The sequence below is a fragment of the Mesorhizobium sp. KR1-2 genome (genome assembly GCF_040045035.1).
Lineage (GTDB): Bacteria > Pseudomonadota > Alphaproteobacteria > Rhizobiales > Rhizobiaceae > Pseudaminobacter.
In genome coordinates, this window is sequence record NZ_JBDZDS010000009.1 from 111,894 (window position 1) to 165,077 (window position 53,184).

The 53,184-nt window shown below is 64.3% G+C and carries 62 protein-coding genes (2 of these 62 running past the window's edge); 17 read left to right on the plus strand and 45 right to left on the minus strand.

The features are described 5' to 3' along the window. The 5 genes from pgeF to ABLE85_RS17925 all read right to left on the minus strand — a co-directional run. A protein-coding gene (gene pgeF / locus ABLE85_RS17905; RefSeq protein WP_348794066.1) for a peptidoglycan editing factor PgeF crosses the window boundary here: on the minus strand, positions 1-72 show its 5' portion. 723 nt of this gene lie to the left of the window's left edge; 72 of the gene's 795 nt are visible here — the first part of the coding sequence; its start codon is at positions 70-72; its stop codon lies off the left edge, out of view. A gap of 108 nt (positions 73-180) precedes the next feature. Beyond that, entirely contained in the window at positions 181-1,269 is a 1,089-nt protein-coding gene (locus ABLE85_RS17910; protein ID WP_348794067.1) for a class I SAM-dependent methyltransferase, read from the minus strand. After that, complete coding sequence (gene lgt, locus ABLE85_RS17915; protein ID WP_348794068.1) at positions 1,266-2,120, minus strand: prolipoprotein diacylglyceryl transferase; 855 nt, start codon at positions 2,118-2,120, stop codon at positions 1,266-1,268. Before lgt ends, ABLE85_RS17910 begins: the two co-directional genes overlap by 4 nt. Before the next feature lie 105 nt (positions 2,121-2,225). Next, positions 2,226-2,525, minus strand: coding sequence for a type II toxin-antitoxin system RelE/ParE family toxin (locus ABLE85_RS17920; RefSeq protein WP_348794210.1), 300 nt, complete (start codon positions 2,523-2,525; stop codon positions 2,226-2,228). Further along, positions 2,525-2,779, minus strand: a complete 255-nt coding sequence (locus ABLE85_RS17925) for a type II toxin-antitoxin system ParD family antitoxin (RefSeq protein ID WP_348794069.1) — start codon at positions 2,777-2,779, stop codon at positions 2,525-2,527. Before ABLE85_RS17925 ends, ABLE85_RS17920 begins: the two co-directional genes overlap by 1 nt. A 140-nt stretch (positions 2,780-2,919) precedes the next feature. Here ABLE85_RS17925 and ABLE85_RS17930 point away from each other — a divergent pair, with 140 nt between their 5' ends. From ABLE85_RS17930 to ABLE85_RS17945, 4 genes are all read left to right on the plus strand, one after another. Continuing rightward, positions 2,920-3,231: an accessory factor UbiK family protein gene (locus ABLE85_RS17930; RefSeq protein ID WP_348794070.1), complete on the plus strand. Its 312-nt coding sequence runs from the start codon at positions 2,920-2,922 to the stop codon at positions 3,229-3,231. Positions 3,232-3,554: 323 nt separating this feature from the next. Next, positions 3,555-4,055, plus strand: coding sequence for a YbjN domain-containing protein (locus tag ABLE85_RS17935; RefSeq protein WP_348794071.1), 501 nt, complete (start codon positions 3,555-3,557; stop codon positions 4,053-4,055). Positions 4,056-4,066: 11 nt separating this feature from the next. Next, positions 4,067-4,426, plus strand: coding sequence for a tRNA-binding protein (locus tag ABLE85_RS17940; RefSeq protein WP_348794072.1), 360 nt, complete (start codon positions 4,067-4,069; stop codon positions 4,424-4,426). A gap of 216 nt (positions 4,427-4,642) precedes the next feature. Then, entirely contained in the window at positions 4,643-5,815 is a 1,173-nt protein-coding gene (locus ABLE85_RS17945) for a TMEM43 family protein (RefSeq protein ID WP_348794073.1), read from the plus strand. A gap of 30 nt (positions 5,816-5,845) precedes the next feature. On the opposite strand, the gene ABLE85_RS17950 is transcribed toward ABLE85_RS17945, so the two are convergent. The 3 genes from ABLE85_RS17950 to ABLE85_RS17960 form a co-directional block, all read right to left on the minus strand. Next, complete coding sequence (locus tag ABLE85_RS17950; RefSeq protein ID WP_348794074.1) at positions 5,846-7,255, minus strand: ATP-binding protein; 1,410 nt, start codon at positions 7,253-7,255, stop codon at positions 5,846-5,848. Between the two features lie 261 nt (positions 7,256-7,516). Further along, entirely contained in the window at positions 7,517-8,236 is a 720-nt protein-coding gene (locus ABLE85_RS17955; protein ID WP_348794075.1) for a response regulator transcription factor, read from the minus strand. Then, positions 8,223-8,756: a MarR family transcriptional regulator gene (locus ABLE85_RS17960; RefSeq protein WP_348794076.1), complete on the minus strand. Its 534-nt coding sequence runs from the start codon at positions 8,754-8,756 to the stop codon at positions 8,223-8,225. The genes ABLE85_RS17955 and ABLE85_RS17960 overlap by 14 nt, the downstream gene beginning before the upstream one ends. 244 nt (positions 8,757-9,000) lie before the next feature. On the opposite strand from ABLE85_RS17960, the gene ABLE85_RS17965 reads away from it, so the two are divergent. The 3 genes from ABLE85_RS17965 to ABLE85_RS17975 all read left to right on the plus strand — a co-directional run bounded on the left by ABLE85_RS17965 (position 9,001) and on the right by ABLE85_RS17975 (position 11,097). Then, on the plus strand, positions 9,001-9,894 hold the full coding sequence (locus tag ABLE85_RS17965; protein ID WP_348794077.1) for a branched-chain amino acid aminotransferase: 894 nt from the start codon (positions 9,001-9,003) through the stop codon (positions 9,892-9,894). A 157-nt stretch (positions 9,895-10,051) separates the two neighbouring features. Then, a complete protein-coding gene (locus tag ABLE85_RS17970; RefSeq protein ID WP_348794078.1) occupies positions 10,052-10,339 on the plus strand; it encodes a hypothetical protein in 288 nt (95 codons plus the stop codon). 116 nt (positions 10,340-10,455) lie between these two features. Next, a complete protein-coding gene (locus tag ABLE85_RS17975; protein ID WP_348794079.1) occupies positions 10,456-11,097 on the plus strand; it encodes an MBL fold metallo-hydrolase in 642 nt (213 codons plus the stop codon). Between the two features lie 38 nt (positions 11,098-11,135). Here the strand turns inward: ABLE85_RS17975 and pqqE are convergent, their stop codons facing one another. From pqqE to ABLE85_RS18015, 8 genes are all read right to left on the minus strand, one after another. After that, entirely contained in the window at positions 11,136-12,254 is a 1,119-nt protein-coding gene (gene pqqE / locus ABLE85_RS17980) for a pyrroloquinoline quinone biosynthesis protein PqqE (protein WP_348794080.1), read from the minus strand. Next, on the minus strand, positions 12,251-12,547 hold the full coding sequence (gene pqqD / locus ABLE85_RS17985) for a pyrroloquinoline quinone biosynthesis peptide chaperone PqqD (protein ID WP_348794081.1): 297 nt from the start codon (positions 12,545-12,547) through the stop codon (positions 12,251-12,253). Before pqqD ends, pqqE begins: the two co-directional genes overlap by 4 nt. Then, positions 12,544-13,302, minus strand: coding sequence for a pyrroloquinoline-quinone synthase PqqC (gene pqqC / locus ABLE85_RS17990; protein WP_348794082.1), 759 nt, complete (start codon positions 13,300-13,302; stop codon positions 12,544-12,546). The genes pqqD and pqqC overlap by 4 nt, the downstream gene beginning before the upstream one ends. Positions 13,303-13,325: 23 nt before the next feature. Continuing rightward, positions 13,326-14,264: a pyrroloquinoline quinone biosynthesis protein PqqB gene (gene pqqB, locus ABLE85_RS17995; protein WP_348794083.1), complete on the minus strand. Its 939-nt coding sequence runs from the start codon at positions 14,262-14,264 to the stop codon at positions 13,326-13,328. A gap of 115 nt (positions 14,265-14,379) precedes the next feature. Next, positions 14,380-14,475, minus strand: coding sequence for a pyrroloquinoline quinone precursor peptide PqqA (locus ABLE85_RS18000; RefSeq protein WP_106725802.1), 96 nt, complete (start codon positions 14,473-14,475; stop codon positions 14,380-14,382). 458 nt (positions 14,476-14,933) lie between these two features. Beyond that, on the minus strand, positions 14,934-15,752 hold the full coding sequence (locus ABLE85_RS18005; RefSeq protein ID WP_348794211.1) for a substrate-binding domain-containing protein: 819 nt from the start codon (positions 15,750-15,752) through the stop codon (positions 14,934-14,936). Between the two features lie 47 nt (positions 15,753-15,799). Then, positions 15,800-16,324 (minus strand): c-type cytochrome, methanol metabolism-related, encoded by a 525-nt coding sequence (locus tag ABLE85_RS18010; RefSeq protein ID WP_348794084.1) that lies wholly within the window; start codon positions 16,322-16,324, stop codon positions 15,800-15,802. A gap of 162 nt (positions 16,325-16,486) precedes the next feature. Then, a complete protein-coding gene (locus ABLE85_RS18015) occupies positions 16,487-18,340 on the minus strand; it encodes a methanol/ethanol family PQQ-dependent dehydrogenase (RefSeq protein ID WP_348794212.1) in 1,854 nt (617 codons plus the stop codon). A gap of 774 nt (positions 18,341-19,114) precedes the next feature. On the opposite strand from ABLE85_RS18015, the gene ABLE85_RS18020 reads away from it, so the two are divergent. Continuing rightward, complete coding sequence (locus ABLE85_RS18020; RefSeq protein ID WP_348794085.1) at positions 19,115-19,459, plus strand: hypothetical protein; 345 nt, start codon at positions 19,115-19,117, stop codon at positions 19,457-19,459. A gap of 30 nt (positions 19,460-19,489) precedes the next feature. Here the strand turns inward: ABLE85_RS18020 and ABLE85_RS18025 are convergent, their stop codons facing one another. The 4 genes from ABLE85_RS18025 to ABLE85_RS18040 are packed head-to-tail and all read right to left on the minus strand — an operon-like array spanning position 19,490 to position 22,291. Beyond that, entirely contained in the window at positions 19,490-20,251 is a 762-nt protein-coding gene (locus tag ABLE85_RS18025) for an ATP-binding cassette domain-containing protein (RefSeq protein WP_348794213.1), read from the minus strand. Next, positions 20,220-21,053 carry an ABC transporter permease gene (locus ABLE85_RS18030; RefSeq protein WP_348794086.1) on the minus strand — a complete coding sequence of 278 codons (834 nt, stop codon included), beginning with the start codon at positions 21,051-21,053 and terminating at the stop codon, positions 20,220-20,222. Before ABLE85_RS18030 ends, ABLE85_RS18025 begins: the two co-directional genes overlap by 32 nt. Then, positions 21,050-22,042 carry an ABC transporter substrate-binding protein gene (locus ABLE85_RS18035; protein ID WP_348794087.1) on the minus strand — a complete coding sequence of 331 codons (993 nt, stop codon included), beginning with the start codon at positions 22,040-22,042 and terminating at the stop codon, positions 21,050-21,052. Before ABLE85_RS18035 ends, ABLE85_RS18030 begins: the two co-directional genes overlap by 4 nt. Positions 22,043-22,081: 39 nt before the next feature. Continuing rightward, a complete protein-coding gene (locus ABLE85_RS18040; RefSeq protein ID WP_348794088.1) occupies positions 22,082-22,291 on the minus strand; it encodes a hypothetical protein in 210 nt (69 codons plus the stop codon). A 367-nt stretch (positions 22,292-22,658) separates the two neighbouring features. Here ABLE85_RS18040 and ABLE85_RS18045 point away from each other — a divergent pair, with 367 nt between their 5' ends. Continuing rightward, positions 22,659-23,042, plus strand: coding sequence for a cytochrome c family protein (locus ABLE85_RS18045; protein WP_348794089.1), 384 nt, complete (start codon positions 22,659-22,661; stop codon positions 23,040-23,042). A 72-nt stretch (positions 23,043-23,114) separates the two neighbouring features. Here ABLE85_RS18045 and gph read toward each other — a convergent pair whose 3' ends face one another. From gph to ABLE85_RS18100, 11 genes are all read right to left on the minus strand, one after another. After that, positions 23,115-23,813, minus strand: a complete 699-nt coding sequence (gene gph, locus ABLE85_RS18050; RefSeq protein ID WP_348794090.1) for a phosphoglycolate phosphatase — start codon at positions 23,811-23,813, stop codon at positions 23,115-23,117. After that, the gene (locus ABLE85_RS18055; protein ID WP_348794091.1) at positions 23,810-24,367 is read right to left on the minus strand and encodes a thioredoxin family protein; all 558 of its coding nucleotides are present in this window, start codon (positions 24,365-24,367) and stop codon (positions 23,810-23,812) included. The genes gph and ABLE85_RS18055 overlap by 4 nt, the downstream gene beginning before the upstream one ends. Positions 24,368-24,387: 20 nt before the next feature. Next, a complete protein-coding gene (rpe, locus tag ABLE85_RS18060) occupies positions 24,388-25,074 on the minus strand; it encodes a ribulose-phosphate 3-epimerase (RefSeq protein WP_348794092.1) in 687 nt (228 codons plus the stop codon). Further along, complete coding sequence (cbbX, locus tag ABLE85_RS18065) at positions 25,071-26,012, minus strand: CbbX protein (RefSeq protein ID WP_348794093.1); 942 nt, start codon at positions 26,010-26,012, stop codon at positions 25,071-25,073. Before cbbX ends, rpe begins: the two co-directional genes overlap by 4 nt. Before the next feature lie 70 nt (positions 26,013-26,082). Then, positions 26,083-26,502 (minus strand): ribulose bisphosphate carboxylase small subunit, encoded by a 420-nt coding sequence (locus ABLE85_RS18070; protein ID WP_348794094.1) that lies wholly within the window; start codon positions 26,500-26,502, stop codon positions 26,083-26,085. A gap of 12 nt (positions 26,503-26,514) precedes the next feature. Continuing rightward, the gene (locus ABLE85_RS18075; protein WP_348794095.1) at positions 26,515-27,975 is read right to left on the minus strand and encodes a form I ribulose bisphosphate carboxylase large subunit; all 1,461 of its coding nucleotides are present in this window, start codon (positions 27,973-27,975) and stop codon (positions 26,515-26,517) included. A 35-nt stretch (positions 27,976-28,010) separates the two neighbouring features. Next, positions 28,011-29,090, minus strand: a complete 1,080-nt coding sequence (fba, locus tag ABLE85_RS18080; protein ID WP_348794096.1) for a class II fructose-bisphosphate aldolase — start codon at positions 29,088-29,090, stop codon at positions 28,011-28,013. 2 nt (positions 29,091-29,092) lie between these two features. Continuing rightward, the gene (gene gap / locus ABLE85_RS18085) at positions 29,093-30,142 is read right to left on the minus strand and encodes a type I glyceraldehyde-3-phosphate dehydrogenase (protein WP_348794097.1); all 1,050 of its coding nucleotides are present in this window, start codon (positions 30,140-30,142) and stop codon (positions 29,093-29,095) included. 13 nt (positions 30,143-30,155) lie between these two features. Further along, a complete protein-coding gene (gene tkt / locus ABLE85_RS18090; RefSeq protein WP_348794098.1) occupies positions 30,156-32,168 on the minus strand; it encodes a transketolase in 2,013 nt (670 codons plus the stop codon). 10 nt (positions 32,169-32,178) lie between these two features. Continuing rightward, positions 32,179-33,051: a phosphoribulokinase gene (locus ABLE85_RS18095; protein WP_348794099.1), complete on the minus strand. Its 873-nt coding sequence runs from the start codon at positions 33,049-33,051 to the stop codon at positions 32,179-32,181. A gap of 17 nt (positions 33,052-33,068) precedes the next feature. Continuing rightward, a complete protein-coding gene (locus ABLE85_RS18100; RefSeq protein ID WP_348794100.1) occupies positions 33,069-34,118 on the minus strand; it encodes a class 1 fructose-bisphosphatase in 1,050 nt (349 codons plus the stop codon). Between the two features lie 120 nt (positions 34,119-34,238). On the opposite strand from ABLE85_RS18100, the gene ABLE85_RS18105 reads away from it, so the two are divergent. After that, positions 34,239-35,201: a LysR family transcriptional regulator gene (locus ABLE85_RS18105; RefSeq protein ID WP_348794214.1), complete on the plus strand. Its 963-nt coding sequence runs from the start codon at positions 34,239-34,241 to the stop codon at positions 35,199-35,201. Here ABLE85_RS18105 and ABLE85_RS18110 read toward each other — a convergent pair. The 6 genes from ABLE85_RS18110 to ABLE85_RS18135 are packed head-to-tail and all read right to left on the minus strand — an operon-like array spanning position 35,191 to position 40,284. Continuing rightward, positions 35,191-35,823: a hypothetical protein gene (locus tag ABLE85_RS18110; protein WP_348794101.1), complete on the minus strand. Its 633-nt coding sequence runs from the start codon at positions 35,821-35,823 to the stop codon at positions 35,191-35,193. The genes ABLE85_RS18105 and ABLE85_RS18110 overlap by 11 nt on opposite strands. Beyond that, positions 35,823-36,653 (minus strand): ABC transporter permease, encoded by an 831-nt coding sequence (locus ABLE85_RS18115; protein WP_348794215.1) that lies wholly within the window; start codon positions 36,651-36,653, stop codon positions 35,823-35,825. The genes ABLE85_RS18110 and ABLE85_RS18115 overlap by 1 nt, the downstream gene beginning before the upstream one ends. A 41-nt stretch (positions 36,654-36,694) precedes the next feature. Then, a complete protein-coding gene (locus tag ABLE85_RS18120; RefSeq protein WP_348794102.1) occupies positions 36,695-37,480 on the minus strand; it encodes an ABC transporter ATP-binding protein in 786 nt (261 codons plus the stop codon). Positions 37,481-37,539: 59 nt separating this feature from the next. Then, on the minus strand, positions 37,540-37,995 hold the full coding sequence (locus ABLE85_RS18125; RefSeq protein ID WP_348794103.1) for a hypothetical protein: 456 nt from the start codon (positions 37,993-37,995) through the stop codon (positions 37,540-37,542). 31 nt (positions 37,996-38,026) lie between these two features. Further along, positions 38,027-39,001: a YVTN family beta-propeller repeat protein gene (locus ABLE85_RS18130; protein ID WP_348794104.1), complete on the minus strand. Its 975-nt coding sequence runs from the start codon at positions 38,999-39,001 to the stop codon at positions 38,027-38,029. A gap of 35 nt (positions 39,002-39,036) precedes the next feature. Then, complete coding sequence (locus tag ABLE85_RS18135) at positions 39,037-40,284, minus strand: ABC transporter substrate-binding protein (protein WP_348794105.1); 1,248 nt, start codon at positions 40,282-40,284, stop codon at positions 39,037-39,039. A gap of 65 nt (positions 40,285-40,349) precedes the next feature. On the opposite strand from ABLE85_RS18135, the gene ABLE85_RS18140 reads away from it, so the two are divergent. Genes ABLE85_RS18140 through ABLE85_RS18165 form a run of 6 tightly spaced genes read left to right on the plus strand, consistent with a single transcriptional unit; the run spans position 40,350 to position 45,089 of the window. Then, a complete protein-coding gene (locus ABLE85_RS18140) occupies positions 40,350-40,703 on the plus strand; it encodes a hypothetical protein (RefSeq protein ID WP_348794106.1) in 354 nt (117 codons plus the stop codon). Continuing rightward, a complete protein-coding gene (locus tag ABLE85_RS18145; protein ID WP_348794107.1) occupies positions 40,700-41,893 on the plus strand; it encodes a (5-formylfuran-3-yl)methyl phosphate synthase in 1,194 nt (397 codons plus the stop codon). Before ABLE85_RS18140 ends, ABLE85_RS18145 begins: the two co-directional genes overlap by 4 nt. Next, positions 41,890-42,525, plus strand: coding sequence for a dihydroneopterin aldolase (locus ABLE85_RS18150; protein ID WP_348794108.1), 636 nt, complete (start codon positions 41,890-41,892; stop codon positions 42,523-42,525). The genes ABLE85_RS18145 and ABLE85_RS18150 overlap by 4 nt, the downstream gene beginning before the upstream one ends. Before the next feature lie 2 nt (positions 42,526-42,527). Beyond that, complete coding sequence (locus ABLE85_RS18155; protein ID WP_348794109.1) at positions 42,528-43,079, plus strand: flavoprotein; 552 nt, start codon at positions 42,528-42,530, stop codon at positions 43,077-43,079. Further along, entirely contained in the window at positions 43,072-44,469 is a 1,398-nt protein-coding gene (locus ABLE85_RS18160) for a DUF6513 domain-containing protein (RefSeq protein ID WP_348794110.1), read from the plus strand. Before ABLE85_RS18155 ends, ABLE85_RS18160 begins: the two co-directional genes overlap by 8 nt. Continuing rightward, positions 44,469-45,089: a DUF447 domain-containing protein gene (locus tag ABLE85_RS18165; RefSeq protein WP_348794111.1), complete on the plus strand. Its 621-nt coding sequence runs from the start codon at positions 44,469-44,471 to the stop codon at positions 45,087-45,089. The genes ABLE85_RS18160 and ABLE85_RS18165 overlap by 1 nt, the downstream gene beginning before the upstream one ends. Positions 45,090-45,161: 72 nt before the next feature. Here the strand turns inward: ABLE85_RS18165 and ABLE85_RS18170 are convergent, their stop codons facing one another. After that, complete coding sequence (locus ABLE85_RS18170) at positions 45,162-46,202, minus strand: hydantoinase/oxoprolinase family protein (RefSeq protein ID WP_348794112.1); 1,041 nt, start codon at positions 46,200-46,202, stop codon at positions 45,162-45,164. On the opposite strand from ABLE85_RS18170, the gene ABLE85_RS18175 reads away from it, so the two are divergent. Beyond that, on the plus strand, positions 46,152-46,961 hold the full coding sequence (locus tag ABLE85_RS18175; protein ID WP_348794113.1) for a HisA/HisF-related TIM barrel protein: 810 nt from the start codon (positions 46,152-46,154) through the stop codon (positions 46,959-46,961). The genes ABLE85_RS18170 and ABLE85_RS18175 overlap by 51 nt on opposite strands. Before the next feature lie 207 nt (positions 46,962-47,168). Here ABLE85_RS18175 and fae read toward each other — a convergent pair whose 3' ends face one another. From fae to ABLE85_RS18210, 7 genes are all read right to left on the minus strand, one after another. Further along, on the minus strand, positions 47,169-47,678 hold the full coding sequence (gene fae / locus ABLE85_RS18180) for a formaldehyde-activating enzyme (RefSeq protein ID WP_348794114.1): 510 nt from the start codon (positions 47,676-47,678) through the stop codon (positions 47,169-47,171). A 154-nt stretch (positions 47,679-47,832) separates the two neighbouring features. After that, positions 47,833-48,690 carry a triphosphoribosyl-dephospho-CoA synthase gene (locus ABLE85_RS18185; protein WP_348794115.1) on the minus strand — a complete coding sequence of 286 codons (858 nt, stop codon included), beginning with the start codon at positions 48,688-48,690 and terminating at the stop codon, positions 47,833-47,835. After that, complete coding sequence (locus ABLE85_RS18190) at positions 48,687-49,640, minus strand: RimK family alpha-L-glutamate ligase (protein ID WP_348794116.1); 954 nt, start codon at positions 49,638-49,640, stop codon at positions 48,687-48,689. Before ABLE85_RS18190 ends, ABLE85_RS18185 begins: the two co-directional genes overlap by 4 nt. Positions 49,641-49,646: 6 nt before the next feature. Continuing rightward, positions 49,647-50,603, minus strand: a complete 957-nt coding sequence (gene mch / locus ABLE85_RS18195) for a methenyltetrahydromethanopterin cyclohydrolase (protein WP_348794117.1) — start codon at positions 50,601-50,603, stop codon at positions 49,647-49,649. Continuing rightward, positions 50,600-51,730, minus strand: a complete 1,131-nt coding sequence (locus ABLE85_RS18200; protein ID WP_348794118.1) for an ATP-grasp domain-containing protein — start codon at positions 51,728-51,730, stop codon at positions 50,600-50,602. Before ABLE85_RS18200 ends, mch begins: the two co-directional genes overlap by 4 nt. Next, entirely contained in the window at positions 51,708-52,604 is an 897-nt protein-coding gene (locus tag ABLE85_RS18205) for an NAD(P)-dependent methylenetetrahydromethanopterin dehydrogenase (RefSeq protein WP_348794119.1), read from the minus strand. Before ABLE85_RS18205 ends, ABLE85_RS18200 begins: the two co-directional genes overlap by 23 nt. Before the next feature lie 57 nt (positions 52,605-52,661). Continuing rightward, a protein-coding gene (locus tag ABLE85_RS18210) for a beta-ribofuranosylaminobenzene 5'-phosphate synthase family protein (protein WP_348794120.1) crosses the window boundary here: on the minus strand, positions 52,662-53,184 show its 3' portion. 440 nt of this gene lie beyond the right edge of the window; 523 of the gene's 963 nt are visible here — the last part of the coding sequence; its start codon lies off the right edge, out of view — the gene reads right to left on this strand; its stop codon occupies positions 52,662-52,664.

Genomic DNA, 53,184 nt, shown 5'->3' on the forward strand with positions numbered 1-53,184 from the left:
TCGGATGCCCCTGGCTTCAGCTTCGCCGAGGCGGGCGGAGCGGATTGGATAGAGCGTAGATCGATCTGACATGACCCGCCTTGTTCTTCGCGAAGGCGGTTGCGTCAAGGCGAAAATTCGCTTCGGCCCCCCGCACCTTCGCTCGCGAGCATGGGACAGTGGGGCAGCCGAAGGGTCGAGTCAATCCGGGTCCGCGAAGGGCGGAACGGCGATCCCCGGCGGTGTGACGGCCAGCACCTTGAACAGGTTTCCCATCGAATCGGGGCCGGCAAGGCGCTCAACTTCGCTGTGGATTTTGTCGCGGCCGGCGGCGTCGGCATTGGCGCCGAGTCGGCCGGCGCGCTCCAGCAGGCCTAGGCCGAGCAGGAAATCGCCCTGGGTGGAAAGACGCGCGTCGAGGCCATGGCTGCGGGCGGCCTGGGCGAGAGCGTGGAAATCGACATGGGTGGTGAGGTCGGCAAGGCCGGGGTTTTCCAGCACGTCCTCGTAGCGGTGCTTTCTCAGCGCCTGCAGCGTGTCGCCGACGCCAGGGCTCAGATAGCCGTAGTCGATGAACAGGCCGACGCCGCCGTGCGATGCGATGCGCGCGGCAATCGTCTCCATGAGCGCACTGCGCGCGGGCGCGAGTTCAACAATCGCGCCTTCCGCGGCGTCGGCGGGGTCTGGTGGCAAAAGGGCTGGATCGAGCGAGCCGGCGCCGGCGACGAATTGCAGATTGCCGGCATCGTCGAGAGCCACGGCGCGTTCGCGCCAGGTGCCGGCCGCGCGTACGAACTGGCGGATCGGGATGGCGTCGAACAGCTCGTTGCCGACGATGAACAGCGGCAGGGGCGCCAGCGCCTCGATGTCCTGGGCCCATTCGACCGGCGCTGGGGCGTCGGCGAGCGTCTTGCGCTGCACCTCGGCGAGTCGCGGGCTGGTCTCGACCATGGCGACGGAGGCCTGCGCCAGGAAGCCCGGATCGAGCTTCGACAGGGTGCGCAGCATATCCTTCATCAGCGTGCCGCGGCCGGGGCCGATCTCAGCCAGGATGAAGGGGGAGGGCCGGCCGGCAGCTTCCCATGCCGTGCGCAGCCAGACGGCGACGAGCTCGCCGAACATCTGGCTGATTTCGGGCGCGGTGGTGAAATCGCCGGCGATGCCGAAGGGCTCGCGGGTGGTGTAGTAGCCGTGCCTCGGGTCGAAGAGGCAGAGCGCCATGTATTCGGCGACCGAAATCGGGCCGCCGGCGGCGATCTGCGCCGCGATGCGCTGCTTGAGCTCGCTCATGCTGCGCTGGGGGCCGGGCTGGCGGGCTTTGCCGTGGCCATCGCCCATATGCCGATCAGCACCATGGGAACCGACAGGACCATGCCCATGGTGAGCCAGCCGCCGAACAGATAGCCGAGCTGTGGGTCGGGCTCGCGGAAGAACTCCACGAAAATGCGCGAGGCGCCATAGCCGGCCACGAAGGCGCCGGAGACGAAGCCGGGGGATTTCAGCTTAAGGAAGCGGTGCGTGAGGACACGCAGCACGAAGAACAGCACCAGCCCCTCAAGCGCGGCTTCGTAGAGCTGGCTGGGATGGCGGGTGAAGGGCCCGCCATTGGGGAACTCGATCGCCCAGGGCGCGTCGGTTATCCTGCCCCAGAGCTCGGAATTGATGAAGTTGGTGAGGCGCACGAGGCCAAGCGCCACCGGCACGCCAGCGGCGATGACGTCGAACATGGTCCAAATCGGGATGCGGCGGGAGCGGGCGAACAAGATCATGGCAAGGGTGGTGCCGATGAAGCCGCCATGGAACGACATGCCACCCTGCCAGACCGCGAAGATGTCGAGCGGATTCTGCAGATAGCGCGACAGGTCGTAGAACAGCACATAGCCGATGCGCCCGCCGAGGACGACGCCCGCCGCCGCCCAGACGAGGAAGTCGTCGAGGTCTTCCGGCTTCATCGGCAGCTTGCCATCGGTCCAGAGCTTCGGGTTGGTCACCAGCCGCTTGCCGTACCACCAGGCGAACAGGATGCCGACGATATAGGCGACGCCGTACCAGTGGATAGCCAGCGGTCCGATGTGGACGATGACCGGGTCGATGTTGGGAAAGGGCAGGGCCGCCAGCGGCAAGGCAAGGTATGTGCTCAAGTGGTACTCCCGGTCGGGCGAACGGTTTGGGCCGGACCATGCTGCAGGCTTTTGGCAGGGTCAAGGCAAGTTGGACAGGGAGGCGCGCGGCCGGCGGGCCGCAGATCAACCCTCCGGGAAAAGGAGGCGTTCGTAGTCCATTGCGCCGTGAAGGATGTGGACGATCTGAACGGCGTCGTCTTCGACGCGGTAGAAGATCAGGTAGTTTCCGTGAACCCGGCGGCGGATGCCGCTTGAGCTATAGCGTTCCAGCAGGGGAAAGCGCCTCGGCATGTCGGACAGGCTGAGACACTTTTCCCTCAACTCGCGGACAAGCTCCAATGCGCGAGCGGGACTTTCCTCGGCGACATAGTCGCCGATCGCTTCGATTTCCCTTTCAGCGGCATCGGTAAAGATGACGCGCATCATTCACCGGTCTTTGCCTTGTACTTGGCCTCGAGTCGGGCAAACACTTCCTCGGCAGGCTTGACCCGCCCCGCTTCGGCATCAGCGATGCCCCGCGCAATGGCCGCGTCGAGGGCGGCAAGCTTCATCTCCCGTTCCTGGATTATGCGCACGCCTTCGCGCAGCACCTCGCTCTTGGAGTTGTAGCGGCCGCTTTTCACCAGCTGATTGACGAATTCCTCAAGCGGCGCGCCAAGGTCGGCACTGATAGCCATGGCTGGCTCCTTTCGTGGATAGAGATGAATTTAATAACTGTTATTAACTGCGGCAAGCGCTGAAGGCTGCGTCCCGGCCAACAGTCTTGCATTCGTGACGCCGCGGCACTACGTCGAAATGGCAACAACGAGGTGCTGCCATGTCGAACGGTCCGAACCGCATTCTGGATGAATTTGCAAAGCTTGTGACCGACGCGGCAGGTGCCGCGCAGGGCGTTCGGCGCGAGGTCGAGACCGCCTTCAAGAGCCAGGCCGAACGCGTTCTCAATTCGATGGACGTGGTGCAGCGCGAGGAGTTCGATGCGCTGCGCGAGATGACGCTGAAGGTGCGCGCCGAGAACGAGCGGCTGGCCGCACGTGTAGCGGAACTCGAGGCGAAACTGTCGAATTCTTCGGACGAAGCATCGGAGACGGCTGCAAAGCGCCCGGCAAGGACTTCATCCAAAAAATAATTTGTTAACCTTATCCACAAAGCCTCATTCGAAAAAGCGCTGTCGGCTGAATCGCTTATCCGGCTTGCATAAAATTTTGAGTCAGCCAGTTTCCACACCCTAATGGCCCGCCCCGCAAAAAGGGGCTGGTCACGCTACTCTGCATCAATACACTGAATTTGTTGCATGATTCGAGACCGGGTCGTGCGCCGGGCGGTGGGGGTCCGGTTCAAGTGTTCCAGTGTTGATCTGTCCTGCCGACTGAAATCCGAGAAAAATTGTGTTCGCGTGTGCCCGTCCCGCGGAGCCTTCAGTTGTGCTCCGAGAACGTCAGGAAGCATTTTATGGAACTTGTCGAACTGGAATTCGCACGCGAAATCCATCCCGTGGACGTGATCGAGCAGGTCGCGAACAATAACGAATGGTCGTTCGAGCGCACCGGCGACGACGAGATCGCCATCTCGGTGACTGGCGCCTGGACCGACTACCACGTCTCCTTCTCGTGGATGGAGGATTTCGAGGCGCTGCACCTTGCCTGCGCCTTCGACATCAAGGTCCCCGAGACCCGGGCCGTCGAGATCATGCGGCTCCTGTCGCTGATCAATGAACAGATGCTGTTCGGCCATTTCGATCTGTGGGAGCAGGAAGGCGCGATCATGTTCCGCCAGTCGCTGCTGCTTGCCGGTGGGGTCGAGCCGACCAGCCAGCAGGTCGAGGTGCTGCTTTCATCGGCCCTCGAAGCTTGCGAATGCTATTTCCAGGCGTTCCAATTCGTGGTCTGGTCGGGGACTTCGGCCAAGGATGCACTGGCCAGCGTCCTTTTCGAGACCCACGGCAACGCCTGAGACTTTTGGAAATGACCGCGCATAATTCGAGGAAGCCCGAGATCACCTTTGCCGATTTCGACCGCGTGGACATCCGCGCGGGCACAATCGTCGAGGCCGAGCCTTTCCCTGAAGCGCGCAAGCCGGCTATCAAGCTGAAGATCGATTTCGGCCCCGAGATCGGGGTGAAGAGGTCGTCGGCGCAGATCACCAAGTACTACTCCATCGAGACGCTGGTCGGACGGCAGGTGTTTGCGGTGGTGAATTTTCCGCCACGCCAGATCGGCAAGTTCATGTCCGAAGTGCTGACGCTGGGCTTTCCCGACGGCGAGGGCGACGTCGTTCTCGGCGCAATCGAACGCCGGGTTCCGGACGGCGGTCGCCTCTTCTGAATTTGGCAAAGCCCACGGCACTTTTACGACGATGAAAGTGTCGGCGCCGGCGTGCGCGCGCAAATATTGCGACAAGATCGCCGCGGCCCGCCTGTATTCACACTTCCTCAAATGCCTTCGAGCTACCGATTTGCCTGCCAAGCCGAAACACTTGGGAGGCGAGGGCAGGGAAATGAGGCGGTCGTTTAGCTGCCTCTTGCTGTTTGGGGGCGATAAGTGAGCAACAGTATTACCAAAACGACGTCGGTTTCGTGGCTGGAGCGCATCAAGCAATCGGTGCTTGGCGCGCTGATAGGTTTCCTTCTGGTCCTCGGCGCGATCGTACTCCTGTTCTGGAACGAGGGGCGTGCCGTCACGACCGCCCGGTCGCTGGCGGAAGGCGCGAGCACCGTGGTGACGGTGCCGAGCACTACAGTCGATGCCGCCAATGATGGCAAGCTTGTCCATACCAGCGGCAGGGTGACCACGGACGAGACGCTGGAGGATGACGAGTTCGGCATCGAGGCCAAAGGCATCCGGCTGGTGCGGACGGTCGAGATGTTCCAGTGGCATGAGAAGAAAGAGACGGAGACCAAGACCAAGCTCGGTGGCGGCGAGGAGACCGTCACGACGTATAGCTATTCGACCGACTGGTCCGACGAGCCCATCGATTCCTCCAGGTTCGAAGAGCCCGAGGGGCATGGCAATCCGGCTGCGGAGTTCAAGTCGGGCGTACATCAGGTCGCCGAGGCCCAGCTCGACGGCTTCGCGCTCGATGAGACGGTGCTCGACGAGGTCAACGGTGGACAGGCGATGAAGCTCACGCCGGCGCAGAAGTCCGGCATCGAAGCGGCCTATTCCGGCTCGGAAAAGCTGTCGATCGTCGATGGCGGAATCTATCTCGGCGATAATCCGAAGAAGCCGGCCGTTGGCGACTACCGCATCAGCTACAAGCTGGTTCCGCTGGGCACCATCAGCGTCGTCGCCAAGCAGTCGGGCAATTCGTTCGACCGCTACCAGACCAAGGCCGGCGACCAATTGCTGCTGGTCGAGAGCGGTAACGTGTCGGCGGCCGACATGTTCGCCCATGCCGTCAGCGAGAACAACCTGCTCAGCTGGATCCTTCGCGCGGTCGGCCTGGTTCTGCTGGCCGTCGGCTTCGGCATGATCATGGAGCCGATTGCCGTGATCGCCGATGTCATTCCCTTCCTGGGCGACATCGCGCGGCTGGGAACGGGGCTGGCTGCGTTCCTCTTCACCATCGTCGTCGGGACGACGACAATCGCGATTGCATGGTTCTACTATCGCCCGGTGGCGGCGATTTGCGTGCTGGTCGCAGGGGTTGCGATCACGTTTGCGCTCACCCGCTTCTTCAGGGGGCGGAAGCAACAGGTCGCGGCGGCGGCGTAGGATCCCGCCCGAGGGTTGGCCGGGTGCCGGTCAGGCCGGCACCCGGATGATGACGCGCAGGCCGCCCAGCGGGCTGTCGTCCAGCGTGATGTCGCCGCCATGGCTGCGGGCGATGTCGCGGGCAATGGCCAAGCCGAGGCCGGTGCCGCTGGCATCGAGGTTGCGGGCCTCGTCCAGCCGCACGAATGGCTTGAACACTTCCTCGCGCTGCTCGGCGGGAATCCCGGGGCCGTCGTCGTCCACGATCACGGTCAGCGAGCCGCGCGTGTGAGTGGCGTTGACGCGCACGTCGTTCGCATAGCGGAAGGCGTTGCCGACGACATTGGCGAGCAGGCGCGTGAAGGCGTTCGGGCGCACATGGATCATGCGTTCGCCCGTCAGCGAGGTGGACAGGCTGCGCTGGCGCAGCTTCGCTTCCTCGGCGGTCTTTTCGAGATAGGCGTTCAGGTCGAACAGGCCCGGATCTTCCGAGGCTTCGCCGCGCGCGAAGGCGAGATAGCCTTCCAGCATCGACTGCATGTCGTCGATATCCTGGTTCAGTGCCTGAAGATCCGGCTTCTTGCCGGACAGTGCCAGCTGCAGCTTGAAGCGGGTGAGAATTGTACGCAGGTCGTGGCTGACGCCGGTCAGCATCGCCGTGCGCTGCTCTATCTGGCGCTCGATGCGCTCGCGCATCTGGACGAAGGCAATGCCCGCACGCCGCACCTCCTCGGCCCCGCGCGGGCGGAAGTCACGGGTCGAGCGGCCCTTGCCGAAGCTTTCGGCGGCTTCGGCAAGCTGCAGGATCGGCCGGATCTGGTTGCGCAGGAAGGGAATGGCGATCAACAGCAGCACCAGCGACGTGCCGACCATCCAGATCAGGAAGATGTGCGTGTTGGAGGCATAGGCCTGGCTGCGGCGCACGAAGACGCGCAGCACCTTGTCCTTGAGCTGGACGCGCACCTCGACAATGTTGGAATTGCCGACCGTGTCGATCCAGAACGGCCGGTTGATCTGCTTGGTGATCTCCGACGACAGCGTCTGGTCAAGGAGGGAGAAGAAGGGTTTTGGTCCCGGCGGCGGCAGCGGGTCGGGTGGCAGCAAGTCGACCTTCAGCGCCAGCCGGTCCTGGGCGATGCGGATGACGTTGGCATAGTCGTCGTCATGCGGGAAGGTCTCGATCATGTCGATGATGGCGGCGATGTCGCGGGTCACCGCCTGCGACAGGCGCAGCGTCACCGTCTGCCAGTGGCGCTCCATGAACACGAAGGCCACCACCGACTGCAGCAGGATCATCGGGGTGATGATGATGATCAGCGAGCGCGGATAGAGGCGCTTTGGCAGATAAAGCGAAATCAGCCGCCAGAACTTGTGCCAGCGCTTGTTCACCGACACCAAAGCCCGGCGCGTGCGCGCCGCGAGGCTGTCCTTGTCCGGGCTGTTCACTTCCGAGGTTGCCATCTGCTCTTCCATCGCCCGGTGGCCTCGCGGTTGCAGGCGGGTATCGAGGAATGCTCCATGCCATATCTGTGCGGCCGGGAACAGGTGCTGGAAAATGCCGCCGCGAAGCGGCGCACACGCCGCCGCACCATTCGCAAGTCGATCGCTGAAGCGTCTCCGACCCTTGCGCGACCTGCTCTATATAGGCCGGAATGGTGGAGCTCCAAGCCACAAATGCCTGCCCAGCCTAGACCGACGTCCGGCCGTCGGCGCAAGCATGCGCTATTCGACGCTCAGCCGGTAGCCGATGCCGCGAACCGTCTGAAGCCAGACCGGGTTGGAAGGATCGCGCTCGATCTTGCGACGCAGCCGGTTGATCTGCACGTCGATGGTGCGCTCGCCCACCTCGGATTCGCTGCCCACCAGTTCGTGGCGCGGAATGGTTTCCCCGGCACGTTCGGCGAAGATCGCCAGGATCTCCTGTTCGCGGTCGGTGAGTTTCAGCGGCTCGCCGCCCTTCTTCAGCTCGCGACGTGCGATCTGGAAGGTGTAGGGGCCGAACACCAGCTGCTCGACCTTCGGCGTCGTCTGTGGACCGCCGCGGCGCAGAATGTTGTTGATGCGCAGGATCAGTTCGCGCGGGTCGAAGGGCTTGGGCAGATAGTCGTCGGCGCCGGCCTCCAGCCCGGTGATGCGGCTATCGGTTTCCGACAGGGCGGTGAGCATGAGGATGGGCACCTGCTTTTCGGCGCGCAGCGATCTGGTCAGCTCGACGCCGCTCTCGCCGGGCATCATGACGTCGAGGATGAGCAGGTCGAATTCCAGTCCGGCGAGCTTGCGCCGGGCCTCCGCCGCGTTCCCGGCTACCGTGATGCGAAAGCCGTTTTCGCTCAGATACTGCTTGAGAAGGTTGCGGATGCGGGTGTCGTCGTCGACGACAAGGAGATGCGGGGCGTCGTCGTCCGGTGCGGATGGATTGTCGGAAATCTCACTCGTCTCCATGGCTTTTCCCTGATGTGGTTCCGGGCAGGTTGTCAATCTGCGCTCTCAATTCGGGGTTGACCATCGCTTTGAGAAACCGCTCGATCCCCTCGCGTTCGGCCATTGAGGAATTCCCCAATGCTGCACTGATGCGGCGTGACTGTGGCCGAGCCAAGGCAAGGGCCAGCGAGCGGCCCTTCTCGGTGGGATAGAGTTCGCGCTGGCGTCGGTCGCGCGGTCCCTGCACCTGGACGATGTGGCCGGTGTCGATCAGCTGCTTCAGCACGCGAGCCAGGCTCTGCTTGGTGATCTTCAGCACGTCGAGCAGTTCGGCGACCGTCAGGCCCGGCATGCGGTTGACGAAATGCAGGACGCGGTGGTGCGCACGGCCGAAGCCATATTCGGCCAGGATCTGGTCTGGGTCCGAGGTGAAGTCGCGATAGGCGAAGAAGAGCAATTCGATGATGGACAGGTCCACGCCATCTTCGTTGGTGATCGCGGTTCTAATGGGTGAGGCGTTCGTGCCGCTACGATCCGTCATGGCTTTCCTTGCAAGACTCCAAATTTATGTCAGCCTTGTTGACATATTTTAGCGCCGATGGTAATTTTTGCCAAGCTTTTCGGCCGATTGCGAACTAAAAGGCGTTTTGCGGGCGCTTTCTTCGAAACTTCCTGCATTTGCCTTGAGGGTCATATCGGCCTACGCTTCAAACTACCAGCAGCCCTAGTCGGCTGACGCATTTCGAACAGTAAACGTGTGCGGGCGAAGCCCGCCGGAGGTTATTATGGCATCAGTTCCCTTTGATCAGCTTGACGGCTTCATCTGGATGAACGGTGAGTTCGTCAATTGGGCCGACGCCAAGATTCATGTACTTACCCACGGGCTGCACTATGCAAGCGCGGTTTTCGAAGGCGAACGCGCCTATGGCGGCGAGATCTTCAAGCTTACCGAGCATACCGAGCGCCTGCATGAATCTGCTCGCATCCTTGGCTTTACCATCCCTTATTCGGTTGCGGAAATCGACGACGCGTGCCGCCAGCTCTTGAAGAAGCAAGGCTTCAAGGACGCCTATGTGCGCCCGATCGCCTGGCGCGGCAGCGACTCGCTCGGCGTTTCGGCCCAGCACAACCGCATCCACTGCGCGATCGCGATCTGGCAGTGGCCGAGCTACTTCGACCCGGCGCAGAAGCTGAAGGGCATCCGCCTCGACATGGCCGAGTACCGCCGTCCCGACCCGCGCACCGCGCCTTCGCGCGCCAAGGCCGCCGGCCTCTACATGATCTGCACGCTGTCCAAGCACGCGGCTGAGGCCAAGGGCTACGCGGACGCCATGATGCTCGACTGGCGCGGCCAGGTGGCGGAAGCAACCGGCGCCAACATCTTCTTCGTCAAGGACGGCAAGATCCATACGCCGACGCCGGATTGCTTCCTCAACGGCATCACCCGCAAGACCGTGATCGATCTGGCCCGCGCGCGTGGCATCGAAGTGATCGAACGCGCCATCATGCCGGAAGAGCTGGAGGGCTTCGAGCAGTGCTTCCTCACCGGCACCGCCGCGGAGGTCACGCCTGTTTCCGAGATCGGGCAGTACCGCTTCCAGGTCGGCGAGATCGCCAAGACGCTGATGGAGGACTATTCGGCCGCCGTTCAGCCCAAGCAAGCGATTGCCGCGGAATAAGTAGTATCGCAACGCGGATACCGGCGTTGTTTCAACGGGCGGCCCTTGGGTCGCCCGTTCTTATTTGGCCCGAAACGAATTTGACTTTCATTCAATTCAGGTTCTGATGGTGATGACGGCTCGCACGAGTCGGTCTTACTGTTGGAGGGATAGTGGAATGGAAGCACTTCTTCCGATCATCATACAACTCGTAACAGGCGCCATAGGTGGCCTCGGCGTCGGTGCGGCGCTCAAGCAGGCGGCGATGAGTGCGGCAGTGAAGATAATCTCGGGTGCCATTGGCGGTGTGGCTGGCGGCCAGATCGTCACCAGGGTCCTTTCCGATCCCAATGTCGCGAGCGCGATGTCGGGCGCGCTCGGCGACGGGATCGGCGGCCTCGTCGGCGGTGGCGTGCTGACGGCGATCGTGGGTGCGGTCATGGGAGCGATGAACAAGCAGGCCTGAGCGGCCAGACAGTTCCGGTTCCGATGGGCGGTCTTCTGGCCGCCCATTTTTGTTGGCGGCGATGGACCTCGCGGTGGTTCATGCCTAAATGAACGCGCACAAACGAGAGGAATGCCATGGGCCAGCTCAATGCAGGGATCGTGCCGGTCACGCCCTTCCAGCAGAATTGCACGATCCTGTTCGATGGCGACGACAAGACGGGCGTGGTGGTCGATCCGGGCGGGGACGTCGAGCAGATCCTCGCTGCGATCCGGGACAATGGCATCACCATCACCGCGATCTGGCTGACGCACGGCCATATCGACCACGCCGGCGGCGCGATGGAGCTGAAGGAGGCGCTGGGCGTCGACATCGTCGGCCCGCACGAGGACGACCGGCTGCTGCTGGACAATCTGGAAGCCCAGGCACAGCGCTTCGGGCTGCCAGGCGCGGTGCGCAACTGCGTGCCCGACCGCTTCCTCACCGAAGGCGAAACCGTTTCCTTCGGCGACCACAAGTTCGAGGTGCTGCATTGCCCCGGCCATGCGCCGGGCCACGTTGTCTACTATAATCGCGATGCGAAGTTCGCCCACGTAGGCGATGTGCTGTTCCACGGCTCAATCGGCCGCACCGATCTGCCGGGCGGCGATCATGGCGCGCTCATCCATTCGATCAAGGAAAAGCTCCTGCCGCTGGGCGATGACGTCGGCTTCATCTGCGGCCATGGGCCGGGCGGCCGCTTCGGCGAGGAACGCCGCAGCAATCCGTTCCTGGTGTAGGGACCTGACGAAGTTCTCCAAGCCGCTCGCGCTATGCCTCACACCGGCTCGCGGGCGGGGGCGATGCGGCGATAGATGAACTCGTCGCCCTTGTCCGTCCGCGCGGCGGCCTGGGCATCCTCGATCAGCATACCCATGCGCGCATGGATCGGCGACTTGATGCAGGCCGGATCGGTGGCGGCGGGGTCGCCGGCGATCGCCATGGCCTGGCATCGGCAGCCGCCCCAGTCGATCTCCCGACGCTCGCAACTGCGGCACGGCTCCTGCATCCAGTCGGTGCCGCGGAAGGCGTTGAACGCGGGCGAGTCCGTCCAGATCTCGTTGAGCGAGTGCTCGCCGAAGCGTTCGAAGGTCAGCGTGCGGATGGTCTGCGCGGCATGGCAGGGCAGCACCGTGCCGTCCGGCGCAACCATGAAGGCGTCGCGCGCCCAGCCGCCCATGCAGGGTTTTGGATAGGTGGCGAAATAGTCCGGCGTGACGAAATCGATGTTCATGATGCCACGTAGCCGCTCCTGCGCTGCGGCCACGATCTCCATCTGCTTCTCGACGGCCTCGCGGCTCGGCATCAGCGCGTCGCGGTTGACCAGCGCCCAGCCGGAATATTGCACATTGGCGATCTCCAGCCGCTCGGCGCCGAGCGACAGAGCGAGCTCGATGAATTCCGGCACCTGCTCGATGTTGTGGCGGTGGATCGGCGCGTTGATGGTGAGCGGGAGGCCCGCGGCGCGCACGCGCCTGGCGGTTTCCAGCTTCTGCTCATGGGCCGAGTGGAAATGGCTGATGAGCTCGGTGGTGGCCGGCCGCGCGCCCTGGATGCTGAGCTGGACGTGATCCAGTCCAGCCTCGGCCAGCGCCTGGATGCGCCCCTCGGGCAACAGGACGCCGGCAGTGATGAGGTTGGTGTAGACGCCGCGCATGGCGAGCCCGTCGACCAGTTCCTCAAGGTCGCGCCGCAGCGTCGGTTCGCCGCCGGAGAGATGCACCTGCATCACGCCGAGGTCGGCCGCCTCGCGGAAAAGGCGCAGCCAGGTCTGCGTGTCGAGCTCGCGGTTGCCCTTCATCAACTCGACGGGGTTGGAGCAGTAGGGGCATTGCAGCGGACAGCGATGCGTCAGCTCGGCCAGCATGCCGATGGGAGGGAGGAAGGGCTCGCTCATGGCTTCACCAGCAGCTTGTCGGTCCATTCCTGGAGGAAGTCGAGGACGTCGGCCGCCACGTCTTCCTCAGGCGCATCGTATTCGGCGGCCAGCCCCGAAATGATCTCCGCGACCGTGGTTTCGCCGTCGCAGCGCCGCAGTATGTCGAGGCTGACGTCGTTCGGCCAGAACACCCGCTCCGGCGACAGCACGGCCCAGGCTTGCCGCACCGGATCGAACTGCAGCCGGACATGGCCTGGCAGCGACGGCTTCGATTGCCGCGAGACGACGTATCTTTCGCGCAGAGCCGTCATGCGTCTTCCTCCGGCCGGAAGGCGCCGGGCGGGATGTGGCCCGGTTCGCAATAGGCGTGCATGAGGGCGTCGAGCATCGCCCACAGCACGTCGCATTTGAAGACGAGCGCGTCGATGACGGCCTGCTGGCGCTCGGGCGTGTCGGCATGCTCCAGCACATAGGCGAGCGCGAAATCGGAATCGCGTGAGGCCTGCTCAGGTCGCTTCTCGAAATAGGCGAGGGTGTCCCTGGTCACATAATCGTACTTGGCCAGGATCGCCGGCACGCGCTCGCCGATGATGATGGGCGAGAACAGCTCCGTCAGCGAGGAGGCTACGGCCTCCAGCAAGGTGCGGTCGGCGCAGAAGGACAGATAGGCGTTGACGGCGAAGCGCGTGGCGGGAAGCGCCAGCCTTTCGCTTTTGACCATCTCGGCCGAGAGCCCGAGCCCGGTGGCGAGCTTCAGCCATTTGGCGATGCCGCCGTTCCAGCCATCGTCGCCGTCATGGTCCTCGACGCGCTTGCGCCAGGCGGCGCGGAAGGCGGGGTCTTCGGCACGGGCGATGATGGTGGCATCCTTGCGCGGGATCACCGCCTGATAGCAATAGCGGTTGAGGGCCCAGGCCTGCATCTGCCCCTTGGTGAGGGCGCCCGCCGTCATCTGGTGATGGAAGGGGTGGCGGTTGTGGTAGCGCTCGGCGCCGACCTGCCGCAGAACCGCGTCAAGCTGCGACGCCGTCAGGCCACCCCTGGCCGCCTGGTGAAAATCGCTCACAGCTGCTGTCCGATAAATGTCGTTCACAGCTCGATCTCCATGCCGTCGTGACCGATTTCCCAGCCGGCGGCGCGGACGGCCTGATGCTCCACCGAACTTTCGTCGAGGACAGGGTTGGTGTTGTTGATGTGGACGAAGATGCGTCGGCCGATGGGCACCTCGGCCAGCCGCCGTATGGAGCCTTCGTCACCCGACATGGCGAGGTGCCCCATGCGGCTGCCGGTCTTGGGGCCGACGCCTGCGACCACCATCTCGTCGTCGGTATAGACGGTTCCGTCGAAGAGCAGGCAGGACGCGCCGGCCAGCCGCAGGCACAGTTCCGGCTCGATCCGCGCGCAGCCGGGAATGTAGAAGGCCGAGCCGTTGTGCCCCTTGCCGGCGATACGCACCGCAACGGTGTCGCCAGCCTCGGAGCCGTAATTGTCTTCCGGCCGGGTGGCGTCTTCGAGATAAAGGGCGATCTTGCCCGGCACCGGGAAAGCCTGGATGCGGACGCCGGTTTCTCGGCCCTCGGCGTCGCCTATGTCGATTTCCTCGTCTTCCGGCAGCATGCGGCGCGGCACGAGTGCCGGGTCGAGGACGTTGAAGATGGAATTGGCGCGCAGTGCCGCCAGCACCTGCTCGGTGGCGTAGATGGCGAAGGGTTGGCGCTCGCGCAGGCTCAGCAACCCGGCGATGTGGTCGACATCCGCATTGGTGAGCACGATCGCACGGATCGGCGTCGACCGCAGAGCGTGGCCGGGCTTGGGCTGCAATTCAGGTGTATCGGCGATCTGCTGGCGGATGTCGGGAGAGGCGTTGAACAGAACCCAGTTTTGCCCGTCCGCCGAAGCCGCCACGCTCGACTGCGTCCGGGGCCTCACGCCAATCACTCCGGCGCGCGCGGCGCGGCTGAGGTAGTAATTGCAGTTCCACTGCGGGAAACCGCCGCCCGCTGCCGATCCGACGATCTTCACGCGCATGGTAAAGTCCGTTTGTTATCGACCTATCCAAGCTCCCTTGGTCGCGAACTGCGACCGCGACTGCAGGAAACGAAGGCTTGGCGCGTGCTCTGAGGAGCACGCGCCTTTTCGCAGCTTACTTCTTCGGAGTGATCTCAGCCGGCAGGTACCGCGAAATCTCCATGCCTGCTGCCACCTGGCACATGCTTGGTTTTGTCCAGTTCTTCTTCATGATCTTCTCCTTCGGCCCGCCCCCTGGAAAAGGAGGGCGATCCGTCACTGTAGTCAGCCATTGCCTTGGCACCTTGATGCAATGGCTCGTCCATCGTCTAAATGGACAAATGAACCGGATCTTCGTGAAAAATATAATTAAAACAACGTATTAATGAGATTTCTTCCGCATTCCGGGCGGACCGTCGATCCCAGTGCGGAGAGCCGCCTCATCCCCGCCGTAGCCGGGGAAGTGCCGGAGGACCGACGCGAGCTGCTTTCGCCGGCTCGTCTGCCAACCTCCCGCAGACGACAATCGTATAACTTGTGCATATAGGTAAAGTTTTCCCATTTTCAGCACCTGCCGTCGGAATATTTGCTGCCGCGCGGCGGAATTCGGCCTTTTCCGTCCGGGGGCGGGCGCGGGCTAATGCGACTAGGGCCGATCCCGAGCGGCACGATACCTCTCCTTTCCCTACGCTACTGTGTGATCAGGTTGTCGCGCTCGTCGAGCAGGGGCACATGGTAGCCGAGCAGCAACTTGTTGATCTCGTCCTGGTTTTCCTGGATGAACCGGTTGAGGCTGCGCTTCCATTCCTGGTCGGAAGGCCGCACGCCCATGGTGATGCGGTAGGCCATGCGCGAGCCTGACTTTTCCTTGACCAGCGGCACAACGACCAGATCGGCATTGGCCTTGTGGGCATAGTAGCCGGCAATCGGCCCCCAGAGGACCGCGGCGTCGATCGTGCCGTCGACCAGATCCTTGACCATGACCTCGCCCATCGGCGGCGTGGAGCGCGAGTCGACGAACAGCGGATAGGCCTTGGCGTTGTCCATCAGCTTGGCCTCGGCCATGTTGGTGGCGGGCGGCGTGCCGCCGACAACGCCGATCTTCTTGCCGGCCAGCTTGGGATCCTCGAGCGTGTCGACGCCGTCGAGCCCGCTGCCCTTCTTGAAGACCAGTGCGTAGGTCGAGCGGTAGTAGGGATTGGTGTTCTGCACCAGTTCGTCGCCCTGCGCGAAGCCGATGATGACGTCGCAGCGATTGGCCCCGAGCGTGTTGCGCACGAAGCCGGTGACCATGGGAAACCAGGTATAGCTCACCGACTTGCGGCCCAGCTTGGCTGCGGCCATCTCCGCCAGCTTGTTTTCGAAGCCCTCGCCGTTCTGGTTGGAGAAGGGCATGTTGGCGGGGTCGGCGCAGACGCGCAGGACATCCCGGTCGACCAGTTCGCCCTGAGCCCCCAGGCCGGCGCCCTGCGCGAGCGCCGCGGCGGGCAGGGCGCATGCCAGCGCCATTGCCGCTACAATCTGCTTGAGCCCCGATATCTTGCTCGTCGCCATGATCATCCACCCATGCATTGGTTCTCGTAGTCCTTCGCCGCTTGCGGCTTGTCCTCATGCTTGGCCGGTCGCCCGCGTGGCAGGTCGCCAACCGCGCGCGCCCGCAGATAGACGTAGAGGTCATCGATGTAGCAATAGACGTTTTTGTTGTCGCCAAAGGCCGGCATGACGCTTTCCTGGCCGCCGCTGACGTTCTTGCGTCCCTCCGCAACGGTCGAAATGAACGTCCCGTAATCCATCGATTTCAAAGAGTCGGCCAAGGCGGGCGCATAGGACGAGCCGACACCGTCGGGACCGTGGCAAACGTGGCAGTCGGAATGATAGCGACGGTAGCCGCTGAAAGTGTACCAGTCGACCGTGCCGTCGGGCTGGATCTTGAATGTCGGGTTTCCGTCCGCGTCGAGATATTTGCCGTCTTTTTGTGAAGCCGCTGCTGCTTTTTGCGCGTCGTCGGCCCAGGCGAGACGAGCGTTTACGAGGGGCACGATGGACAGTGCCATCACTGACAGGGCGATGCGAGCGAACATTCAAAACCTCATGTTCTGGCGTTCAGCGACACGACGTGTTTCTGTGTTTGGTCTGCCTTGGATATTGTGTCGTGTTCCACACAAAGAGCCCGGGACGGATCGACGAAGCGTTCCGGGCTCTCATTTTCGATCCTGCCTTGCAGGACATTCACTTTCAACCGATCACTCCGGCAGGCCGAAGACGGTCAGCTGGCCGCCCAGGGTCGTATACTGAGCCAGTCCGGCATAACCGCCGACAGCGCCCAGTCCGGCCGTGTTGACGGCTTGCTGCTCGTTGCCACCAGGATGGCCCTGATCGACCGCGGCGTGCCATGCTTGGGCGTTCTTGGGCGCCAGCAGGCCACCTGCCAGACCGATGCCGGCCCAGCCGCCGACACCTGACAAGACGGCAATGTACTGCTTGCCCTTGTGCTCATAGGTCATGACGTTGCCGATGATGCCGGACGGCGTCTTGAACTTGTAAAGCTCCTTGCCGTTCTTATCGACCGCCTTCAGATAGCCTTCCAGCGTGCCGTAGAAGATGACGTCACCAGCGGTTGAGAGTGCGCCCGACCAGACCGAGAACAGTTCCGGCTTCGACCAGACGATCTCGCCCTTGGCAGCATCCCAGGCTATGAAGTTGCCCATGTCGCCGTTTTCGCCTGGCCCCGGAAACATCGACACGGTCGCGCCCACATAGGGCTGGCCGGCGGTGTAGCTCACCCGATAAGGCTCATAATCCATGCAGACATGGTTGGTCGGCACGAAGAAGAGCTTGTCCTTGGGCGAGTAGGTGGCTGGCTGCTCGTCCTTGGAACCAAGAGCGGCCGGGCAGACGCCAGCGGTGTTGACATCCTCGCCATTGTGCTGCGGCGAGTATTTGTCGACCACCTCCGGACGACCATACTTCTCGCTCTTGGGGTCCATGTTGATCTGGGTTGCCCAGTTCACGGCCGGATCGAATTTCTTCGCCACGAGCAGGGCGCCGCTTTCGCGGTCGAGCGTATAGGCGAAGCCGTTGCGGTCAAAGTGCACGAGCACGTCGTGCTTCTTGCCGTTGATGTCCATACCGTCGACGAGGATCATCTCGTTGACGCCGTCATAGTCCCACTCGTCGTGGGGCGTCATCTGATAGACCCATTTGGCGACGCCGGTGTCGGCATCGCGCGCGAAGATCGTCATCGAGTATTTGTTGTCACCGGGCCGCTGGACAGGGTTCCAGGTCGAAGGGTTGCCGCTGCCGTAATAGACCAGGTTGAGCTTCGGGTCGTAGGACAGCCAGCCCCAGGTGGTGCCGCCGCCCGTCTTCCACTGCTCGCCTTCCCAGCTCTTGAGGCTGGAGTCGGCGCCCACCGGCTTGCCGAGTTCGGTGGTCTTCTGCGGATCGACCAGTATATCGGCATCCGGGCCTGTCGAGTAAGCGCGCCAGGCACGCGTGCCGTCCTTGATGTTGTAGGCAGTCAGACTGCCGTGCACGCCAAATTCAGCGCCCGATATGCCGACGATCACCTTGTCCTTGACGACCATGGGCGCTGAGGTTCCAGATTCGCCCTTGCCGCCAGTGCTGCTGTCACCGTTCTTGACCGACCAGACCATATTGCCGGTCTTGGCGTCGATCGCGGTCAGCATCGTGTCCGCTTGGTTCAGGAACAGCATTCCGTCGCCATAGGCCAAGCCACGGTTAACCGTGTCGCAGCACATGATTGGAATGACGTTCGGATCCTGCTTGGGTTCATACTTCCACAGAATCTTGCCGTCGTTGTTCAGATCGAGCGCATAGACGATGTTCGGGAATGGCGTGTGGACATACATCACATCGCCTATCACCAACGGGGCGCCTTCATGGCCGCGTAGGACGCCGGTGGAGAACATCCATTTGACTTGGAGGTTCTTCACATTTTCGGCGTTGATTTGTTTCAGCTTCGAATAGCGGGTATTGGCATAGTCACCCGTGGGCATTGCCCAGTTCTTCGCGTCCGAGGCAAGTTTCTGCAGGTCATCATTTGCCCATGCGCCATAGGCCGACGCACAAGTCATCAATACGGCGGCTATTGGCAGGCAAACGGCTTTGTTGAATGCACGCATTGAAATCCTCCCGGGTTAGGGTCAGGAAGCAATCGTTTCGCCCAATCAATCCTCGCCCACAGGGGTTTGCCCAAGCTACCTGGCGGGGAACCATTTCCGGCAGCGTGTCACGCCCTAAGTCAGCGTGGGCGGAGGGCACCAAGCCGCCCACCTTGCCTGGACTACGAAAGATAGTCGCCGTTCCCATGACAACGACTTCCTTGAAGCCGGAAACGGCAAAAGGCTATGTCAGAACATTTGGCAAGGCAAGCACAAACGTCCATAATCATATTGCGATGCAATATTGTTTGTGATTTTTTCACAGTATATGTCGATTTATATTTATTCCAGTTTAAGTATGTGAATAATTTCCTCTTTCGTGAATTGAGGCGAATTGGCTTCGTTTTTTGAATTTTAACTTAAGATGAAACGGATTTAGTTTACTTCTTTTATATTGTCTCGGTTTGTATATCGAAGCCGGGAGAGGGCGCTATCCTGTCGAGTTAGTCCGCTATCATGAAACAATTCCCGGCCAGAACGGTTCCGAACGAAGACAGTTGTCATCACTCGAAGCCGGAAATGGAGGCAGGGAAGGCATCAGGAGCCCTTTGGCGTCGCGAAGAAGCATCATCCTTTGGTCCAATATCATGAGGACGGTGCATTGGGTGCCTGCAGTCGGCTGGACAGTCGTGCATTGCCGCGCCACCCTTCGGGCCGGGGAAGTCGAAATGCCATGGGAGAAAGACCATGTTTTCGAGACTGCCGATCGCGGTTACCGCAGCCATTCTCATTGCAAGCGCCTGTCCGTCGCAGGCTGCAAACGATTATCCGACCTCGGCGCGGGCCGACTACGTCTTCGCCTGCATGCAGGCCAACGGCCAAACGCATGAGATGCTCGATCGGTGCTCCTGCTCGATCGACGTGATCGCCTCCATCCTGCCCTATGATCGCTACGAGACCGCCGAGACCTTCCGGAGCATGGCGCAGACGACCGGCGAGGCCACCGAGCTTTTCCGCGAGAGCGCCCCGGCCAAGGCGGCGGGCGGCGATCTGCGGCGGGCACAGGCCGAGGCCGACGTCGTTTGCTTCTGATCTCTCGGCCGGGGCTGGTGAGGCCGAGGCTTACGGCTGCCCTATCTCTCCGAGTGCGACGCCGGGAAACTTCTGGCGGAACGAGCGCGCGAGATCGCTCATCACCTGCGGGTTGCGGCTCTGGCGGGGGATGCGGATGTCGAAATAGCCCAGCACATGCGCCGGGCGCGCCGACAGCAGGATGATCCGGTCCGACAGCATCAACGCTTCGCGCACATTGTGCGTCACCATCAGCGCCGTCGTCGGGCGGGCCGACCACACCGAGAGCACGAGATAGCGCAGCCGTTCGGCGGTCTGTTCGTCGAGCGAGACAAAGGGCTCATCGAGGAACATGACGGCGGGCTCGATGGCGAAGGCGCGGGCGATCGCCACGCGGCGGGCAAGGCCAAGAGAGAGTTCCGACGGGTAGAGAGTACGCATCTGCGACAGGCCGAGGCTGTCGAAGAGCTGGTCGAGATTGGCGTTGCGCATGCTCTTCGGCAAAGCGAGGCGCACATTCTGCTCCACGGTGCGCCAGGGCAGCAGCGTCGGCTCCTGGAACACGGCGCCGATGCGGTTGCTGTCGCCTTCGGGCAGCTGGAACGAGCCGGAGAAATCTGTGTCGAGGCCGAGCAGGATGCGCAGCGTCGTCGTCTTGCCGCAGCCCGAAGGGCCGAGCAGGCAGGCGAACTCGCCCTGTCGCACCTCGAACGACAGGTTGCGCAGTGCCGTCAGCGGCACGCCTTCCGTCGAGCGGAAGGTCTTTTCGGCGATGTCCACTTTAAGCGGCGCGACGCCGCCAACGGGTTGCATGTCGTTCAAAGGGCTGCACCAAAAGGAGTTCTATGAGAAGCATGATCGCCACGAAGGCCAGCGTGTAGGCCAGGATGGCGGCGACGTCGAAAAGCTGGAAATAAAGATGGATCTGGAAGCCGACGCCGTTGGAGCGGCCGAGCAGTTCCACGACGAGGACGATCTTCCAGATAAGCGCGATGCCGGAGCGAGCCGCGGCGGCGAAATAGGGCTGCAGCTGCGGGAGCAGGATGTGGCGCAGGCGGTCGAGCGCGCTGAAGCGGTAGACAGTCGCCATTTCGCCATAGCGCGGATCGAGCGCGCGGGCGCCCTCGCGCATGGTCACCACGACGTTGGGGATCTTGTTGACCGCGACTGCGCCGATGGCCGCCACTTCGTTCAGGCCGAACCAGATATAGGCAAGCACGATGATGACCAGCGCCGGGATGTTGAGGAACAGGATCACCCAAGGATTGAAGAACTGGTCGGCGCGACGGGAAATGCCGAGCAGGATGCCGATCACCGAGCCGATCGTCATCGCGACGACGAAGGCGGCGATGACGCGGCCAAGCGTGATGGCAAGGTTGTAGGGAAGCTCGCCATTGACGGTGTCCTTGACCAGCACGGCCCAGACTTGGTGCGGTTGCGGGAAGGCGCGGCTCGGCCACAGCGTCGCCGCAACGGTCCACAGCAGATAGAGGGCCACGAGCGAGACGATGACAGTGATCGCGGGCGCCATGGAGGAAACGATGCCACGCCCGCGCCGCCCGGCTGCGGTCGACGGCTCGGCACGGTGCGCCAGACCGTTTTGCTCCACGCTCATGTCCCCAGCCCCGGCCAGAAGGTGCCCGGTGCCATCTCGCGGGCCTGCCCGACGAGCTTTTCTCCGCCGATCTCGGCCAGCACGCGATAGAGCCGGGCGGCGTCCGCTTCCTCCTCGGCGACCGGGCGGGTCGGGATGCCCTCGCGGTAGCGATCGCGCAGGATCTCGAGCTCCTTGCCCTCGGCCTGGACGAGAGGCGCAAGGCGCAGCCATTCGTCATCCGACGTGGCCAGCAGCTGCTTGGCGGCGGCGGATGCCTTGACGAAACCTCCGATCGCCCGCGGGTGGTCGTGCGCCCACTGCTCATGAAAGACATAACCGATGGCCGCGACCGGGCCTTTCGCGCCGAGCGCCATGGCGGCATCGCTTGCGCCGACGAGGCGGCGGAAGCCATTGGCCTCTAGGCGGGCGCAGAAATGCCAGTAGTTCAGAGCCGCATCGAGCTCACCCTGTATCGCCTTTTCCGAAATGAGCGGCGGCGCGCCGAACACCACCGTGTCCCGGGCGGCAAGGTCGATGCCGTGGTCGCGCTGATAAAAGGCCTGAAGCAGCAGCCAGCTCTTGTCGAGCGGACCGCCGGCGACGCCGATCTTCCTGCCGACGAGATCCGCGGGAGCGCGGATCGGCGAGTCGTCTTTTACCATGATGGCGCCGACCGCCGATGAATAGGGAACCAGCGTCACATCTTCGCCGGCTGAGCGTTGCCGCGACACCCAGAGCCAGTCCGTGACGATCATGTCGATGTCGCCGGCCAGCAACGCCACGTTTGTCGCGTCCTCGCCTGCGAAATAGGCGATCTCAAGATCGACGCCGTTGGCTGCGTCCAGGCCGTGGTGCTTGATTGTGTCAAGTTCCCAGCTGACGGTGCCGAATTTCAGCACGCCGATCCGCACGTTGCCGTTCGCCATTGCCGGCCCATTCCAGGTGACGGCCGCTCCCGCGAGCGCGAGGCCCATCACGCCGATGACACTGCGTCGCGAAATCAGCATGGCGTCTCCTTGCAGGATCTGCCGCGGCGGCGGCGGGGTTTAAGTCGACTTCTCCTTGTTGGGGAAGGCGCACTTCCAGCGCACAACCCTGAGGGCGGGATGCTCCTCGGTCCATCTCGCAATCTCGGCAGGGGAAGTGTAGATGCACTCCCAAAGCGAGCCGTTACTTTCGAAATAGAGATGCTCGTCCCGGCAATTGGTCGGATTGGCGGTCAGGCAGACCGTCAGGATAAGATCGACCATATTCATGTCTGCACGTTTCGCCGCTGCGCGGCGTCCATAGTTGGCACGTCGGCCAGACCAGTCCGTCCGAATGCCGATCAAGCGTTGCCGGCTTCCCCAGGGTGCCGTTGGGGAAACCTTTGGGAGGCTACGCGCTCGCCGGAATGGCGTCAACCAACGACCGGCTTGCGTTTTCGGGTGTAGCGGCAGGCCGATTGACACCGGCGGTTGCGATTGACATCCCGGTGTCGCGATCTAGCTTGATAGACACGCGCGCCTTGCTTCGAAACGGCGAGACGCGCTCACCCAACCGGCCCAACAAAGCGCGTGCCGGCGGGACAACAACATCATACCCAGTCGTCAAGGGCACCCTGACGATCAAAGAGGAAACGCCATGCGCTCAATCGCACTTCTGTTCGCCATTTCTGCTGCCGGCATGTTGGTTTCCAATGCCCAGGCGCAGGATGCCGCCGCGGGTGAAAAGGTCTTCACCAAATGCAAAGCCTGCCATGTGGCCGACAAGGACGAGAACCGGGTCGGCCCGTCGCTCATGGGCGTCATCGGGCGCACTGCGGGAACCCATCCGAACTATCAGTATTCGCCGGCCATGAAAGAGGCGGGAGAGAAAGGGCTTGTGTGGAGCAACGAGACCCTGACGCAGTATCTGAAGGACCCCAAGGCGATGGTCAAAGGCACGAAGATGGCTTTTGCGGGCCTGAAGGATGACAAGGACATTGCCAACGTCATCGCCTATCTCGATCAGTTCTCCAAAAAGTAAGCGGGGAGAATAACTTGCGATGACGGGCTCCCGGATTGATTCCGGGAGTTCGAGCGGTTTGCGATGGTGGCGTCACGCCGCCTTGCGCAATGCCTGAAGCGCTGACGGCAATTGCAGCAGGCTGTCGCAGACCAGGTCAGCACCAAGCTCTTCGACCGGTATTTGGGTGTAGCCGCCACGCACAAGCGCGACGGGCAGGCCGGCGGCTCGCGCGGCCCCCACATCGGCCTTGCTGTCGCCAACCATCAAAGCTCCCTCCACGCCGATCCGCAGTCGCTCGAGCGCCAGAAGCAGCGCGTCCGGCGCCGGCTTCTTGTGGCTGACCGCATCGCCGCCGACGATGGCGCCGAGCATGTCGACCAGGCCGAAATGCAGGAGCACCTCGCGCGCGGCCCTTTGCGGCTTGTTGGTCGTCACGGCCATCGCGATGCCCATCATGTGGAACTCGGCGAGCGCCTCGCGGACGCCGGGCATCAGACTGCTGCGGCCGGTCAGGTGCCTCAGATAGATCGGCGTCATGTCCTGGACGACTTGCTCGAGCGCCCTGCCTGCCAAAGGGTTTCCCGATGCCTCGAAAGCACGCTCGACCAGCTTCGGCATGCCGTCGCCGATCATGGTGGTGACCGTTTCGACGGGGAAGGGCGGCAAATCGCGGCCTACCAGAAGCTCGTTGACCGCAGCCGTGATGTCGGGCGCGGAATCGATCAAGGTGCCGTCGAGGTCGAACAGGATCGCCCTCGGGAAGGGCAGGGGATTTAGGTCGAGGGTCATGCCGCTTCCTTCCATTTGATCGAGCAACCGATGGAGGCGATCTGCTCGCGCGGGCCATTGCCGGTGCTGGCAACCTGTTTCATCGCCTCGTAGAGATCACGGCGCAGGTCGGCGGCGCCGGTTTCCTTGCGCGAGGCATCGAGCCGGCCGCGATATTGCAGCCTGAGTTCGATGTTGAAGCCGAAGAAGTCGGGAGTGCAGGCAGCGCCATAGGCACGCGCCACCGATTGGTCCTCGTCATAGAGATAGGGGAAGCCGAAATGGTGCGCCTCGGCGAACAGCTTCATGTTGGCGAATGAATCTTCCGGATAGGCCTCGGCGTCGTTGGAACTGATGGCGACGAAACCGATGCCTTCGGCCTTCAGGTCCTCAGCGTCGCGGACGATGCGGCTGATCACCGCCTTCACATAGGGGCAGTGGTTGCAGATGAAAACGACGACCAAGCCGTTGGGGCCGGCTTGATCGAAGATGCGGTGCTGGTTCCCGTCGACACCGGGTAGGGTGGCATCGACTGCACGCCAGCCGAAGTTGCAGACCGGTGGAATGGCTGCCATGTTGCTTCTCCCTGCTTGCTCTAGGCGGCCTTGCGTAGCGCGCGATCGCCGGCGGCCCGGATCGCGGCGATGTTCTGGGCATAGGCCTCGGCCGTGCCGCCCTTGAACACGGCCGAGCCCGCCACCAGCACATTGGCGCCGGCGGCCGTGACCAGCGGCGCGGTTTCGGGCGTCACGCCGCCGTCGATCTCGATATCGATCGGCCGGTTGCCGATCATGGATTTCACGCGCTTCACCTTCTCGACCACGGCCGGGATGAAGGCCTGGCCGCCGAAGCCGGGGTTGACCGTCATCAACAGGATCAGGTCGAGCCGGTCGAGCACATATTCGATGACGCTTTCCGGCGTCGACGGGTTGAGCGACACACCCGCCTTCTTGCCGAGGTTCTTGATCGCCTGCAGCGAGCGGTCGAGATGCGGACCGGCCTCGGCATGCACGGTGATGATGTCGCAGCCGGCATCGGCGAAGGCGGCCAGATAGGGATCGGCCGGGGCGATCATCAGGTGGCAGTCGAACACCTTGTCAGTGCGGCCCCGGATCGCCTTGATGACCTGCGGGCCGAAGGTGATGTTGGGCACGAAATGCCCGTCCATGACGTCGAGGTGGATCCAGTCGGCGCCGGCGGCTGCTACCGCCTCGACCTCATCGCCGAGGCGGGAAAAATCCGACGACAGAACCGAGGGCGCGATCAGGGTTTTTGCGGTCATTGGCTGGGTTCCTCGCTCTTGGTCTTCATTGCGAAGACCCGGCTCGCGGTGATGTCCTCGGAAGAGATGGTCGAAAGGGCATTCGCGTCAAGCGGACCTTTGGAGTTTTCGAACAGGCGATTGGCCTGCCGGAGCCGCGCCCTGTCCAGTGCGTTGCGGATCGAGCGCGCATTGGCAAAGTGCGGTTGCTCGCGCCGCCGGGCGATATAGTCGGTGAGCGCGGCGACGCCGGGCGCGTCGAGCTTATAATTCTGGTGGTCGAGCATCTTCTTGGCGATATCGAGAAGTTCGCCATCGCTATAGTCGGGAAAATCGATGTGGTGCGCAATGCGCGAGCGGAAGCCCGGATTGCTCTCGAAAAAGCGTTCCATGCGCGGCGCATAGCCGGCGAGGATGACGACGAGGTCGTCGCGCTGGTTTTCCATCACCTGAAGCAGGATCTCGATAGCCTCCTGTCCGTAGTCGCGTTCGTTCTCCGGACGATAGAGATAGTAGGCCTCGTCGATGAACAGAACTCCGCCCATCGCCTTTTTCAGGATCTCCTTGGTCTTCGGCGCGGTGTGACCGATGTACTGGCCGACCAGGTCGTCGCGCGTCACCGAGACGAGGTGGCCCTTGCGGATGTAACCCAAGCGGTGCAGCAGGTCGGCCATGCGCAAGGCGACGGTGGTCTTGCCGGTGCCGGGATTGCCGGTGAAGCTCATATGCAGCGTGGGCGTGTCATGGGCGAGGCCCATGCGCCGGCGCGCCCGCTCCACAAGCAGCAGGGCCGCGGTCTCGCGGATGCGCTTCTTGACAGGGGCGAGCCCGATCAGGTCGCGGTCCAGCTCGGCGAGCACATCCTTGACGCCCGAGCTCTCGAACTCCTCGCGCAGGTCGATTGCCGTCGGGATTTCCTCGACGGGGGTTTCGGTTTCGGCTGTTGCTGTTGCGGACATGCGACTCTCCCGCGCCGTGATGCGCTTCTAGGGGGATGGGCCGGCGCGAAGAGGCGCCGGCCGATGTGTATCAGTCGTAGCGGCTGCCCGCCGGGCGGTCGGCCGAATAGGGCTTGGTGGTGTAACGCACCACGCGGCCGGGCGCTTCCTGCCGCTCGAGGCGGTAGCCGGGCTCCTCGGCCGGGCGGTTGACGATGAAAGACAGTTTCACCGACTCCCAGCCGGAGCTGGAGTCAAAGGCGACGACGCGGATGTAGCGGTCGCCATAGACCTTGCGGCATGCCTTCAGCTCCATAAGCAGGGCCGCCGCGTCCGGATTGTCAAACATCGGGTGGCCCCACATGTCCCAATAGGTGTTGCGGGGATGTGGGTCGTCGGTGAACTCCAGGCTGACGGCCCATTTGTTGTCGATGCAATACTGCACCTGCGCCCGGATCTGGTCGTCGGTGAGGTCGGGCAGGAAGGAGAAGGCTCCCTGGGTGATGCGCATGATCTGGTCTCCTTATTCGGCTGCCGTCGCCACCGGAACGAAATCCGGCGTGTCGGTCGAGGCGTAGTTGAAGGTCACGTCCTTCCAGGTTTCGAGCGCCTGCATCAGCGGCAGGCAGGTCTTGGCCGCATTCTTCAGGATTTCAGGGCCCTCGCGGACGATATCGCGGCCCTCGTTGCGGGCGAGGATCATGCACTCGAGCGCGACGCGGTTGGCGGTGGCGCCCGCCGCGATGCCCATCGGATGGCCGATGGTGCCGCCGCCGAACTGCAGCACGACGTCCTCGCCGAGCAGGTTGAGCAACTGGTGCATCTGGCCGGCGTGGATGCCGCCCGAGGCCACCGGCATCAGCTTGTTGAGCGAGGCCCAGTTCTGGTCGAAGAAGATGCCGTTCTCCAGCCGCATCGGATTGAAGTCCTCGCGACAGACGTCGTAGTAGCCGTGGGTGGTCGCCGGGTCGCCTTCCAGCTTGCCCACCACCGTGCCGGCGTGGATGTGGTCGACGCCCGCGAGCCGCATCCACTTGGCGATGACGCGGAAGGAGACGCCGTGGCTCTTCTGGCGCGTATAGGTCGAGTGGCCGGCGCGGTGCAGGTGCAGGATCATGTCGTTCCTGCGTGCCCACTTGGCCATGGACTGGATCGCTGTGTAGCCGATGACGAGATCGATCATGACGATGTTGGAGCCGAGTTCTTTGGCGAAGTCGGCGCGCTCGTACATGTCCTCCATGGTGGCGGCGGTGACGTTGAGATAGGTGCCCTTGATCTCGCCCGTCTCGGATTGCGCCTTGTTGACGGCCTCCATGCACCACAGGAAGCGGTCGCGCCAATGCATGAAGGGCTGCGAGTTGATGTTCTCGTCGTCCTTGGTGAAGTCGAGCCCGCCTTTGAGAGCCTCGTAGACCACGCGGCCATAGTTGCGGCCCGACAGGCCCAGCTTGGGCTTCACGGTTGCGCCGAGCAGCGGGCGGCCGAACTTGTCGAGGCGCTCGCGCTCGACCACGATGCCGGTGGCCGGGCCCTGGAAGGTCTTTACGTAGGCGACGGGCAGGCGCATGTCCTCAAGCCTCAGCGCCTTGAGCGGCTTGAAGCCGAACACGTTGCCGATGATCGAGGCCGTCAGGTTGGCGATCGAGCCCGGCTCGAACAGGTCGAGGTCATAGGCGATGTAAGCAAAGTACTGGTCGGGTGTATTGGGCACAGCATCGACCCGATAGGCCTTGGCCCGGTATTTTTCCGATGCGGTCAGGCGGTCGGTCCACACCACCGTCCAGGTCGCGGTCGAGCTCTCGCCGGCCACGGCCGCCGCCGCCTCGATCGGATCGACGCCATCCTGCGGCGTGATGCGGAACACGGCGATGATGTCGGTGTCCTTGGGCTCGTAGTCGGGCTCCCAATAGCCCATCTTCTTGTACTGCATGACACCGGATCTGTAGCGTTCGGCTCCGGTGACGGTTTCGGACTTGTTGGCCATGGCTCTGGTCCTTTCTTCCTTTGGGTTGGACCGCCTCAGGCGGCCTTGGCGGGGGCGATGTGCGGGTCGAGCTTGCCGGCGGCATAGCGCTTGGCCATCTCGTCCATGGCGATGACCTTGATCTTCGAGGCGTTGCCGGCTGTGCCAAAACGCTCGAAACGGTCGCGGCACAGGTCGCGCATGGCGTCCATCGCCGGTTTGAGGAATTTGCGCGGGTCGAACTCGCTCGGATGCTCCATGGCGATGCGGCGGAACTGGCCGGTCATGGCCATGCGGCAGTCGGTGTCGATGTTGACCTTGCGCACGCCGTGGCGAATGCCGCGTTCGATCTCCTCCACCGGCACGCCGTAGGTCTGGGGCATCTGGCCGCCATATTTGTTGATGACGTCCTGAAGCTCCTGCGGCACCGAGGAGGAGCCGTGCATGACCAGATGCGTGTTGGGCAGCTTGCGGTGGATCTCCTCGATCACGCGCATGGCCAGGATGTCGCCGTCGGGCTTGCGGGTGAACTTGTAGGCGCCGTGCGAGGTGCCGCAGGCGATCGCCAGCGCGTCGACCTTGGTGCGGGTGACAAAGTCGACCGCTTGGTCGGGGTCGGTCAGCAACTGGTCGTGCGACAGCGCGCCTTCCGCCCCGTGGCCGTCCTCGGCCTCGCCATGACCCGTCTCCAGCGAGCCGAGCACGCCGAGTTCGCCCTCCACGGAGGCGCCGACCCAATGGGCCATGCGGGCCACGTGTTCGGTAATGGTGACGTTGTATTCATAGCTGGCAGGCGTCTTGGCGTCGGCCTCCAGCGAGCCGTCCATCATCACCGAGGTGAAGCCGTGGCGGATGGCGGTGAGGCAGGTGGCTTCACTGTTGCCGTGGTCCTGATGCATGCAGACCGGGATTTCGGGATAGATCTCGGCAAGCGCGTCGATCATCTTGGCCAGCATGATGTCATTGGCGTAGGAGCGGGCGCCGCGCGATGCCTGGATGATGACCGGCGCGTCGCAGGCCTTGGCCGCCTCCATGATGGCGAGGCCCTGTTCCATGTTGTTGATGTTGAATGCCGGCACGCCGTAACCGTGTTCTGCGGCGTGGTCGAGCAATTGCCTCAGCGTGATGCGCGCCATGGTCAGGCTTCCTCCTTCGTCCTCAATTGCTTCTTGCGGGGTTCGAGCGTCCGGCCGATCGCCGCGGCGGTGTCGGCCATGCGGTTGGAAAAGCCCCATTCGTTGTCGTACCAGGACATGACCCGGACGAGGTTGCCCTCGATGACCTTGGTCTGGTCGAGCGCGAAGGACGACGAGGCCGCGTTGTGGTTGAAGTCGATCGAGACAAGCGGTTCGTCGACGACGGCGAGAATGTTCTTCAGCTTGCCGTTGGCGGCTGCCTTCATCGCCTCGTTGACCTCCTCCACGGTGGTCGGGCGAGAGGGTACGAACTTGAAGTCGACCACCGAGACGTTGGGCGTCGGCACGCGGATGGCGACGCCATCGAGCTTGCCCTTCAGCTCCGGCAGCACCAGGCCGACGGCCTTGGCGGCACCCGTCGAGGTGGGGATCTGGGAGAGGGCTGCGGCGCGGCCGCGGTAGAGATCCTTGTGCATGGTGTCCAGCGTGGGCTGGTCGCCGGTGTAGGAGTGGATCGTGGTCATGAAGCCGCGCTCGATGCCGATGGCCTCATGCAGCACCTTGGCGACCGGCCCCAGGCAGTTGGTCGTGCAGGACGCGTTGGAGACGACGACGTGTTCCTTGCCGATCTTGTCGTGGTTGACGCCGTAGACCACGGTCAGGTCGGCGCCGTCGGCGGGGGCGGAGACGAGCACGCGGCGAGCGCCGGCGGCGAGATGCGCCGAGGCCTTCTCCTTCGAGGTGAAGATACCGGTGCATTCGAGCGCGATGTCGACGTCCAGCTCCGCATGCGGCAGCTCGGCCGGGTTGCGGATCGCCGTCACCCTGATCGGCGACAGGTCGTCGACCTCGATCGTGTCGCCCTTGACGGTCACCGTGCCGGGGAAGCGGCCGTGGACGCTGTCGTAGCGCAGCAGATGCGCATTGGTCTCGACGGGGCCGAGATCGTTGATCGCCACCACCTCGACGTCGGTGCGGCCCGACTCGATGATGGCGCGCAGGATGTTGCGGCCGATGCGGCCAAAGCCGTTGATTGCGACACGAACTGCCAATTGCTCCTCCCGTTCAGTCGATGAGCTCGAGGGCCGCGCCGGCGACCGCTTCGGGCGTGATGTTGAAGTGGCGGTAGAGGTCCGAGGCCGGTGCGCTGGCGCCGAAGCCGGTCATGCCGATGAAGGCGCCGTTCTCGCCGATCCAGCGGTCCCAGCCGTGGCGAGCGGCGGCTTCAACCGCCACGCGCGGGGCGGTGCCGAGGACGGACTTGCGGTAGGCCGCGTCCTGCGCCTCGAACAGCTCCCAGCAGGGCATGGAGACGACGGCCGCCTCGATGCCGCGCTCGGCCTTCAGCTTTTCGGCAGCGGCCACCGCGATCTCGACCTCGGAGCCGGTGGCGATGAGGGTTACCGCGCGAGGGCCCTCCGTCTCGCGCAGCACGTAAGCGCCGCGCGCCGAACGGTTCTCGCTCGAATGGGAGAGCTGCAGCATCGACAGATTCTGGCGCGACAGCACCAGCACGCTCGGCCGGTCTCTCGTCTTCAGGGCCAGTTCCCAGCACTCCGCCGTCTCGATGATGTCGGCGGGGCGGAACACGTTGAGATGCGGCGTGGCGCGCAGCATGGCCAGGTGCTCGACCGGCTGGTGCGTCGGGCCGTCTTCGCCGAGACCGATGGAGTCGTGGGTCATGACATAGATGACCCGCTGGCCCATCAGCGCCGACAGCCGCATGGCGCCGCGCGCATAGTCGGTGAAGCACAGGAACGTGCCGCCATAGGGCACGAAGCCGCCATGCAGCGCGATACCGTTCATGGCCGCGGCCATGCCGTGCTCGCGGATGCCGTAGTGAACGTAGCTGCCGGAATAGTCGCCGGCGACGAGGCGGTTCATGCCCTTGGTGATGGTCAGGTTCGAGTGGGTGAGGTCGGCCGAGCCTCCGACGGTGAGGTCGGTGGCACCGTTGATGACGGAAAGCGCCATCTCGGAAGCCTTGCGGGTGGCGACCTTGGTGGCCTTCTCGACATGCTCCTTGCGGAAGGCGTCGAGCGCCTCGAACACGGCAGCGGGGATCTCTCCCGTGATTGCAGCCTGGAAGCCATCGCGGCGCGGCGAAGCAGCAAGCCGTGCCTCCCACTCGCGGCGCGCGGCCTCGCCGCGGCCGGCAACCTCGCGCCACGCAGCCACAATTTCATCTGGCACCACGAACGGCGGCCACGACCAGCCGATGTTTTCGCGCGTGGCGGTGACCTCGGCTTCGCCGAGCGGCGCGCCATGGGTCTTTTCGGAGCCCTGAAGGTGAGGCGCGCCCTTGCCGATAATGGTGCGGCAGGCGATCAGCGAGGGGCGGTCTGAGTTACGTGCGTGCTCGATTGCCGCGGCGATCGCATTCGTGTCGTGGCCGTCGATCTCCTGCACGTCCCAGCCTGCCGCCTTGAAGCGGGCCGGTTGGTCGATCGAGGTCGACAGCGAGGTCGGGCCGTCAATGGAAATCGAATTGTTGTCCCAGAAGACGATCAGGCGATCTAGCTTCAGATGGCCGGCAAGGTCGATCGCCTCGTGGCTGACGCCTTCCTGCAGGCAGCCGTCGCCGGCAATCACATAGGTGTAGTGGTCGACGAGATCGGCGCCGTGACGCGCGGCCAGCATGCGCTCGGCCATCGCCATGCCGACGGCGGTCGAGATGCCCTGGCCGAGCGGGCCGGTGGTGGTCTCGATGCCCAGAGCGTGGCCGTATTCGGGGTGGCCGGCGGTGCGGCTGCCGAGCTGGCGGAAGTTTTGCAACTGCTCGATCGGCATGTCGGGATAGCCGATGAGATAGTGCAGCGCATATTGCAGCATCGAGCCGTGGCCGGCCGAGAGCACGAAACGGTCGCGGTCGGGCCAATTGGGCTTCGACGGGTCGAGCTTGATGAAGCGGCGGAACAGGACCGTCGCCACGTCGGCCATGCCCATGGGCATGCCGGGGTGGCCCGAATTGGCCTTCTGCACGGCGTCCATCGCCAGTGCGCGGATGGCGTTGGCCATGTCGCGCTCGGAGACGGTCCCGGCGGCGGGGCTCTGCTTTGCGGACGTTTGCAGGTTCATGGGTTCCTCCTCACGACACGCGCTTCTTGCGCTCGATGAGTTGCAGGATCAGCGGGGTCAGGATGAGCTGCATGGCGAGGTCGAGCTTGTTGCCCGGCACAACGATGGAATTCGCCCGCGACATGAAGCTGTTCTGGATCATCGACAGCAGGTAGGGGAAGTCGATGCCGCGCGGCCGCGCAAAGCGGATGACCAGCATCGACTCGTCCGGTGTGGGTATCCAGCGGGCGATGAACGGATTCGACGTGTCGACGATCGGCACGCGCTGGAAGTTGATGTCGGTCTGCGTGAATTGCGGCGTGATGTAGCGCACATAGTCGGGCATGCGCCGCAGGATCACGTCCATGACGGCTTCGGTCGAATAGCCGCGCGTGGTCCGGTCGCGATGGATCTTCTGGATCCATTCGAGGTTGATGACTGGCACGACGCCGATCTTCAGGTCGGCGTGGCGAGCAAGGTTGACCTGCTCGGTCGCCACGCAGCCATGCAGACCCTCGTAGAACAGAAGGTCGCTGGCCGGAAACTCGCGCCAGTCGGTGAAGGTGCCGGGCTGCTGGCAGTAGAGCTTGGCCTCTTCCTCGTCGTGGACATAGGTGCGGGTCTTGCCAGTTCCGCGGCGGCCATATTCCTCGAAGACGGATTCGAGGATTTCGAGTTCGTTGGCGTCGATATTGAAGTGGGTGAAGTTCGGATTGCCCTTCTTCTCTTCCTCCGCGACCTTCACCTTCATCGCCGCGCGGTCGTAACGATGGAATGCATCGCCCTCGATGAACGCGGCCTCGATCTTCTCACGCCGGAAAATCAGCTCGAAGATGCGCTTCACCGAAGTGGTGCCGGCGCCGGACGAGCCTGTAATGGAAATGATCGGGTGCTTTGCCGACATGAAACGCTTTCTCCCCCTCAGGCGCGGAACAGGCCACGATGGCCGAACAGCGGCGAACGCTCCCCGATGCTGCTCGGATCGTTGTGATAGCGGGCGATCCTGGCCACCTCGCGGGCCGAGCCGAACACCAGCGGAACACGCTGGTGCAGGCTTTGCGGCTGGATCTCCAGGATACGCTCGACGGTGTCGGTGGCCGCGCCCCCGGCCTGCTCGATCAGGTAGGCGATGGGGTTTGCCTCGTAGACGAGGCGCAGCCGGCCGTTCGCATATCCGCGGCGCGTGTCGCCCGGGTAGAGGAAGACGCCGCCGCGCATGAGGATGCGGTAGCAGTCGGCGACCAGCGAGGCGATCCAGCGCATGTTGAAGTCGCGCTCGCGCGGGCCCTCGGTGCCCTTCAGGCAGTCGTCGACATAGAGCCGCACGGCCTCGTCCCAATGGCGGTAGTTGGCGGCGTTGATTGCGAATTCATGGGCGCGCGCCGGCACGATGCGGCTTTCATAGGCCTGCACGAAGGTGCCCAGCCGGGCCGACTGGACGAAGACATGCGTGCCGCTGCCCAGCGACAGGACCAGCGCCAGCTGCGGTCCGTAGATGAAGAAGCCGGCGCCGAGCAGGTTCGTTCCCGCCTGCAAAAAGGAGGCGGCCGGATTTTCGTCCGGCACGCCAGTTGCAGGGAGGAGCGAGAAAATCGTTCCGATCGACACGTTGGTGTCGATGTTGGAGGAGCCATCGAGCGGGTCGATGGCGATGGCGAGGTCGGCATCCTTGTCGAGCAGCACCGGCTGCTCCAGTTCTTCGGAAGCGTAGAGGCCGACAGGGGCATGGCGCATCGCGTCCAGGAAGATGTCGTCGGCGAAGACGTCGAGATCCTTCTGCACGTCGCCGTCGGGATTGGCGCCGCGGCTGCCGGCGAAGGCCCTGCCGAGCGCGCCCTGGTTGATGGTGTTGCGCACCTTGACGGCTGCCTGCGCGAGCTGATGGATCGTTGCGACGATTGCGGCGCGGCGTCCGTTGCCGCCGTTGCCGACATAGGAATTCAGAACTGCATCGAGTGTCGCCGCCGTCATCGTCATCCTCCGGGCCGGTCGTCTTGGTGTGACCAGGCCCGAGGGAGATGAGATCAAAGCGGCGTGAATAAGTAAATTTTAATAACTTTACTTTTCGAGTAAAAATTGTTTAGTTCAGCCATGAGAAACCTCACCTTCAGGCAGCTCCGGGCAGTTCAGGCGATCCTCGCCAGCGGCAAAATCGTCAATGCTGCCAAGGTGTTGGGACTGTCTGCGCCAGCGGTGACGATCCAGCTCCGGCAGGCCGAGGAAGAGCTGGGCATTGCTCTCTTCGACCGCACCGCGGACGGGATGCGTCCGACTGCCGCAGGGTTAGCTCTTGTCGATGCCGCGCAGGCGATCGAAGAGCGCCTGCGGCTGCTGGAGGACCAGATCGACGCGATCAAGGGCGTGCGCACCGGCAGCCTGACGCTGGGCGTCGTCTCCACCGCCAAATACTTCGCGCCCCGGCTGATGGCCGCCTTCATGAAGGAGCATCCCGATATCGAGATGCGGCTGAAGATCGGTAATCGCGCCGAGACGATCGCCAACCTGAAAAGCCATGACGTCGACATCGCGCTGATGGGGCGCCCGGCGCGCGACGTGCCGGTGCGGGCCTCGGCCTTCGGCGATCATCCGCTGGTCATCATCGCCCCGCCAGACCACCCGCTGGCCACGGCCCGCGACATTTCGAAGGAGCGCATCGCGCGCGAAAACTTCCTGGTCCGCGAGCCGGGCTCGGGCACGCGCATCTCGCTGGAGATCTTCCTCAGCGAGATTCCCGGCCGGCTCGACGACCTCGGCGTAGAGATGGACTCCAACGAGACCATCAAGCAGGCGGTGATGGCGGGGCTGGGCATCGCATTCATCTCGGCGCACACGGTTGCCTTCGAGGTGGAAACGGGGCGTCTCGTGATACTCGACGTGCAGGGCATGCCGATCCGCCGACAATGGTTCGCGGTGATCCGGGCAGACCGGGCGATTTCGCCGGCGATGGCGACGTTCCACGATTTCCTCATGCGCAAGGGCGCCATGTATCTGCCGCTGTTCGGCAAGCTGTACCCGGCGCCGGGTCCACGGGCACCGGCCGAGCCTATTTCTTAGGGGCAAGGATCTCGGCGATGGTCTTGGAGAGCTGGTAGAGCCGCTGCTCGATCAGCGTCGGCACCTCGCAGACATAGGTGAGCGACTTGACGCGTTCGTCGAAAATCCGCGTCTCAACGGTCAACTGATCGGTCAGCGCGGCCACCTGCTTGGGGTCGGCGTCGGGCTTGGCGCGCAGCTTATCGGCCTCGGACTGCTCCTTGCGCAACTGCGCGGCAAGATCGATCTGCTTGCTTGCATAGCGGCCGATGCCGGAGATGACGCGGGAGCGCTCGGCATCCATGTGGTCGAACAGCCCCTGTTCCAGCATCGTCATCTTGGGGGTGAGCTTGTCCGGCGGCAGGCTGGCGGCGAAGTCCTTGATCTGCTGTTCGGCGTCCTCCAGCGGTAGGCGGCGGGCGGCCAGGTCCTCGACGCGCCTGGCGATGTCCTCGTCGTCCGACCAGTTCTTGGCCGAGTCGGGCAGGTTCGGACCGTTCCACACCTGGGCGAGCGACAGTTCTGGCACCTTGCGCTGCATGCATGGCCAGTCGGGCTCGGTGTTGGCGGCATGCGCGGGTTGGGCGAGGGCAGAGGCCAGCAGGACGCCGGCAAGGCTCAAGATCGGCCGCGTGGGTCTCATCAAGCGTTTCCTCCGGTATCCTGTTTGCGGTTCATGAGGCCTCGCGACGGGTCGTAGGCGACGATTGCGCCGCCCAGGAACAGCAACGTGCAGCCGACCACCACCGCCAGCGACAGCCAGTCGACCTGGCCGTAGAACGCGAAGCGGATCAGCTCGACGGCGTAGGTGAAGGGGTTGAGCAGGCAGATGACGTAGAGGATGGGACTCGACTGCTGGACACGCCACAGCGGGTAAAGCGCCGGCGAGGCGAAATACATCGGAAAGATCACGAAGTTCATCACGCCGGAGAAGTTCTCGAGCTGTTTGATGAGTGACGACAGGAACATGCCGAGAGCGCACAGCATCAATCCCGCCAGGAACAGCGCCGGCAGCACGAACAGATAGCCCATTACCGACGTCTTGATGTCCCAGAACCAGGCCACGAACAGGAACACATAGACCTGGGCGATGGAGACCGCGACGCCTGCGAACAGCTTGGACACGAGCAGGTACCAGCGCGGGAAGGGACTGACCAGCAGCGTGCGCATGTTACCCATTTCGCGGTCATAGACCATCGAGAGCGACGACTGCATGCCGGAGAACAGCAGGATCATGCCGCACAGGCCGGGCGTGATGTAGACCTCGTAGAGCACATAGGTCTTGTAGGGCGGGATGATCGAGACGCCGAGCACCTGGCGAAAGCCGGCGGCGAAGATCAGCAGCCACACCAGCGGCCTGACCAGCGAGGAGATGAAGCGCTCACGCTGGTTCACGAAGCGCAGGCTCTCGCGCACCAGGATGCCCTTCATGCAGATCAGGTACTGGCGAAGGCCGAAATGCGGCGACCGCATCGGCACGACCCCGCGTTCGTTGGTGCGGGCAGGCAGGTCGCTCATGGCTGCATGTCCGTGATCTGCTGGTCGTCGAGGCCGCTGAGCCGCGAGAAGGCCTCGCGGATGGTGTTCATGCCGGTGGCTCGCACCACCTCGACGACGTTGCCGGCGGCGACGAGACGGCCTTCGCGCAGCACCAGGACATGATCGCTGTCCTCGACCTCGTCGATCAGATGCGTGGCCCACAGCACGCCGATGCCTTCGGTCGCAACCAGCTTGCGGATGGTGGCGAGAATGCCCGCGCGCGACTGGATGTCGAGCCCGACCGTTGCCTCGTCGAGCAGCAGCAGGGGCGGACGGTGCAGCATCGCCCGGGCGATCTCGATGCGGCGCATCTGGCCGCCCGAGAGGCTGCGCGCCTTGTCGTGCAGCCTGTCGCTCATGCCCACCTGCTGCAGTAGGTCCTCGATGCGCTCCCGCGCCTCGCGCGCGCCGATGCCGTGCAGCGACGCGTGGTAGGAGAGGTTCTGGTAGACGCTGAGGTCGAGATCGAGCGTGCGTGCCTGGAAGACGATGCCGAGGCGTTTCAGCGCCTCGCCCGAGGCGCGGGCGACATCGTGCCCGAAGATACGGATCGAGCCGTCGCGCGTGTTGTAGAGGCGGCTGATCAGCGAGAACAGCGTCGTCTTGCCGGCTCCGTTGAGGCCGAGCAGCACGGTGAAGGTCGCCGGCGCGATGGCAAAGGACACGTCCGACAAAGCCCGCTTCGAACCGTAGGAATAGCTGACCGCGGCGACTTCGAGGGCCGCCACGCCGCCATGTCCGTCGGTCTTCACGTGCTGCAAGCCGGATCGCTCCTTTGCGGCCTAACCATAACGCCGGTTACCGGCCGGCCTCCATTGGCCTATTTGATGGTAATCGTGCCCTTCATGCCCTTGTCGGCCAGGTCCGGCACCGACCATGTGTAGGTGCCGGGCCGCACAGTGCTGAATTCGACCAGGATCGTGCCCGGCTTGTCGTACTCCAGCCAGGCCGGCCCGCCGTTCATGTGGATTTCGAGGCCGTTGACGACGATCTGGTTCATCCAGACGTTCCGGAACAGGTCGGTGACGAATTTGTATTCCAGCCCGGTCCCTGAGCTGATCTTCCAGCGATAGCCCTGTCCGGCGAGAAGGTTGAAATCCTTCTGGTTGACCGCGAGGTTGTCTTCGGCCGTGCCAAGCATGAGCTCGGGCACCGTCTGGCTGGTGCGCGTGAGCTTGGGCTGTTCGTCGTCGTCCGTTTCTTGTGCGAGAACATGGGACGGCAGCAGTGCCGCGCCGGCCAGCGCTGCGAAAGCAACAGTGCGGTAGGCCTTCATTGTCGTCTCCTCCTGCTTGCTTCGAAATGCCTTACTTCGGCGACACCACCACGCCCCAGGGCAGCGTGCCGACGGTGACCGACTCGATCGGCTCGTCGCTGGCCACGTCGATGAAGGTGATGTCGTTGGAAATGCCGTTGGTGCTGATGATCGTCTTCTGGTCGGGCGTGAAGGCGAGATGCCAGACCCGCTGGCCGACCAGCACGTATTTCTCCACCTGGTAGGTTTGCGTGTTGATCACCGCCACGCGGTTGGCGGGCCCGAGCGCGACATAGGCTTTCTTGCCATCGGCGGTGATGTTCACGCCGACCGGCTGGATGGCCTCGCTGCGCAGCCCCGGGATCTCGAAGGTGATCCTGTGCGTGACCTCGTGGGTTGCATTGTCGATGACCGAGACGGTGCCGCCGATCTCCGAGCTGACCCAGACCTCGGAGCCGTCCGGCTTGAACTCGGCGTAGCGCGGCCGGGCATCGACCAGCACATTGGCGATGATCTCATGCGACTGCGTGTCGATGAAATGGGCCATGCTCGTCGTTTCCGACGTGTTGACCAGGGTCTTGCCATCGGGGCTGACACCCATGCCTTCCGGCTCGACGCCGACGGGTATCTCGGCCACCACCTTCTTCGTCGCCAGGTCGATGACGGTGACGAGATTGTCGTTCTCGTTGGCGACGTAGAGGACCTTGCCGTCCGGCGACAGCGTGAACAGTTCGGGGTCGGGGCCGGAGGGGAGGGTGCCCACGACCTGGAGCGTGCCGGTGTCGATCACCTGGATCGTGTCGTCATCGCTGGCGCACAGATAGATGAAGTTGCCATCGGGCGAGATGGTGATGCCGCGCGGGCGCTGGCCGACCGGCACTGTCTTGATCACCTTCATCGTCGTCGAATCCACGATGGTGATGGTGTTGTCCTTCTCGTTGGAGACATAGACCATGTAGGCCGAGGCCGGTGTGGCCAATAACCAGGTGGCCAGGGTGGCGGCCATGAGTGCCAGTTGTCTGCGCATCCGGAACTCCCTCCCGGTTGTTCGTCGTTCCGTTCCTACTTCTTGAAGACGCATTTCGTTTCAGGCTGGTCGACGCCAAGCGTGTCGAGCTCGGAGACCTGGTGCAGGAACCCCGGCTGCGGCGAGGTGGAGACGACGATCTTGTCGTCGCCGAGGAAGATCGGCTGACGCAATTGCAGGTTCCAGGCGCGGAAGGTGAGCTTCTGGCCCTTGAAGGCGGCGATCGAGAACTGGTCGCTATGGAGATAGTCGCTGATCTTGCCGGGATCGCCGCTGTTGGTGCGGGTGGCGGCCTCGCCGATCGAGCGCACTGCGGTCCAGGCGTCCATGTCCTTGGACAGCATGTGGCGGCCGGCGCTCTTGTCGAAGCGGGTCTGCAGTTGCGAGCCGCCCCATTGCTCGCTCGCCGGATGCCACGAGGACGCCGTCAGTCCGGCGGTCCCGGCCACCACGCGCGGCAGCCAGGTGCGATAGGGCACATAGGTTCCGAACACCTCGCTCTCGTCGGCAACCAGCAGCACGTCGTGGTCGGGCAGGTCCTGCGTGAACACCGGCATCTGCTGCTGGATCTGGATGACGCCCGTGTCGGTGCGGCGTGCTGTGCCAGTGTCCATGAACTCCTTTTCGGCCAGGAGCTTGCCGCCGAAGCGTGTCGCCGCACGGCGCAGAGCGTCGGCGAAGAGATGGTCGTTGTCATGCGAGCCGTAGACCAGCACCCATCGCGGCCATTGCTTCCAGATCAGGTATTGCGCCAAGGCGTCGGCCAGCATGCTGCGCGTCGGCGCGACGTGGAAGACGTTCCACCGGCAATCCTCCTCGCGCAAGATGTCGTCGGGGGCGCCGACGTTGAAGAGCAGCACACCCTTGTCGCGGGCGATGTCGGCGATCGACAGCAACTGCTTGGCCGAAAGATCGGCAACCACATAGCGATCGCCCTTGGCGACCAGTTCGTCGAAGGCCGCAACGGCATCGGCATCCGGCTTGATCTCGGCGATGTCGAGATCGAACTTCTGCTTGAGGAAGGACCCGGTGGTGTCGTTGTCGCTGATGCCGAGTTTCGCGCCGGCTATGCCTATATCCGTCGGCGGAACGTCGAGGAGCGACAGGGCTAGCTGCGGTTCGTAGGCGCGCAGATAGCCGATCCTGATTTCGGTCATCTGCTGCGGCGGCTTGGCCGGCTGGGCTTGCGGCTGCGCCTCCTCGGCGAGAGCCGGCAAAACATTGACGGCCGTCCAAAAAAGAACGATGAACATCCACAGAGAGTTCGGCACCATACTCTTCATAGTGACTCACCCATTGTCGCCCGGCCAAAGGTCGGGAGAAAGTGCTGCCAAGGTTCGGTGCCGAAATGAACTTAGCCCAGAGCCATATATTTTCAAAGGGCTCGAGCCAGGATTTCATCGTGGCTGGCGCAATTCATGTCGCAATTTCTCATGTTTTAAGGCGCTTCGGGAGGACCGCGCGCCAGTCGGTCCTCGTAAACCGCTTCGGCGGTTTTGCCCGCAATGTCGGCGCGGACTATGCTGGAGACGTGGACAAGCTCGCACGGCCGATCGCAAACCCGAATGACCGCGCCGAGGAACGGCGCTATATCGAGGCCGGTGACGCACGAAGAGACGAACATCTCGGCGGCATCGCTGGGTGTCCTGGCCGCCCATACTGTAACATACTGGCCTCGCGCCTGAAGGAATTGACGAAATGACGAAAATGCTGGCGAGCGTGAACGGCGTCGAGGAGGCGGAGATCGCCCTTGCGGGCGGCGCCGACATCATCGACCTGAAGAACCCGAGGGCAGGGGCGCTCGGCGCGGCGACCACGGAGGTCATCCGACAGACGGTCGCGGCGGTCGGCGGCAGGCTGCCGGTCAGCGCCGTGGCCGGCGACCTGCCGATGCAGCCAGAGGTCATCCGCGCCAAGGCGGAGGAGATCGCGGCCACGGGCGTCGACTACGTCAAGGTCGGCTTCTTCCCGTCGGATGACGCGGCCGCCTGTGCCGAAGCATTGGCGGAGCTTGCGGGGCGGACGAAACTGATCGGCGTTCTGTTCGCGGACCTCGAGCCGGACTTTGGCCTGCTGCCGGTTCTGGCTCGTCGCGGCTTCCACGGCGCCATGCTGGACACGGCCAAGAAGGATGGTCGCCGCCTACTCAACCACATTCCTCCCGAGCATCTGCCTTCTTTCGTCGAACGCTGCCGCTCGCACGAGCTTGCGGTCGGGCTGGCCGGCTCGCTGGAAGCACCCGACATTCCGCGCCTGCTGCCGATGATGCCCGACTTCCTCGGCTTCCGGGGCGCCCTGTGCGACCAGTCGCAGCGCACCGGCGCCATCGAGCTGGAGGCTGTCCGGCAGATCCGCGCTCTCATTCCCGACGCGCGGCCGGCCGGCGCCACCGCCAGCATCGACTACCGGCTGCTCGCCGCGCGCGGTTATTCGCCCGGTGCGGCCGACCCGGCGTTCGGCACTGACAAGATCTTCGTGCGCGACTTCGTGCTGCCGGTGCAGATCGGCGCCTACAGCTTTGAGCACGGCCACACCCAGAAGGTGCGTTTCGACGTCGTGGCCGACGTGCTGCGTGTGACCCACGCGCCGGAAGACATGCGCCACGTCTTCTCCTACGACGTCATCATGGACGGGATCCGCGCCATTGTCGCACGCGGCCACGTCCAGCTTAGCGAGGCGCTGGCCGAGCAGGTGGCCGCGTTGGTGCTGGAAGATCCGCGGGTGATGCAGGTGACGGTGCGGGTGGAGAAGCTCGAGCTCGGGCCGGGCGGCGTCGGCGTCGAGATCGAGCGCAGGCGGGCGACGGAACGGGCACTGACACTGCGCCACGGCGCGGCCACAGGCGAGGGTGGCTTGGCGGCCGGCCGCGGCCAGAAGGGCACGTCTTCATGAGGCGAATTGTCGTCAAGCTTGGCGGCAGCACGGCCTATCATGCCGAAATGCGGGAGTGGGTCCGGGTGCTGGCCGAAGCGCCCGCACCGCTTGTCATCGTGCCGGGCGGGGGCCCCTTCGCCAACCGCGTGCGCGAGGCGCAGGCGCAGATGGGGTTCTCCGACGCCTCCGCTCACTTCATGGCGATCCTGGCCATGGAGCAGATGGCACTGGCCTTGCTCGACATGAACGAGCGGTTTTTGCCCGCACGCACGGTCGAGGAGATCGATGCGGCGCTGGCGCGTGGGGCGTCGCCGGTCTGGCTGCCCTCGCAGATGTGCTACGCCGCGGCCGACATCGCGCAATCATGGGACGTGACCTCGGATTCGCTCGCGGCCTGGCTTGCAGGTCGCGTCGACGCCGAAGCGCTGCTTTTGATCAAGCAGACCGACACCTTCGAGGCGCAGGTCGACATCGGCGGTCTGGTGGCCGCCGGTTTCGTCGATCCGCTGCTGCCGACAATGCTGCCCTCGACCACGGAGCTCTACCTGGCCGGACCGGGCTCGCTGGCGACGGTGTCTCAGCGTCTTGCTGCCGGCGGCATGCCGGGAACGGAGTTTGCCGCGCGCGCGGCGGAGAGAGGAGCGGCATAGGCATGGTCAAGTTGCACACGCCGCGCTGGGCATGGGTGCTGACCGGCTCCGGCCATTTCTTCACGGAGAGCTTTGCGCTCATCCACCAACTCGAGCATTGCGACATCTTCGTCACCAAGGCGGCCGAGGAAGTGCTGCGCATGTACAAGCTGAAGCTCGAATTCCCCAAGACGATGCGGGTGATCCACGACAAGACGGCGAGCTCCATTCCTGTCGGCGGCTTCTACCACGGGGTCTACCACACGGTGGTGATCGCCCCCGCTACCTCCAACACGGTGGCGAAATGCGTGCTCGGCATTTCCGACACCATCGCCACGAATGTCTATGCTCAGGCGGGCAAGTGCCGCGTGCCGTCGATCGTCTTTGCCTGCGACACCGCGCCGGAACTGGAAACCATGGCGCCGCACGGCATGGTCAAGGTCTATCCGCGCCCGATCGATCTCGAACATACCGAGCGGCTGAAGAGCTTCCACTACACCAAGGTCGTGGAATCGCTGGCCGATCTGGAGGCAGCCGTGGCCGCGCGCCGGGCCGAGCTGGCAAGCCATGGCTGAGCGGCTCGTCTTCCTCACCGGCCATCTCGCCAGGGCGCGGCTTGAGCGACTTCTGGCCGGGCTGGGGGAGACCGAGTTTTCCTGGGAGATCATCGACATCGGCGTGAAGGTTGCAGCGCTGATGACGGAGGAAATCATCAAGCGCCGGCTGAAGATGCCGGAAGGAACGGACCGCGTCATGGTGCCCGGCCGGTATCGCGGCGATCTCGATAGGCTGGCGGTGCATTTCAATGTGCCTTTCGTGCGCGGCCCGGACGAGATCGCGGATCTGCCGGCCTTCCTCGGCCGCGCGGGCGAGCCGCCGGACCTGTCGCGCCACGACATGCGCATCTTCGCCGAAATCGTTGATGCGCCGATGCTTTCTATCGCCGGATTGCTGGCGCGGGCGCGTGTCCTGGTCGAGGCGGGTGCCGACGTGGTCGATCTCGGCTGCCTGCCCGAGACGCCGTTTCCGCTGCTGGGCGAGGCAGTGCGCGCGCTGAAGGCGGAGGGCATTTCGGTCAGCGTCGACTCGGCCAATATCGAGGAGCTGAAGACAGGAGCGGAGGCTGGCGCCGATTATCTCCTCAGCCTCAACGAGGAGACGCTGCCGCTCGCCTTCGACCATCCGGCGGTGCCGGTGCTGATCCCCTCGGTTCCCGGCGACCTGGATTCGCTCGGCCGTGCCATAGAGGCGGCAGAGCGCGCGGGCATCGCCTTCATCGCCGACCCGGTTCTCGACCCGATCCATTTCGGCTTCGCGGCTTCGCTCGGCCGATTCATCGAGGCGCGGCGGCGCTGGCCGGGTATCGAGCTTCTGATGGGCACCGGCAACCTGACCGAACTGACTGACGCCGACACTTCTGGCATCACCGCCGTGTTGGCCGGCCTGTGCTCGGAACTCGGCGTGCGCAATGTGCTGACCGTGCATGTGAGCCCGCACACGGTGCGCACGGTGGAGGAGCACGACCTTGCCCGCCGTATCCTCTATGCCGCCCGCGCCGATGGGGCGCTGCCGCGCGACTATCACCCCGGGCTGCTGCAGATCCACGACCGCAAGCCCTATGCGGCGAGCCTGGAGGACATCGCGGCACTTGCCGCCGATGTGCGCGACGCCAATTTCCGCATCGTGACCGCGGAGGACGGCATCCATATCTTCAACAGCAAGGGCCATGCCGTGGCGACGGACGCCTTCGAGCTGTTTCCGGGGCTCGGGGTCGAGAAGGATGGCGCGCATGCCTTCTATCTCGGCGCCGAGCTGATGAAGGCCGAGATCGCCTGGCGCCTTGGCAAGCGCTACGCTCAGGACGAGCCGCTGGCCTGGGGCGTGGCTGCACCCGCGCCGGAGGCCGATCGAACGCGGCTGGCCGAGGTCGGCCACACGCTAAAGGCCAAGAAGGAGGGCAGGTGATGCCTTACATCCGCGAGTCGATCATCACCACCGTGGACAAAAGCGGCAAGGTGCATGTCGCGCCGCTCGGCATCATCGCCGAGAAGGACGGCTGGATCGTCGCGCCGTTCCGGCCCTCGGTCACGCTCGACAATCTGGCGCACGTGCCCTTCGCGGTCGCCAACTACACCGACGATGCCCGCATCTTCGCGGGCTGCCTGACCGGACGGAAGGACTGGGGTACCGTGCTGCTGGCGGGATATCCGGTTCCGCGCCTCGAGGCGGCGCTGGCGCATTCGGTGCTCGAGGTGGTGCATGTCGAAGATGACGGCGTGCGCCCGCGCCATTTCTGCCGCGTGGTGGCGGAGGAGATGCACGCGCCCTTCACCGGCCTCAATCGGGCCAAGGCAGCGGTGCTGGAACTGGCTATCCTCGTCAGCCGGCTGGGCATGCTGCCGCGCGAGAAGATCGAGTCCGAGATCGCCTATCTCACCATCGCCATCGATAAGACCGCCGGCCCGGCCGAGAAGGAAGCCTGGGGCTGGTTGATGGAAAAGGTGACGGAGCATTTCGCCGCATTGGACGCCAAGGGGCGGGATGTGCACGCCCGGCCCGAAGGGAGCCTTCCTCCCGAAAGCTGACGTTTTGAATCGGAACGCAGCCCCAACTGTCTGTCGGGGCTGACTTTTTTCAGATCAGCCAGGTCTGTGGGTTCAGTCCTTATCCTGCGCCAGCAGCGCCAGCGCCGCGGCGGGGGCGGCGCTGCTCGCCTCGCTGCGGGCATCGTCGCTGGCTGCGATGAGTTCGGCGAAGTCGATGAAGGGCCGCTCCATGCGTTCCGCCAACCGCCCGATCTGCCAGCGGCCGATGCCGGCGCCCACGACCGGGGCAGCGCTGTCGGCCGCCAGCCTGCCCGCCACGCGGAAGGCGGCGTCGTGGACGGTGCGAAGCTGCTGTTCGCTGAACCAGCGGGCAAGCTCTCGCCATTCCGGCCGCGTGAGGTCGGAGGCGTCGCGCCCCACCATGCGGGCGAGGCGCGCGATGGAGCCCGCAGCGGTCTTGGCCTGGCCGTCCGCGGCAGGCTGCTTGTCGTCATTCTCGTCGAGCACGCCGAGGATGCGATGCACGTCGGCAATGGTCGCAAAATATTCGTTCATCAAGGGCGACATCACGCCCTTGACCGGCGCAGCCGAGGCCACGCCTATGAGGGCACTGCGGGTGAAGCCGGTATAGACCAGCTCGCCGGTGGCCAGCCGCTCGGCGTCGGTGTAGCCGTCATGCACGACCCGGCCCCCTTGCGCGACAAGGAGATCGGTGGTGGTCGACCCCATGTCGACGAACAGCGCATCACCGGCATGCTTGGCGACGAAGGCCGCGCTCGCGTGCCAGTTGGCTGAGGCGACGTCGGCGGCAAGCGCGGCCGCCTTGTCGGGCGCGACGAAGCCGGAGCGGCCGGCATAGATCAGCGCTTTGCCGCGAAAATGCTCGGTGACGATCCCGAGCAGCGAGGCGATGCCGGCCTCGCGGGAGGGAAAAATGTCGGACAGCTCGCCGGTCATGGTGAAGACGTTAAGGCGGCTGCCGGCGAACAGGGGTTGTGCGGCTCGGGCGGCATCGATGAGCCGGTCAAGGCCTAGCCAGATCGGCGTCGCCAGCGTCAGGGCCTCGACGATGCGCCCGTCCTCGGCGCGGGCGATCTTGAGATGCGCGCCGCCGATGTCGCAGCCAACCACGATGTTCTTTTCTTTGCTCACGCTTCACGCTTTCATGGGCTGGAATTGCCGAACCAAGGGTTGCAGATGCGTATCATTCCCGTGCTCGATCTGAAAGGCGGACAGGTGGTGCGCGCCGAGCAGGGACGGCGCGACCGCTACCAGCCGATCGTCACACCGCTCAGCGCAAATTCGGATGCGGTGGCTGTGGCCGAAGGGCTGCGGCGGTTGCACCCGTTCCCAACCCTTTATCTCGCCGATCTCGATGCCATCGAGGGTCGGAGCCCTAACCGCGAGGCGCTGGCGCGGCTGGCCGGGATGCAGGACGCGCCCGAGCTCTGGGTGGATGCCGGCTTTGCCGACGCGGCCGGTCTTGAAGCCGCCCTCAAAACGCCGGGGCTGTGTCCGGTGCTTGGCTCGGAATCGCAGACCGACGCGTCGCTGCTGCGCCGTTTCGCCGGGCATCCGGACCTTATCCTGTCGCTCGATTTCTTCGCGGATGGTTTTCGCGGACCCGCCAGCCTGCTCGAGGAGCCAGACCTATGGCCGCAGCGGGTGATCGTCATGACGCTGGCAAAGGTGGGCTCGGGGGCAGGGCCAGACTTCGCGCGGCTCCGCGAGATCAAGGCCAGGGCTGGCGGACGCGCGGTCATTGCCGCCGGCGGAGTGCGCGACGAAGCGGACCTGCGCGAACTGGCTCGCCTTGGCATCGCCGCCGCGCTGGTGGCAACGTCGCTGCATGACGGCACGTTGACGCCAGCGCAGATCGCGGCGGTGGTGGGACATGCGGCACGAGCATGAAACCTCAGCCGACGGCAGAGACCGGCCGAGCAGACATGCACCTACCCGTCCCGCTCGCCTTTCGCGGCGAGCGGAGGGCAAAACGCCTTCCGAAGGGTCACGATGATCCTGCGGATACGAGCTTCAGAACCCCAGAGACTTCATCAACCGGCGCCACAGACCTTCCGGCTTCGCAGAGGGTTTTGCCTGGGCGGGGCTGTCTCTTGTCTATGAGGCTCCAAAGGGGTGCTTCACGGAATCGCGTTTCGCAGTCGCCTCGGCCGCCGAAGGCGTGCCTGCGATGGCGCGCTGGATGGCTTCCTTCACGGCCTGGTAGTTGAATTGCTGGATCTTGGCGTCGTCGCTTGCTTCCCAGTGGATGAAGACGCCGACGCAGATGAAGACGTCGTCGGCTTCCTCGGCCGGGATGATGCCTTCCGCGACGCTGTCCTGGACCGCCTTCGCCACGGCGAACTGGGCGGGCCCGAACATCTGCAGCGCCTGCTTGGCGCCCTTGATCGTGACCTTGTTGAAGAGGACGGTGTTCGGTTTGCAGGGAAGGTTGGGCGTAAGCACCGCCAGAAGCGTGGTGAAGCCGTCCTTGTTGTTGGTGAGCGCGTGACAGAATGCGGATTCGACGGGGCTCCCTCTCGGGCCGATCAGCAAATCGACGTGAGCGACCTCGTTGCCGTCGCCGACAAGTGACTCGCCGACCATTACCTTATTGATCTTTGCCATGCCAATTCTCCTCCAAGACACAATTATGGTGCCCACTGATGCCGCTCTCGAGCACGCCCGATGGGCAGCTATCCTTGTTGGCAGCGTCCGGAAAACCCGGACCGGTTGGCTAGATAGCTGCGAAAGCACTGCTTCCGCCGCGGAAATTCAAACATCAACCCGGCGCTTTCGCAAGGTGAGCCCCCAGATTGTGGACTAAAAGACAAGCAACGGTGAGGTCCGCCGAGGTGCCGGGATTGATGTCTCTGGCCTTGAGCCGGGCATCGAAGGCCAAAAGTACTTCGATGCGCGTTTTTTCGTCGCCGGCGGCCTGGAATTCGCGCCGGACGGAAGTGGCCTCCGCGCGCACCGCCTCGGCGATCTCGGCTCCGTGCTTGCGCAGGATGTGGCTGTCCGGAAAGGCGGTCAGGAATTCCAGATAGGCATGCACGGCCGGCCACATGCCATGCTCGCCGCGTGCCACGGCCGCCCAAACAGCCGGCAAGCCCGCTTCGAAGATGTCGGCAAAGCCGGTGACATATTGGCTGCCGATGCGGTCGCGGCCGGAGGCCTCGCGCATTGCCTCGAGCAGCCCGGCCGTGGGGCGCTCATGCACGTCGTGCTTGGGTGCCTCGCCCAGCCCGCCCGGCGAGGCGAGCACGATCGCCTCGAACACGGCGGCGGTGTCGTCTAGGTCGATCGCATCGAGCACCCGCCGCAGATTGGCGCGCAGGTCAGCACCTTCCATTGCGGCCGCGGCGGCAAGCGGCGCGCAGAGCAGGACGATGCCGAGATTGGTGTTGGTGCCGACGGCGTCGCGCGTGGCGCGCACCGCTTCGCGGATACGCGAGCCAAGCGACAGCTCCGAATCAGTAAGCGGCGCCGACGAGACCCGCGCGCTGGTCAAAAACTGCTCCGTCGTCATGCGATGCCCGTCGGCGAAGCGATGCACATTGCCGGGCTTCAGCGCGTCGATTTCCTGCCGGCAGGCGTCCTCATAGGCGGCGCGGATGATTTCGCGGGACACCGTCATCCGCGCAGTGCCGCCGCGCCTTCGGCCTCAGGCGCTGTTTCGACCAGCTTCAGCGCCGGGCGGCCGTCTACGGCCTCCACCAGCGCCTCGGCGATGGCGTCGGCTATGCTGACCTGCGCCACCGATTGCAGGCCCGACCAGGCCGGCATGCTGTTGACCTCGAGCACGAAGAAACGGCCCTCGGCGTCGGCCACAATGTCTACCCCGGCAAAGGCGGTGCCAACCGCCGAAGCGGACGCCAGCGCCAGAGCCTCAAGCTCGGTATCGGCTTCCGCAATGTGCTCGGGCGTGGCGCCGCGGTTGACGTTGGTGATCCAGTCCTCGCCGCGCCGCGCCATCATGGCCACCACCCGGCCAGCGCAGACGAAGACGCGATAGTCGCGAAAGGGCGGGCCCGCGCGCGCGACATAGCGCTGGAGGTAATAGACCCCGTTGATCTCCTCCTCGGCGGGGAGGTCGGCCATCTCGCGGACCAACCGGATGCCGCGGCCCTGGGCGCCGAATAGGGGCTTCAGTACCAGCGGCCCCGATGCTGCCTCGCGGGTCACGACGGCCTGCGCCGCCGCCAGTCCTTCCACGGCGAAGGTGGCCGGGGTCGGCAGGCCGGCTTGGTGCAACAGGAAGGTCGTCGTCGACTTGTCGACGCAGTTCTCGATCGCCTTGGCCGAGTTCCAGACCGGCACGCCGAGCCTGCCCAGAGCGTGCAGCACGCCGAGCCGGCGGGTGATCGCCTCGAACGATCCCGCCGAGATCGAGCGCACCAGCACGGCGTCCGGCAACGATCCGTCCTCGAAGCCGGGAACGGCGAGGCCGGAGGAGCTTTCCGTGTCGAAGCCTATGGCCGATAGCGATGCTGTTACGGTCTCGCAGCCGCGTCGCTGGATGGCCGCGACGAGGCCCCGGGACTGCGCGCCGGAATTGTCGTTGACGACGAGTATCCTTGCCTTCACGCGCTTCTAGCCCAGGCTCTTTTCCAGCATCGTCAGATCGCGGCTGCCGGTACGGAACGTATCGCCGGTTTCGACCGCCGTCACGATGACTTCGGCCGGGCTGAACAGCAGCGGGTCGATGGCATAGAAGTCGCCCCTGAAGTGCCTGAAGACCTCGGCAAAGGGGCGCCCATGGTCGCGCGAGGCGCTGCTCGGCATCTTTTCGGCCAGGTCGCGGGCGTCGCTGGCGGAGCCGCGCACGAAAAGCTGCACCAGCCCGCCATAGATGATGGCGTCGTTGGTGCGGCCCATCGCGGTCAGGAAATCCGGATGCGGCGCGGGGATGGGGGCGGTGCCGACGCCGTCGACGATATGGTCGAGCGGGAATTTGAGATCGTTGGCCTTGTGCATTGCGACCTCCAGCACGCGGCTGACGATCTGCACTGCGCCGGCGATGCTTTGCGTCGGCGCATAGACGAAGGTGAGGTTTTCCGGCGCGAGCCCTGTCGCCGCCGCCACCTTTTCCACCACGGGGGCGGGCGGCGGCTTCCCGGTCTCAAGCACGATGACGGTCTGCGCCGCCTTTTCGTGGTAGCAAAGCGTCGCAAACAGCGGCTCGACACGCGCCAGGACGCGCACCGGCCCCGAACCCATGGCGAAATAATTGCCGCTCGACAGGTTCCAGCCGGCATATTGGCTGGCCAGGCAGGCGATCACCGGCTGCGAGGAGCGGACTTCGACGTTGAGCGGCCATTTGCCGGCCGCGCGGTTCATGACGGTCGAAAGCGTACCCAGCCCGCCCATGGTCATTTCGGCCATGCGCAGGCCGGCCTCGATGCTGCCTAGGGCGCTGGCGCCCGCATCGATCAGGCGTTCGCCTAGCGGGCCGGTGGAAATCGAGACGCGCAGTCGCTCGGCATCGTCGACCATGCTTTGGGCGATACGGACGGCGTTGTCATTGAGAAACGCGGAACCGTCTTTCATGGTCGCTCTCCCTCCCAGTTGTGCTGCAATGTTCTAGTGCGTTCGGCCAGGGTCCGCCGCGCCGCCTCGGCGCTGGGGCCGCGGGCAAAGATCGTGCAGACCGGATCGCCCGCCTGGAGTGCGGTGCCGGCGGATTGGCGGTCCGCGACCCAGTCGGGCCATGCGATTGCGGGAAAGCTGCCCACCGGCCGGTCGGCATAGGCAATCGTCGAGGCCATGCAATCCGTAAAGCGGGGCAGCCGACAGGGCTCGCCGCGCGCGGCGCAAAGATGCGCCTCGATGAGCGGGGCGTCGTCGGCATCGAATATGTCGAGCGTGGCGCCGGGACGTGGGTTGATCTCGAGCAGATGATAGCCGTCCGTGCTGCGGATCAGGTCTGCGCTGCACAGGCCGACAAGGCCGGCGCGGCGGGTGAGCGCGGAGAGCCAGCCGCCGATGGTCGCCGCGTCGCCGCGGTCGAAGCGCCGCAGGCGCACCGCCCCGCCATAGCGGTAGGGCGCATTCGGGGCAGGCGACAGGAACTGCCGGCTGAAGCCGACGACGTGGGCGCTATCGCCGTCGCCCACGAACAGGGCCGAGACGTTAGCACCGGCGATGCGGCGCTGGAAGTAGCGGCCGGGCTGCGCCGCGTCGCCATTGGCCGGGCGAACATGGGTTCCGCCCGCGCCGCCGTCTCGCTTCACCAGCCAGTTTTCCGGGTCTGCGGGCGGCTCGCGCCGCAGCGCCGGATGCGGGATGCCGAGTTCGGCGCAGTCGGCGGCAAAGGCTTCGGGATTTTTCACCCGGCGGATCGCCTCGCCGCCGCAGCCGGCGAGCGGGAAGCGTCGGGCGATGGCATCTATGAGGTCGGGCTGGCGCTCGAAGCCGGAGCCACAGACGACCGCGGCCGGCTGCTCCGTCCCGGCAAGCTGAGCCAGCGTCTCCACGACCCGGGCCGCCTCTATGCCGTTGTGCAGGTCGCCGGGCAGCACGACGGCGCGGTCCGCGAGCGCGCGCGTGTCGTCGTCGCAGAAAAGGTCGGCGACGAGGGCACGGTAGCCGGCCCGCCGTGCCGCCGCGGCCAGCGCACGGCCGGATATCGCCGCGATAAGAACGGCCCCGGATTTATTTTGCGATCTCGCGGGCAAGGGAAAATGCGTCCTGAAAATCGAATGCGACCGCCTTATCGGCTTCTATCATCTTTTGAAACAAACCGAATTCGGTCTTGTACTTGACGCCGCCGATGGCCAACGGACCGATGCCGACAGCCTTTGTCGCTTCGATCGGGTCGCCGTTGGCGTTGACCGCCAGGCCTTCGATGCCCGCCGGCGGCACGGCGTTGACGTCGGCGGCAATGAGCAGGTCGCGGGTTGCGGCGAGCGCATCGTGCGACAGCACCTGCACGCCTGCCTTTGCGGCGCAAAGCACCACCTCGCTCGCGCCGACCGCTGCGGCTTTCTTTTCGTCTGTCGAGCCGTCGACGGGTGTGACCGTTACGCCGAAGCGGCCCTGTATCTGGTCGGCGATCTTCCCCACGCGCTCGATGCCATCATAACCGACGATTGTCACCTTGGCGCCTTCGCGTGCGGCAATGACCGCCGTGCAGAAGCCGACCACCCCGGTCGCGCCGAACACGGCGATGTGGGTGTCCTTCAGGCCGCGCTCGAACTTCTTCTGAAGCAGCTTCTCGACCTTGGCGACCATGGCGGCGGCGGTGGTGAAGGAGCCGGCTGGATCGGCGAACACCGAGATCTTGAAGGGCGGCACCATGGCCTTCTTCGCCGCGTCGAACATGTCCATCGCCAGCGACGCGTCCTTGCCGGCGATGAAGATGCCGGTGTCGACGCCGGCATCCGGCGGGCGCGAGAAGATCGCGTCCTGCACGAGGCCGGTGACCTCGGCAAGGGTGACGCCGACATAGGGGACGACCGCATCGAAGCCGGCGTCGACCGCCATGTTTACGTCGAACGGGCTCATATGCTTGAGCGGCGTGATCATGTGCAGGATGTGTTTGCGGGCCATGACGTGTCTTCCTGGCTGTGATTGAGGATGCCGGCGTGTGGCCGGGTATCCGTTGCTCTAACTGCCGACGAGATTCAGCACCGATGTGCTTATTCCGGCCCCCGCATTTCGACCCCGCACGATCCTGGTTTCGATCCCTTCCGGCAACGGGCCGGCCTCGCCGACGATCGCTTCCGCCTCCGCAGCCGGCGCGAAGGCGAAGCCCGTCGGTCCCCAGGAACTCTGGCCGATGCCGACCGCGCCGCCCTCGGCAAGGCGATGCGCTATCGCCTCGACGCGCCTGCTGGTGAAAATACCGCCCTGGGCCGGCGCGAAATAGGCGCCGATCAGGGCCTGGATGGCGGTGATGGCCGCCCCGAAGGCGGGCAGGTCGTGCTCCACCAGGGCCGGCATCACACCCATCAGCACGTGACGGCAGATTTCTCCGGCGCTGGCGGCAGGAAAGGGCGGCAGGTCGCGGAAAGCCTCGATCTCGTCCGTCCCATGGATGCCGTCCCTGTCCTTGTCCAGGATCAGGATGACGCGCCAATCGTCGGGAAAGGGCAGGCGGGCGATCACCGGGGGCTGCTTGCCGCTGTCG

What these genes read in the sequence shown, in the direction of transcription:
- ABLE85_RS17925 (WP_348794069.1), bottom strand. Translation starts at nt 2,779, where the DNA reads ATGGCTATCAGTGCCGACCTTGGCGCGCCGCTTGAGGAATTCGTCAAT.
- ABLE85_RS17920 (WP_348794210.1), bottom strand. Translation starts at nt 2,525, where the DNA reads ATGCGCGTCATCTTTACCGATGCCGCTGAAAGGGAAATCGAAGCGATC.
- ABLE85_RS18205 (WP_348794119.1), bottom strand. Translation starts at nt 52,604, where the DNA reads ATGGCCCGCAAACACATCCTGCACATGATCACGCCGCTCAAGCATATG.
- ABLE85_RS18185 (WP_348794115.1), bottom strand. Translation starts at nt 48,690, where the DNA reads ATGACGGTGTCCCGCGAAATCATCCGCGCCGCCTATGAGGACGCCTGC.
- mch (WP_348794117.1), bottom strand. Translation starts at nt 50,603, where the DNA reads ATGAAAGACGGTTCCGCGTTTCTCAATGACAACGCCGTCCGTATCGCC.
- pqqD (WP_348794081.1), bottom strand. Translation starts at nt 12,547, where the DNA reads ATGACGGCTCTGCGCGAAAGATACGTCGTCTCGCGGCAATCGAAGCCG.
- ABLE85_RS18165 (WP_348794111.1), top strand. Translation starts at nt 44,469, where the DNA reads ATGCCTTACATCCGCGAGTCGATCATCACCACCGTGGACAAAAGCGGC.
- ABLE85_RS18140 (WP_348794106.1), top strand. Translation starts at nt 40,350, where the DNA reads ATGAACTTAGCCCAGAGCCATATATTTTCAAAGGGCTCGAGCCAGGAT.
- ABLE85_RS18075 (WP_348794095.1), bottom strand. Translation starts at nt 27,975, where the DNA reads ATGGCCAACAAGTCCGAAACCGTCACCGGAGCCGAACGCTACAGATCC.
- fae (WP_348794114.1), bottom strand. Translation starts at nt 47,678, where the DNA reads ATGGCAAAGATCAATAAGGTAATGGTCGGCGAGTCACTTGTCGGCGAC.
- pqqB (WP_348794083.1), bottom strand. Translation starts at nt 14,264, where the DNA reads ATGCGCGTGAAGATCGTCGGATCGGCAGCGGGCGGCGGTTTCCCGCAG.
- ABLE85_RS18125 (WP_348794103.1), bottom strand. Translation starts at nt 37,995, where the DNA reads ATGAAGGCCTACCGCACTGTTGCTTTCGCAGCGCTGGCCGGCGCGGCA.
- ABLE85_RS18145 (WP_348794107.1), top strand. Translation starts at nt 40,700, where the DNA reads ATGACGAAAATGCTGGCGAGCGTGAACGGCGTCGAGGAGGCGGAGATC.
- ABLE85_RS18095 (WP_348794099.1), bottom strand. Translation starts at nt 33,051, where the DNA reads ATGTCGGCAAAGCACCCGATCATTTCCATTACAGGCTCGTCCGGCGCC.
- ABLE85_RS18175 (WP_348794113.1), top strand. Translation starts at nt 46,152, where the DNA reads ATGCGCGCCGCCGATGTCGCAGCCAACCACGATGTTCTTTTCTTTGCT.
- ABLE85_RS18160 (WP_348794110.1), top strand. Translation starts at nt 43,072, where the DNA reads ATGGCTGAGCGGCTCGTCTTCCTCACCGGCCATCTCGCCAGGGCGCGG.
- ABLE85_RS18005 (WP_348794211.1), bottom strand. Translation starts at nt 15,752, where the DNA reads ATGGCGCTGGCATGCGCCCTGCCCGCCGCGGCGCTCGCGCAGGGCGCC.
- cbbX (WP_348794093.1), bottom strand. Translation starts at nt 26,012, where the DNA reads ATGTCCGCAACAGCAACAGCCGAAACCGAAACCCCCGTCGAGGAAATC.
- ABLE85_RS18045 (WP_348794089.1), top strand. Translation starts at nt 22,659, where the DNA reads ATGCGCTCAATCGCACTTCTGTTCGCCATTTCTGCTGCCGGCATGTTG.
- ABLE85_RS18115 (WP_348794215.1), bottom strand. Translation starts at nt 36,653, where the DNA reads ATGCGGTCGCCGCATTTCGGCCTTCGCCAGTACCTGATCTGCATGAAG.
- ABLE85_RS18150 (WP_348794108.1), top strand. Translation starts at nt 41,890, where the DNA reads ATGAGGCGAATTGTCGTCAAGCTTGGCGGCAGCACGGCCTATCATGCC.
- ABLE85_RS18055 (WP_348794091.1), bottom strand. Translation starts at nt 24,367, where the DNA reads ATGGCAGCCATTCCACCGGTCTGCAACTTCGGCTGGCGTGCAGTCGAT.
- ABLE85_RS18030 (WP_348794086.1), bottom strand. Translation starts at nt 21,053, where the DNA reads ATGAGCGTGGAGCAAAACGGTCTGGCGCACCGTGCCGAGCCGTCGACC.
- rpe (WP_348794092.1), bottom strand. Translation starts at nt 25,074, where the DNA reads ATGACCGCAAAAACCCTGATCGCGCCCTCGGTTCTGTCGTCGGATTTT.
- ABLE85_RS18025 (WP_348794213.1), bottom strand. Translation starts at nt 20,251, where the DNA reads ATGCAACCCGTTGGCGGCGTCGCGCCGCTTAAAGTGGACATCGCCGAA.
- ABLE85_RS18015 (WP_348794212.1), bottom strand. Translation starts at nt 18,340, where the DNA reads ATGACTTGTGCGTCGGCCTATGGCGCATGGGCAAATGATGACCTGCAG.
- ABLE85_RS18155 (WP_348794109.1), top strand. Translation starts at nt 42,528, where the DNA reads ATGGTCAAGTTGCACACGCCGCGCTGGGCATGGGTGCTGACCGGCTCC.
- ABLE85_RS18070 (WP_348794094.1), bottom strand. Translation starts at nt 26,502, where the DNA reads ATGCGCATCACCCAGGGAGCCTTCTCCTTCCTGCCCGACCTCACCGAC.
- ABLE85_RS17965 (WP_348794077.1), top strand. Translation starts at nt 9,001, where the DNA reads ATGGCATCAGTTCCCTTTGATCAGCTTGACGGCTTCATCTGGATGAAC.
- ABLE85_RS17955 (WP_348794075.1), bottom strand. Translation starts at nt 8,236, where the DNA reads ATGGAGACGAGTGAGATTTCCGACAATCCATCCGCACCGGACGACGAC.
- ABLE85_RS17910 (WP_348794067.1), bottom strand. Translation starts at nt 1,269, where the DNA reads ATGAGCGAGCTCAAGCAGCGCATCGCGGCGCAGATCGCCGCCGGCGGC.
- ABLE85_RS17940 (WP_348794072.1), top strand. Translation starts at nt 4,067, where the DNA reads ATGACCGCGCATAATTCGAGGAAGCCCGAGATCACCTTTGCCGATTTC.
- ABLE85_RS18000 (WP_106725802.1), bottom strand. Translation starts at nt 14,475, where the DNA reads ATGAAGAAGAACTGGACAAAACCAAGCATGTGCCAGGTGGCAGCAGGC.
- tkt (WP_348794098.1), bottom strand. Translation starts at nt 32,168, where the DNA reads ATGAACCTGCAAACGTCCGCAAAGCAGAGCCCCGCCGCCGGGACCGTC.
- ABLE85_RS17950 (WP_348794074.1), bottom strand. Translation starts at nt 7,255, where the DNA reads ATGGCAACCTCGGAAGTGAACAGCCCGGACAAGGACAGCCTCGCGGCG.
- ABLE85_RS17935 (WP_348794071.1), top strand. Translation starts at nt 3,555, where the DNA reads ATGGAACTTGTCGAACTGGAATTCGCACGCGAAATCCATCCCGTGGAC.
- ABLE85_RS18130 (WP_348794104.1), bottom strand. Translation starts at nt 39,001, where the DNA reads ATGCGCAGACAACTGGCACTCATGGCCGCCACCCTGGCCACCTGGTTA.
- pqqE (WP_348794080.1), bottom strand. Translation starts at nt 12,254, where the DNA reads ATGAGCGAGCCCTTCCTCCCTCCCATCGGCATGCTGGCCGAGCTGACG.
- ABLE85_RS18105 (WP_348794214.1), top strand. Translation starts at nt 34,239, where the DNA reads ATGAGAAACCTCACCTTCAGGCAGCTCCGGGCAGTTCAGGCGATCCTC.
- gph (WP_348794090.1), bottom strand. Translation starts at nt 23,813, where the DNA reads ATGACCCTCGACCTAAATCCCCTGCCCTTCCCGAGGGCGATCCTGTTC.
- fba (WP_348794096.1), bottom strand. Translation starts at nt 29,090, where the DNA reads ATGGCGCGCATCACGCTGAGGCAATTGCTCGACCACGCCGCAGAACAC.
- ABLE85_RS18040 (WP_348794088.1), bottom strand. Translation starts at nt 22,291, where the DNA reads ATGAATATGGTCGATCTTATCCTGACGGTCTGCCTGACCGCCAATCCG.
- ABLE85_RS17970 (WP_348794078.1), top strand. Translation starts at nt 10,052, where the DNA reads ATGGAAGCACTTCTTCCGATCATCATACAACTCGTAACAGGCGCCATA.
- ABLE85_RS17960 (WP_348794076.1), bottom strand. Translation starts at nt 8,756, where the DNA reads ATGACGGATCGTAGCGGCACGAACGCCTCACCCATTAGAACCGCGATC.
- ABLE85_RS18035 (WP_348794087.1), bottom strand. Translation starts at nt 22,042, where the DNA reads ATGCTGATTTCGCGACGCAGTGTCATCGGCGTGATGGGCCTCGCGCTC.
- ABLE85_RS17930 (WP_348794070.1), top strand. Translation starts at nt 2,920, where the DNA reads ATGTCGAACGGTCCGAACCGCATTCTGGATGAATTTGCAAAGCTTGTG.
- ABLE85_RS18100 (WP_348794100.1), bottom strand. Translation starts at nt 34,118, where the DNA reads ATGACGGCGGCGACACTCGATGCAGTTCTGAATTCCTATGTCGGCAAC.
- ABLE85_RS18010 (WP_348794084.1), bottom strand. Translation starts at nt 16,324, where the DNA reads ATGTTCGCTCGCATCGCCCTGTCAGTGATGGCACTGTCCATCGTGCCC.
- ABLE85_RS17975 (WP_348794079.1), top strand. Translation starts at nt 10,456, where the DNA reads ATGGGCCAGCTCAATGCAGGGATCGTGCCGGTCACGCCCTTCCAGCAG.
- ABLE85_RS18110 (WP_348794101.1), bottom strand. Translation starts at nt 35,823, where the DNA reads ATGAGACCCACGCGGCCGATCTTGAGCCTTGCCGGCGTCCTGCTGGCC.
- ABLE85_RS18135 (WP_348794105.1), bottom strand. Translation starts at nt 40,284, where the DNA reads ATGAAGAGTATGGTGCCGAACTCTCTGTGGATGTTCATCGTTCTTTTT.
- ABLE85_RS18020 (WP_348794085.1), top strand. Translation starts at nt 19,115, where the DNA reads ATGTTTTCGAGACTGCCGATCGCGGTTACCGCAGCCATTCTCATTGCA.